This is a genomic window from Vogesella alkaliphila (genome assembly GCF_014652475.1).
Classification (GTDB): Bacteria; Pseudomonadota; Gammaproteobacteria; order Burkholderiales; family Chromobacteriaceae; genus Vogesella; species Vogesella alkaliphila.
Genome location: NZ_BMYW01000008.1, coordinates 1 through 56,841 on the forward strand (window position 1 = coordinate 1; position 56,841 = coordinate 56,841).

Here is a 56,841-nt window from a genome sequence, read left to right on the forward strand (position 1 = left end):
TGATCGCCGCCAAGGGCAAGGTGCAGCTGCAGGCGCAGAGCGACGCGATGGAGCTGACGGCAGACAAGGACGTGGCCATCAGCAGCCTGAGTGCCAGCCAGCTGTTCAACGGCAAGAAAGAGGTGCTGCTGACCTGCAGCGGCGCTTACATCCGCATCAAGGACGGCAAGATCGAACTGCACGCGCCGGGCAAGGTGAGCTTCAAGGGCGGCAGCCACGACTGGAGTGGGCCGGCGAGTATGGCCGTGCCATTTCCCTCTTTCAAACCACCGCAGCCCTGTAGCTTTCAGGCTGCGGATGCTGCCCATGCCGGTGCGGCAAGCACGCCATACCCGTTCTGATGGAGTCGCGAGTCAGTATGAACCTGTCTGCACTACCGGCAGAAGTATTTGCCCCCATGGCCCACGGCTGGTACTTGCTGCTGGATCGCACCCAATGCAACCCGCTGGAGGCAGAGGAGGGCATCCAGAGCGTACCGGCAGGAGTTGCAGTCGTGCTTGAGGACGCATTTTTTGCTCACGAGCCGGAGCGTGCCCCCCTGCTGATCGACTTGTCTGTTTTGCCGGGCATGACAGTGGAACAAAAGCATTTCTGGGCGCAGCTGGGCACAGATGGCATCCGGCAATCCCTGATCCGTGGTGGCAATGCCATGGTGGCTGGCTGGTTGTATTCGACACAACCGGCAGAACAAGTACAGCAGCACTTGCGCCGCCTGTTTGCACAGCCTTACCCGGATGGCCAGATGCACCACCTGCGCTATTACGACCCGCGGGTAACCCGGTTGCTGGATGAGCGCTTGCCGGCGGTAAAACGCAATCAGCTGCTGGGCCCGATGGATGCCTGGTGGTACGCGGATTTTTCCGGTAAGTACCGGTGCGCTCGTCACGACAGCCAGTGGCTACGGAGTGGCCACTTGGTACTGGCTCCTGAAGACTGGCAGGAGCTGAATCTGGCTGCGCCGTACCACCACTTGTTGCGGTGCCTGAATGGTTTGCATGAACTGTATCCAATGGCCGTTGCATTGGATGAACTACCTGACTTTGTCCAGATATGCACGCTGCTGCGGCAAGCTGCTGCGCTGCCCTGGGTTGCCAGCCAGGACGATATGGTGGGCTGTGCCTTGCTCTGGCTGCTGCTGGGGGACGACTGCAGCGAGCGTTACCCGGAGGTGGCGGCAGAACTGCAGCAATACCAGCAGGATCGCTCGCCCTCCCTGACGGAGTGGTTGCTGTTTGCCGGGGGGGAGTTCTGGGCCAAGCCAATTCGCTGGCCATCTGCAGATAAAACAAGAGGAGTGGTTGCGTGAGCGAGCCAACGCCGTGCAAAAACAAGTTCTGTGGCAAACAAGGGCTGTTGCTGCTGCCTTTGCGCTACGCAGTGGTCGCTAGCGATGCAGGACACGCCGAGTTTGCCGAATTGAGTGGCAACTTGGGGCAGGGGGTGGCCGACAAGAAACTGGGGGCGGCCGCCTATACCGTGCGCATGTTGCGGCATGGCTACCTTTATGTCATGGCAAAGCGAAAAGGCAAGCTGAAGTGGGATAGTGCCTGGGCGGTAAACAGCCAGGGATACATCGCCAGAATTTCGCTAGGGGAAGCGGTATCGCCGCCGGTGTTCAGCTGCAATCCGGAAACCCATGGTGTCAACGCATCACTGATCAGCGTCGAAAAGGCCGAGGATGTCTCCGAGCTGAAAGTGCTCTTCCTGCCTGATCCGTTGACTAAGGCCGCCCTGCTCAAGATCGAAACCGACAGCAAGCTTCATGGCATGCTGCAAAGCTTCCAGGCCAAGGCGGTGGCGCAAACTCATGCCATGCAGCCTGCCGAGCTGTCGGCTACCGTGGCGGAATTCCGCTCGCTGAAAGGTGATGGCCGCAAGCTGGCTCCACGCTTCAATGGCCACCTTCATCCGTTTTTTGGGCAGGACGTCAGCCTGGTGAAGAACCAGCCCTATCCCTACACCGGGCGCTTACAAAACCTGCAAACTGAGCTGCTCAACAAGAAAGGGCTTGCCATCGTTCTGCATGACCCCTTGGGCATCGTGCAGGAACTGAACAACTGGCGTAGTGCATCCATTAATCGGCTAAGCAAGCTGATGGAAAGCTCAACGCCGTTCTATGGCACGTACAGGAACGAGCAGCTGATGGCCATCATTGCCGCGGTGGACAATGCTGAACAGCTGATCAAACAGGGGGCCATCAGCCAGCGCGAACCCAAGCTAGGCGTGTCGCTGGAAGATCTGGCCACCGAAGCCAAGAAACATCCATACAGCATGCCGGACCTGCGGGGCACCCCACCGGATGCCATCTATAAAAACCGTGCCGAGTACGAGCGCAAGCGGGCGGAGTGGCGCAAGCAGAACGCCAAACGTATCGGCGACGCCGCCTGGGGTAAATATGCCAAACGGTTGCAGCCAAAAGCGATGTACCAGGGAGTGGCGCAGGGCTTTCAGCTGGTGGCGCAGGCCTGTGATGCGCTCAACGAGCAGCGTGCCCGTGACCAGCTGCAATGGCTGAACGATGCGCTGTTGCACAACACGCTGGCGCTGTATGACGACAACCACCTGGAAAGCGGCGTAGCCAGCGCGGGCCAGACCGGCATGTGCATCAATGGCTTCAACAGCTGCCTGAGCGGGCAGGCGTGGCTTAACCAGCAGCTGGATGCAAGCCGCCTCAAGCCAGCCACCCTACTGCTCAATAGCATGCTGCTGAACCAGAAAAAGGCCATGGAAGAGTTTGTTGCAGCAGGAGGCTTGTCTGGCGGCATCGCGGATGCCGCTGGCAAATGGCAGGAAGCCCTGAAAGGCGTGAGCGACCTATGGGCCAAGCTGAATGATCTGGCCAATGCCATTGCCCATGGCGCCCAGAACAGCGGGATAGTCAGTGTTTCTCATCTGGGCGGTATCAGCATGCTGCTGGTGCAGGGCGGGCATGCGCTGCTGGCCAACCTGCCCGGCGGGAAATTCATCGATGGACAAATAGCGCGCTCCAATGTGCTGCATGCCCTGCTCAAATTGTCGCTGGGCAAGATTCTGAACAAGGACCTGGAGGCTGCCTACCCCTCGCCGCAAGCGTTCAACAGCAAGACATACGCAGTCAGCAAAGCCATGCGTAACCAGGTCAACAAGCTGCTTACCGATGCCAGCAAGGGAAACGACTTCAACGGGCTGCGTTTTGGCGCAGTGGTGGCGGTACTGGAAATGGCCAACCTGCTGTTGAAAAGCAACTCCCTGAAGGAATCGCCCGGCCAGAAAGCCGTATGGGAACTCACCGCTGCCAGTCTTGGCATGGGGGCGGTGCTGCTGGAGTTGACCGGTGGCATTTGCGAGAGGATGGCCAAAAGCGGCAATCACGCGCTGGTCGGCAACGGCCATGTCGGACTCGGGGCACTCAAGCTCAGTGCCGGGGCGCTGGGGGCGGTTGGGGGGATTATTGGCGGACTGGTGGATTTTGATAGTGCGACGGATGAGATGGCAAAGGCAGGTGGGCGAAGGACTAGCTTATCCCGCGCTTATCAACTGAGAGGGATCGTTTCTATCTCCGGCGCTCTGGTCGGTGCGGGCATTGCCATCGGGGCGGCGGGGCCGTTTTTTGAATGGTTACTGGTCAGAAGTAAGGGTGAATTTGCAAAGGTCATTCTGACTGCGGCAACCGAGGTAAGTGCATTTTTAGCTACAGAGCGTATTGCATTGTTGCTATTGCGTGGCGCTCGTTTATTCACGGTTGCCGGTATTGGATTGACGATTGCCATTTGGATGTTCAGTGATGATGCGTTGGAAAGTTGGTGCGACAAATCTTGTTTGCGCAAGGATCGAAGCACTGCCGGGTTTGGCAGGGCCAAAGAAGAAATGGCAGCCTTGGATGCTGCAGTGCTGGAGGTAAGCTGAAATGTACTATCTGGAATGGACTGTGGCTTTGAATCGTATGCGCCATAAGCCAGGCTCATGGCAGGATAAATTTCAGAAAAATGTTGCTGATAAGCTTGCTGCTAATAAAAAGAAAAGCCTTGCTAGCAGAGTCAGTTCCGGCGGTGATGTCAAGGATGTGGATATCCACGAGAGCCGAGCAGAAAAGGTGGACGACAATTACGCTATCTACTGTAAGACAGCGAGTTATCTGGATATCTGTACTTACAATGATGACAAGCGCGGTCTATTGACGATGGTGATGGGGGCATTGTTGTATGGCTTGATCCCTTGGTGGTATGGCGATATTTCACAATGGCACTCCATTCTCACTACTGGGCAAGCACCGAATGGTGATCCACTAGATGTGGAATATGCTTTCGTGATGATGATTGGTCTCGTCATTTTATTACCACTCACCTTTGTTTTTTTTCGCTATCTAGCCAAAATCTGGCGCCTTGAAGCTTTCACCATGCGCCGGCTTGTGGTGCGTTTCAATCGCGAGACCCGGCAAATGTATTTCCTGCGGCCAACCTTTCTGGGGGGCGTGACTGCGTATAACTGGGACGAGATCGATGCGGCACTGCCAAAGGACATGCCCAACCACGAAGGCGTGGGAGGGATGTTGGTTATCGGGGCTATCACCAGAGATGGCGTGAACCCGCATAGCCAGATTACTGCGGATGGCGCCTTCGTCGGCAATGCCTGCCGTGATTACCAGCATCTGCTGTCGTTCTGGGAGTACATCCGCCGCTTCATGGAAGATGGTCCGGACGCGGTGCCGGAACCCCGCCGCCGGCGCAGCAAGTGGCCCAACCCGCTGGCCAGCATGTGGACAGTGTCGCGGCTCAGCCTGCCTGGCGGTTTCGACCTGGGGCGCAGCTTTCTGTGGCTGCGGCTGGTGCTGACTCCGGTGTTCGTGATCTGGGGGCTGGGCCACTACGCCTCCTTGCTGCTGTGCTACGAGCCGCGTTTCCCCAAGGCCATCCGTGTGGCCAGTCATGAATCCGAAGCCCGTTCCCTGCTGGCGCTGCTGGGCTACAACCTGCTGCCGCCGCTGTATACCGCGGCGGGGCTGTGGTTGCACTACGCCTGGCAACACGATCTGGACTGGTGTTTGCCGCTGCAGCAACTGGGGTGGCTGTAGCCATGAGCTTGCGCCGTTCCTGTCACTGGCTACTGCCGCGGCGGCCAACCCTGGCCGTGGCCTGTCAGCTGCAAGTTACCAGCGCTCTGATGGCCATTGCCAACTATCTGGAGCGGCAGCTTGCCTGCACCCGCCGCCATGAACTGGAGCGTCATCCTGTAACCCGGAATACCTGACATGCTCGAATCCCTCCTCCCCTATTACGAACGCGAGCTCGGCCATCTGCGCGAGCTGTCTGGCGAGTTCGCCCACCGTTACCCCAAGATCGCCGGCCGGCTGCAGCTGGAAGGCGACCAGTGCGAAGACCCGCATACCGAGCGACTGATCGAGGCGTTTGCCTTCCTGACGGCGCGGGTGCACAAGAAGCTGGATGACGACTACCCGGAGGTGGCCACCAGCTTCCTGGACGTGATGTACCCGCACTACCTGCAGCCGATGCCGGCGGCCACCGTGGTGCAGTTCGAGTGCGATGCGCAGCGGCCGGAGATCGGCAAGTGCTACCGCATCGAGCGCGGGCAGCAGGTGCTGGCGCCGGCCATCCAGGGGGTGAACTGCAAGTTCCGCAGCGTCTACCCGGTGGACCTGTATCCGCTGCAGCTGCAGGAAGCCCGGCTGGAACTGACCAGCGGCTCGCCTTACCTGCGTAGCCTGGCGCCGGATGCGGCGGCGGTGCTGACGCTGAAGCTGCAGACCCAGGGCGGGGTGGCATTGAATGCCATCGATCTGCAGTCGCTGCGTTTTTTCCTGGACGGCGAGCCGGCCTTGATGCACCTGCTGTACGAGATGTTGCTGTCCAATGTGTTGCGGGTGCAGGTAGGGGACGGCAGCGAGGACCCGGCGTGCACGCGCACGTTGGCCGCCGACAGTCTGCAGGCGGTGGGGTTCGGCCGTGACGAGGGCATGCTGGAGTACGACGAGCGCTCGTTCATGGGCTACCGGCTGCTGTCGGAGTACTTCAGCTACCCGGACAAGTTCCTGTTTGTCGATCTGCTGAACCTGGCCCCGCTGGCGGCACGCCTGACGGGCGACACCCTGCAACTGCGGCTGCACCTGCGCAGCTACCCGGACAGCGAGCGCCATCACCGCCTGCAAAGCCAGTTGCAGCCGGCACACCTGAAGCTGGGCTGCACGCCGCTGATCAACCTGTTTGTGCAGCCGGGCGAGCCGATTCGCGTCACCCACCAGAAAGCCAGCTATCCGGTCGTCACCGATGCGCGCAAGCAGCAGGCTTACGAGGTGGTGCAGATTCGCAAGGTGGTGCGGGTGGAGAAGTCCGGCGATGGCGAGAGCAGCGAAGAGGTGCTGCCGTTCTACGCCACGCGCCACGGTAGCGGGCAAGCGCCCCGTTTCTACTGGCATGCCACGCGCGAGCCGTCGGTGCGCCAGGGCGACCGCGGGACCGACATGGCATTGCAGCTGGTGGATCTGCAGTTCGACGCGGTACGGCCGGCGGGCGAGGTGCTGAGCCTGACGCTGCTGTGCAGCAACCGCGATCTGCCGGAACAGATTCCGTTCGGTGGCAGCCAGGCGACCCAGCGTACCGATTTCCAGTTGCCGGGGCATTCGGTGGTGAAGCGTGTGCGCCTGTTGCGCAAGCCGGGTGCCAGCCAGCGCAGTCCGCTGGGGCGGGCGCTGCAGTGGCGCCTGATCTCGCACCTGTCGCTCAACTACATGTCGATTGTCGAGGCCGGGCGTGAGGCGCTGCAGGAAATGCTGACCCTGTACAACCTGGGCGAGGCTGCGGCCAACGTGCGCCAGATCCAGGGCATTGTCGGCATCGGCAGCCAACCGGCGGTGCAGCGCGTCAACGGCCGCCACTTCGCCGGCTTCGTGCGCGGTACCGAAATCACGCTGACGCTGGATGCCGATTATTACGTCGGCGGCAGCGTCTATCTGTTTGCCTCGGTGCTGGAGCGTTTCTTTGCGCTGTACTGCGCGCCCAACAGCTTTACCCGCCTGCGGGTGAAGACCGTGCAACGAGACGAGGAGGTAGCGACATGGCCAGCCCGAGCCGGCGAAGCCCTCGTGATCTGAGGCAGGTACTGGCGCAGGACGCCAGCCAGTTCGGCTTTTTCCAGGCGGTGCGCATTCTGGGGCTGTGCGAGGGCACGCGCCGGACACGGCGCACGCTGCCGTCGCAACTGCGCTTTCGTACCCTGGCCAGCCTGTCGTTTCCGGCTAGCGAGCTGGTGCAGTACCGCCCCCGGCAGGAGGGCGAGGCGAGCTCGCCGGCCGAGATGACCGTGAGTTTCATGGGGCTGACCGGCCCCAGCGGCGTGTTGCCGACCTCGTATACCGAGTTGCTGCTGGAGCGGCGGCAGCAATACCGCGATAGCACCCTGCACGCCTTCTTGGACTTGTTCAGCCATCGTGCCATCGCCCTGTTCTACGGTGCCTGGCGCAAGTACCGCTTCTGGCTGGCCGAAGAGGCGGGTGAACAGGACGGCTTTGGCCGCAACCTGCTGGATCTGGCCGGAATCGGCCTCAACCAGCTGCGTGGCCAGGCGAGCAGGGACGGTCTGCTGGACGAGCGCGTATTCATTTATTACGCCGGCTTGCTGAGCCAGAAGCCGCTGTCGGCGCAGACGCTGCAAACGCTGGTGGAAGGGCTGTTCGCCACCCGTGCCCAGTTGCAGCAGTTTGCCGGCCAGTGGCTGGCGGTGCCGCTGGCCGAACAAAGCCAGTTGGGGGGGCAGTCCTGTGAGCTGGGCGTCTCGTTGTTTTCCGGCGAGCGGCAGTGGGATCGCCAGACACGCTTGCAGCTGCGGCTGGGCAGCCTGCGCCGTGCGCAATTCGATGCGCTGTTGCCGGGGGGGGACGGCGCCCGTGCCCTGCAGGCACTGCTGCAGTTTGCCGTCGGGCATCAGCTGGCGGTGGATGTCTGCCTGGTGCTGGACAAACGCGACGTGCCGCCGGCCCGGCTGGATGCCGCCATGCCGCTCCGGCTGGGTGCCAGCAGCTGGCTGGGGCCGCAGGCGCAGGACCCGGACGACGTGCGCTACGCACTGCTGCACTGAGCGGCAGTCGCTCCTTATTCTTTATCTACCTGGATGAAAACATCATGTCAGTACCCTTGAAATCCCTGATCGAGCGCCTGACCCCGCTGGCGCGACAAAGCGTGGAGCAGGCGGCCAGCCGTGCGCTGGCGCGCACCCATTTCGACATCGAGATCGAGCATGTGCTGCTGACCATGCTCGACCAGAACGACAACGCCGCCATCGCCGCGTTGCTGGCGGCCGGTGCCGATCTGCCCGCCTTGCAACAGGGGCTGGAGCGGGAGCTGGACGGTTTCCGCAGCGGTAACAGCCGCAACCCGGTGCTGTCCGCCTGGCTGCCCAAGTGGCTGGAAAAAGCCTGGCTGCTGGCCAGCGCGGAATTCGGCCAGGACAGCGTGTCCACGCTGGACCTGCTGCTGGCGCTGCTGCGTGACGACAGCCTGCGCCCGGCGGTGCAAAACGGCTGCCCGGCGCTGCTGCAGCTGGATGCCGGCCGCCTGCTGCCGGCCTACGCCGCGCTGCGCCGGCACGGTGGCGAGAGTGCCGCTGCCGCGGCGCCTGCGGCCAACCCTGGCGCGGCCGAGGCGCCCAAGGTCGCGCGTGGCGGCGCCGCGCTGGACAAGTACACCATCGACCTCACCGCCCAGGCGCGGGCCGGCAAGATCGACCCGGTGCTGGGGCGCGAGGCCGAAATCCGCCAGATGATAGACATCCTGATGCGCCGCCGGCAGAACAACCCCATCCTCACCGGCGAGCCCGGCGTGGGCAAGACCGCGGTGGTGGAGGGGCTGGCGCGCAAGATCGTGCATGGCGAAGTGCCGTCGGTACTGGCCGGCGTGGCACTGCGCACGCTGGACCTGGGCCTGCTGCAGGCCGGCGCCAGCGTCAAGGGCGAGTTCGAGAACCGCCTGCGCCAGGTCATCGACGAGGTGAAGGCCAGCCCGGTACCCATCATCCTGTTCATCGACGAAGCGCACACCCTGATCGGCGCCGGCGGCGCCGCCGGGCAGAACGATGCGGCCAACCTGCTCAAGCCGGCGCTGGCGCGCGGCGAGCTGCGCACCATCGCCGCCACCACCTGGGCGGAATACAAGAAGTACTTCGAGAAGGACGCCGCGCTGGCACGCCGCTTCCAGGTGGTGAAGGTGGAAGAACCGGCACCGGAGATCGCGGTGCAGATGGTGCGCGGCCTGGCGCAGGCCATGGCGGAACACCACCAGGTGGAGATTCTGGAAGAGGCGGTGGCAGCGGCAGTGCACCTGTCCAGCCGCTACATCACCGGCCGCCAGCTGCCGGACAAGGCCATCAGCGTGCTGGATACCGCCTGCGCCCGCGTGGCGCTGTCGCGTGCCGGCAAGCCGGGCCCTATCGAAGACGTGGCGGTGCTGATCGCCAATGTGGAGCGCGAAATCGCCGCGCTGCAGCGCGAGGACGGCCACGGCGAACGCATCGGTGAACTGGAAAGCCGCCGCGCGCAGCTGCACGACGACCTGGCGCAGCTGAATGCCGCCTGGCAGGCGCAGCAGCAGCTGGTGGCCGAGATCGACGCCACCCGCCAGCAGCCGGCGCCGGCCAAGGCCGGCAAGAGCCGCAAGCCGTCGCCGCTGCAGCACAAGCGCCGCGAGCTGCGCGAACTGCAGCAGACGCAGCCGCTGGCCTTCGAATGCGTGGACGAAAGCGTGATTGCCGACGTGATTTCCGGCTGGACCGGCATCCCGCTGGGACGCATGGTCAGCAACGAGCTGGCGCAGGTACAGCAACTGGCGCGCCTGCTGGGCGAGCGGGTGATCGGCCAGGACCACGCGCTGCGGCAGATCGCCGAGCGGGTGCAGATCGCCAAGGCCGGGCTGGAAGACCCGGGCAAGCCCAAGGGCGTGTTCCTGCTGGTGGGACCGTCCGGCGTGGGCAAGACCGAAACCGCGCTGGCGCTGGCCGAGGCGCTGTACGGCGGCGAGCGCAATCTGGTCACCATCAATATGTCGGAATACCAGGAGGCGCACAGCGTGTCCGGGCTGAAAGGCTCGCCACCGGGCTATGTCGGCTACGGCGAGGGCGGCGTGCTCACCGAGGCGGTGCGACGCAAGCCTTACTCCGTGGTGCTGCTGGACGAGGTGGAAAAAGCGCACCCGGACGTGCTGGAGCTGTTCTTCCAGGTATTCGACAAGGGCGTGCTGGAAGACAGCGAAGGCCGCGAGGTGGACTTCAAGAACACCATCATCCTGCTCACCTCCAACGCCGGCACCGAGCTGGTGATGCGCGCCTGCGAACACGGCGTGACGGTGGAGGGCGAAACCCGCGCCCCCGGCGCCGAAGACCTGGTGGAAGTGCTGCGGCCAACCTTGCAGCAGGTGTTCAAGCCGGCCTTCCTCGGCCGCCTGGACATCGTGCCTTACTTCCCGATCAGCGACGACGTGCTGCACGCCATCGTGCAGCTGAAGCTGGAGCGCATCCGCCAGCGCATCGCCAGCAACCATGGCGCGCAGGTGGAGTTTCCGGACGAGCTGGCCGCCGCCATGGCCGCGCGCTGCCTGGACGTGGACAGCGGCGCGCGCAACGCCGACGCCATCCTCACCCGCACCCTGCTGGCGCAGATCTCCAGCGACCTGCTGGCGCGCATGGCCAGCGGCAAGCCGGTGAAGAAGATCGTCGTGGCGCTGAAGGGCGAGGCGCTCAAGGTGCGCGTGAGCTAGGAGGGCGGGCCGCATGCTGAAACTACTGACCCTGCTGGGGCTGTCCACCCTGCTGTGGTGGTCGGCGCTGTGGCTGCTGATACCAGTGCCCTGGCAGCAGCTCAGCCCCACCGTCATGCTGCTGCTGCACCTGCTGCCGCCGATCCTGTTCACCGCGCTGGTGCAGCTCTGGCGATCGCGTCAGGCGCGGCGCGAGCAGGCTGCCGCCCAGGCACAGGCCGATGCCGAGGTCGCCGAGCAGCAGTCGCGCCGCGACGAGGCGCGCGCGCGTCACCAGGCCGAGCTGCGCAGCCGCCAGCAGGCGCTGCCCTGCCGCTGGCTGTGGGTACAGGCGCTGCCGCAGCGCGACGAGCCGGCCTGGCTGGCCGAGCTGCCGGCAGGCTGCGCCTGGGAGATGCTAATGGCAGACGAACTGGAAGCAGGCGAGACGCTGGATTGCCTGCAGGACGCGGCGCAAGCCGGGCTGCAGGCGCTGTACGAGGAACTGCCGGGCGCCGCCGCGCTGCCGCTGCTGCTGGAAGTGCTGCCGCAGCAGTCCGGCATCGAGCAGCTGGCCCGCATCCGCCAATGGCAGCAGCAGGCCTGGCAGAGCGATGCGCCGCAACCAACCAGCGACTGCCGCTTCCTGCCCGGTAGCGGCACGCTGGCCGACCGCGTGCAGCAGTTCCTGGCGCAGGACCCGGAGCTGCCGGGGGCGGTACTGCTGGCACTGGACGCGCCGCGCGCCGGCTGGGAGCCGGACGAAGACAGCGATGCCGCCACACGCCAGCAATGGCGCGAGCAGGGCATGCCGGGGGCGGCGGTGGTGGTGCTGCTGTTCCTGCGCGATGGCCTGAGTGCGCCGGCCAGCGATGCGCAGGCCGCCACCGACCCCTACCAGCCGTACTGGGAGCGCGATCCGGCGGCTGCCAGCGCCGGCTGGGGCAGGGTGCCGGCCGGCGCGCAGCAAGGGTTGGCCGCATTGCCGGTGCTGGCCTGCCTGGCGCAGTCCGGCCAGGGCGAGCTGCGCCAGCAGGGCACGCTGCAGCTCACCCGCCAGCTGCAACCGCTGCTGGACAACGCACTGGTGAATGCTGCGCTGCTGGATTTTCCGTTCAGTGCCGAGGACGCCGAGCCGCAGCGCAACCAGGCCGACAGCGTGGCCTGGCTGGTGCACAACGGCGGCGATGTCGATGTCGGCGGCACACGGCTGGCTGCCATCGGCAGCAACCTCACCCGCCACCAGATCGCCCTGCACCCGGTGGACGAGGGCAGCAACCTGGTGCGCGAATGGGGCGATGTCGGCGCCGCCGCGCCGGCGCTGCTCACCGCGCTGGCCGTCACCCACTGCGCGCGCCTGGCGGCCCCGGCGGTGCTGGCACAGTTTCAACCCGACCACGCCGCGCTGTCCCTGGCGCGGCCAGCCTGACAGGAGCAGCACATGAAACGCGTGATTCGACTCGGTGACCCCACCAGCCACGGTGGCCAGGTGGTCAGCGCCGCATCCACCACCACACTGTTCGGCAAGCAGGTGGCCCTGCTGGGCGACAAGGTGACCTGCCCGCAGCAGGGCCACGTCAACTGCACCATCGTCGAAGGCGACGGTAGCTGGCTGGTGGGCGGCAAACCGGTGGCGCTGGAAGGCCACAAGGTCAGCTGCGGCGCAGTGTTGATCTCCACCATGCCCGAGGTGGGCAAGGGCTAGCCCGCCACCGTAGTGAACAATCAGGTAAACGACATGACTCTGGAACAACTTCTGGCCCCGATCGCGGGGCCGCATGCGGCTGGCGAGGACATGAGCTATTCGGCGCTGTTCGACCAGATCCGCGAAGCGCGCCGCAGCGATGACCCGTCGCTGGCGCAGGGCGACTGGGAACAGACGCTGAAACTGGCCGAGTGGCCCAAGGTAGTGAAACTGTGCGAACAGGCACTGAGCGGGCACAGCAAGGATCTGCAGCTGCTGGTGTGGTATGCCGAGGCGCAGGTGAAGGTGGGCGGGCTCGCCGGCCTGCAGCTGGCGCTGGCGGCGCTGGGCGGCTGGCTGCAGCAGTACTGGGACAGCGGCTACCCGGAGTTGGACCCGCACGACCTGGACGAGCGGCTTGGCAAGCTGGAATGGCTCAATCTGCAGCTGGGGCTGGCGATACGCGAGCTACCGCTGATTCGCCCGGAGTTCGGCGGCTACAGCTGGCTGCAATGGCAGCAGTCGCGCGAGGTGGAGAACCTGGGGCTGAAGAACCCGGACGCGCGCGAGGCAGCCATTGCCGAAGGCAAGCTGGCCGGCGACATCTTCGACAAGGCCGCACAGCAGTCGGGCGCCGCCTGGTTCCAGCAGTGCATGGAGCAACTGGTGGCAGTGCTGCAGGCCTACGAGGCGCTGGATGAGGCCATCGTGCTGCGCTTTGGCGAGCAGGCCCCCAGCCTGGCCGAGCTGCGCAACGCCATCTACGCCTGCCAGGACCTGGTGCTGCGCTATCGCCAGCAGCTGGGTGGCGGCCCGGCCGGCAATCCACCGCCCGCCGCTACCGTAACCGAGGAGAAGAAGCCCGTGAGTCCGTCCCCAGCCGCCATGACCCCGCCGCCGCTCACCGCGCCGGCCATCGCCTTTGACGGCAGCATCGCCAACCGCCAGCAGGCGGTGCAGATGCTCACCGAAGTGGCGCGCTACTTCCGCCACAACGAGCCGCACAGCCCGGTATCGCTGCTGGCGGAGCGCGCCGCACGCTGGGCGGAAATGAGCCTGGAAGAATGGCTGCAGCACGTGGTGAAGGATGACTCCACCCTGCACCAGCTGCAGGAGCTGCTGGACGTGCGTCAGGGCTGAGTGGCTGCAGTGGTCTGCCGGAAGCCTGCTGCGGCCAACGTGGTTGACCGCAGCAGGGGACATGCGGATAATCCACCTTCTTTTCAAATGCTTAGCGCAGCCTGCCGCCAGTTTCGATGACCGTAGCACCCTCCGCCTTACCCCCGCGCCGCCTGTCCGTGGCCCCCATGCTGGACTGGACCGATCGCCACTACCGCTATTTTGCGCGGCTGATTACCAAGAACACCTGGCTGTACACCGAGATGGTGACCACCGGGGCGCTGCTGCACGGTGATGTGCCGCGCCATCTGCGCTACCACGACGCCGAACACCCGATCGCGCTGCAGCTGGGCGGCTCCGAGCCGCAGGACCTGGCGCAGTGCGCCAGGTTGGCCGCAGAGTGGGGCTACGATGAGGTCAACCTCAACGTCGGCTGTCCGTCGGAGCGGGTGCAGAAGGGCGCGTTCGGCGCCTGCCTGATGGCCGAGCCGCAACTGGTGGCCGACTGCGTGAAGGCGATGCGCGACGCGGTCGACATCGACATCACCGTCAAGCACCGCATCGGCATCAACGACATCGACAGCTACGACGCGATGCGCGCCTTTGTCGATGTGGTCGCCGACGCCGGCTGTCACACCTTCATCGTGCACGCGCGCAACGCCATCCTGAAGGGCCTGAGCCCCAAGGAAAACCGCGAGATTCCGCCGCTGAAGTACGAGTACGTGTACCGCCTGAAGCAGGAGCGGCCGGATCTGGAGATCCTGATCAACGGCGGCATCAAGAGCAACGAGGAAATCGCCGCCCACCTGCAGCACGTCGACGGCGTGATGGTGGGGCGCGAGGCCTATCACAACCCCTACCTGATGGCGGAGTGGGACGCGCTGTTCTACGGCGCCGACAGCCGCCCGCTGTCGCGCGGCAAGGTGGTGGAGGCGCTGCTGCCCTATGTCGCGGCGCGACTGCAGGACGGCAGCAATGTGCGCCACATCGCGCGCCACGTGCTGGGGCTGTTCCAGGGGCAGAAGGGCGCGCGGCAGTGGCGGCGCATGCTGTCCGACAGCAAGGAGCTGCACGGCGCCGACGAGGGCCTGTTCATCCGCGCGCTGCTGGCGACGCAAGGTTGAACGGTCACGCCGTCCTGGCCCGTATTCCTTGTTAAGATACGCCGGACACCCCCACGCCCGCTTCGCCGGGCTTTTTGGTTTTCAGGCGCCTGGTGCCGGCGGCCGCAAGGTTGGCCGCGCCAGGCGCCGTCGGAGCAAAGCATGATCGACAAACTGGTACTGGCCAGCAACAACGCCGGCAAGCTGAAAGAGTTCGCCGCCCTGCTGGCGCCGCTGGGCATCGAGGTGATTCCGCAGGGCCGCCTCAACGTGCCGGAGTGCGCGGAGCCGCACTACACCTTCCTCGAAAACGCGCTGGAAAAGGCGCGCCACGCCAGCCACATGACCGGGCTGCCGGCACTGGCCGACGACTCCGGCATCTGCGTCGAAGCGCTGGGCGGCAAGCCCGGCGTGCTGTCGGCGCGTTTCGCCGGCGAGCCGAAATCGGACGAGCGCAACAACGCCAGGCTGGTGGAAAAGCTGCAGGGCAAGGCCAACCGCCGCGCCTACTACTACTGCGTGCTGGTGCTGGTGCGCCACGCCGACGATCCGCAGCCGCTGGTGGTCGATGGCGCCTGGTACGGCGAGGTGGTGGACACGCCATCCGGCAACGGCGGCTTCGGCTACGATCCACACTTCTGGCTGCCCAGCCACGGCTGTACCGTTGCCGACCTGCCGGCGGGGGTGAAGAACGGCATCAGCCACCGCGGCCAGGCGATGCAGGCGCTGCTGGCGAAACTGCAGGCGCAGCTGGCATGAGCGTCATCGACCTGTCGGCGCTGAAGGGCGGGCTGAAGGAATTGCCGCCACTGTCGCTGTACATCCACTTCCCGTGGTGCGTGAAGAAGTGCCCGTACTGCGACTTCAACTCGCACGAGTTCAAGCCGGTGCCCGGGGCGATTGCCATTGCCGATGCGGCCAACGTTGGCCGCAGCCGCGTTGGAGCCGGCTTCGACGAGATGGCCTACGTCGAGGCGTTGCTGCGCGACTTCGAGTACAGCCTGCCGGCGATCTGGGGGCGTCCGATCACCACCATCTTCATGGGCGGCGGCACGCCCAGCCTGTTCTCGCCGGAGGCGATGGACGCGCTGCTGGCCGGCCTGCGCGCGCGCGCGCGCATCCACCCGGACGCCGAGATCACCATGGAGGCCAATCCCGGCACCTTCGAGAGCGAGCGCTTCAAGGGCTATCGCGCTGCCGGCATCAACCGGCTGTCGATCGGCATCCAGAGCTTCGATCCGCGCCAGCTGAAGGCGCTGGGCCGCATCCACGACGGTATTGAAGCGCGCCGCGCGGTGGAGATCGCGCTGACGCACTTCGACAACGTGAACCTCGACCTGATGTACGCGCTGCCGAACCAGACGCTGGCCGAGGCGCTGGCCGACATCGACACCGCCATCGCCTTTGGCGTTACGCACATCTCCGCCTACCACCTCACCATCGAGCCGAACACGCTGTTCGCGGTGCAGCTGCCGGCCAACCTGCCGGACGACGACATCTCCGCCGACATGCAGGAGGCGATCGAGGCGCGGCTGGAAGGCGCCGGTTACGTGCACTACGAGACCTCCGCCTTCGGCCAGCCCGGCCGCTTTGCCCGCCACAACGTCAACTACTGGCAGTTCGGCGACTACGTCGGCATCGGCGCCGGCGCGCACGGCAAGATCAGCTCGCACGAGGGCGTGGTGCGCGAGATGCGCTACAAGCAGCCGGCCGCCTATCTGCAGGCCATCGCCGACGGCAACCCGGTGCAGAGTCGCCACAAGGTTGGCCGCAAGGAGCTGCCGTTCGAGTTCATGATGAACACCCTGCGCCTGACCGGCGGCTTCGAGACCAGACTGTTCAGCGAACGCACCGGTTTGCCGGTATCCTGTATCCAATCCCAATTGCGGCAAGCGCAGGCGGAGGGGCTGATCGAACACGATCTCACCCATCTGCGGCCAACCTTGAAGGGCCAGCGCTTCCTCAACGACCTGTTAACCCTGTTCCTGCACGACGAAGGAGAAAATTGATGGCCAAAGAAATCATCCATACCGACAAGGCCCCGGCAGCGATCGGCGCCTACTCGCAAGCGGTCAAGGCCGGCAACACCGTGTACCTGTCCGGCCAGATCCCGCTGGACCCGGTGACCATGACCGTGGTGGAAGGCGGCTTTGCCGCGGAAACCCACCAGATGTTCAAGAACCTGAAAGCGGTGTGCGAAGCCGCCGGCGGCTCGCTGGACCAGATCGTGAAGCTGAATGCCTTCCTGACCGACCTGTCCAACTTCGGCACCTTCAACGAGATCATGGGTCAGTACATGAGCCAGCCGTTCCCGGCGCGCGCCGCCATCGGCGTGGCCAGCCTGCCCAAGGGCGTGCAGGTGGAAGCCGACGCGATCATGGTGCTGGGCGAGTAATTGCCGGTATCCGGAAGTTGAACAAAAGCGGCCTGCGGGCCGCTTTTTGCATGGCCGGGTGGCCAGACAAGGAGAAACGGCATGAAGATCGGACAGGTGATGCAGCACAGCGGCGCCAGCGCCAAGGCGATCCGCCACTACGAGGCCATCGGCCTGCTGGGACCGATCGCCCGTCGCGGCGCCTACCGTTGCTATACGGAACAGGATGTCGCCTTCGTGCAGCTGATCCGCCAGGCGCAGGCGGTGGGCTTGTCGCTGGCGCAATTGCGGGGCCTGCGCCGTGCCGATGGCAGCATCGACTGGCCGGCCGTGGCGCAGCGGGTACGGGCGCGCGATGCCGAGGTCGCCGCCGAGCAGGCGAGGCTGGCGGCACAGCGCGCCAGGCTGGCGACGGTGCTGGCCGAGATCGAGCACTGTCTGCAGTCCGACGTCGCGTGTCCTGCTGCCTGAGCGGCTTGACTCTGCCCTGCGGGGCAGGGTTTATCGTGATGGCATGAAAGGGGAGTGACGATGTCTGAACGATGGGTGGTGATACTGGGGCATCCCGATGCCGACAGTCTGTGCGGGGCGCTGGCGCGCCGTTATGTGGAGAGTGCGCGCGCGGCCGGGCGCGAGGTCAGCCTGTTCTGCCTCGGCGAGCTGCAGTTCGATCCGGTGCTGCGCCACGGCTACCGCCAGCCGCAGCCGCTGGAGCCGGATCTGCAACGGCTGCAGCAGGCGATTGCCGACGCGCAGCAGCTGGTGCTGGTGTTGCCGCTGTGGTGGGGCGGCATGCCGGCGCTGCTGAAGGGCATGTTCGACCGCGTGTTCCTGTCCGGCTGGGCCTACCGCTACCGCCAGGATTCGGTGTGGTGGGACAAGCTGCTGCGCGGTCGCCGCGCCGAGGTGATCGTCACCATGGATACCCCCGGCTGGTACTACCGCTGGGTGTACGGCCAGCCGCTGTTCCGCCAGCTGAAACGCACCATTCTCGGCTTTTGCGGCTTTGCGCCGGTACGCATCACCGCGCTGGCACCGGTGCGCGGCAGCAGCGGCACGCAACAGGCGCGCTGGCTGGAGCAGGTGGCGCAACTGGCCGCCCGCGGCTGAGCACAAGGTTGGCCGCAAGCCTTGTCCGCCGTTGCGGCGCAGAATTCTCTTTTTGCCAAACCGGCCTGTTGCCGCCAGCGGCGTTGCGCTAGCGTGGGACCGTGATCAATGACGAAGGGGAGGGTGGCTCATGGTTGCGTGGTCGACGTTATCGCTGTTTCTGCTGGCGGTGCTGGTATTGATGTTGTCGCCGGGGCCGAACATGGCCTTCGTGCTGTCGCACGGCATGGCACTGGGGCCGAGGGGCGGGCTGGCCGCGGCGCTGGGCATTGCCGCCGCCGACCTGGTGCTGACGCTGCTCACCGCCAGCGGTGTCACCGCGCTGCTGGCGGCGTGGGCGCCGATGTTCGACCTGCTGCGGCTGGGCGGTGCACTGTACCTGTTGTGGCTGGCGTGGCAGGCATGGCGTCAGCCCGGCATCGTCCGCCTCGGTGCGCACGAGCGGGCTCCGCTGGGACGGGTGTTCCGCATGGCGCTGCTGGGCAGCCTGCTCAATCCGAAGGCGCTGCTGTTCTTCATGGTGTTCCTGCCGCAGTTTGTCGATGCCGGCCGCGGCGACATCGTGCTGCAGCTGACGCTGCTGGGCACGGTGCTGTCGCTGGTGGCGCTGCTGTTCAACAGCGTGCTGGGCAGCTGCAGCGGCCAGCTCGGGCGTTTGCTGCAGCGTCATCCGCGCGCGGCATCCTGGCAGCGCTGGGCACTGGCGACGGTGCTGCTGGGGCTGGCCCTGCGGCTGTTGCTGCTGGAGCGGCCGCTGCCGCGCTGAGGGCGGTCAAGGTTGGCCGCAATAAGAAAGGCACCGCACGGTGCCTTTCTTGCCGACGGCCGCGGCGCTCCGGCGCGGTGGCGTGCCAAAGCGGTCGGGTTCGGCCGTTTGTGCCGGCCGGTGCTGAGCATCGTCAAGTCCAGGAGGCCGTGGCATATCGATGCGGTCAGGCCCGCTTCCGGCCACAAAAAAGCCCGCTCATCCGAGCGGGCTTTGTCCTTGCTGCAATCCTTAAACGCTTAGCCGTTCTGGCGCGCCAGTTGCGGTGCGGTTTCTTCCACGTCACCTGCGGCCATGCAGGCGGTGGCGGTGAACAGCACGTCGGTGGAGCTGTTCAGTGCGGTTTCGGCGGAATCCTGCACCACGCCGATGATGAAGCCGACGGCGACCACCTGCATCGCGACGTCGTTGCCGATGCCGAACAGGCTGCACGCCATCGGGATCAGCAGCAGCGAGCCACCGGCCACGCCGGACGCGCCGCAGGCGGCGACGGTGGACAGCACCGACAGCAGCAGCGCCGTCGGCAGGTCCACGGTGATGCCCAGGGTGTGCACCGCGGCCAGGCTCAGCACCGAGATGGTGATGGCGGCACCGGCCATGTTGATGGTGGCGCCCAGCGGGATCGACACCGAGTAGGTGTCTTCATTCAGGCCCAGCTTCTTGCACAGGTTCATGTTGACCGGGATGTTGGCCGCCGAGCTGCGGGTGAAGAAGGCGGTGACGCCGCTTTCGCGCAGGCAGGTGAAGACCAGCGGGAACGGGTTGCGGCGCAGGGTCAGGCCGACGATCAGCGGGTTGACCACCAGCGCGATGAACAGCATGGCGCCGACCAGTACCAGCAGCAGCTGGCTGTAGCCCAGCAGCGACGACAGGCCGGTGGTGGCCACGGCTTCTGCGACCAGGCCGAACACGCCGACCGGGGCAAAGCGGATGATCACGCCCACGATGCGCGATACGCCGTCGGCCAGCTCGTTCAGCAGGGTCTTGGTGCTGTCGCTGGCGTGGTGCAGCGCCATGCCCAGCGCCACGGCCCAGGTCAGGATGCCGATGTAGTTACCGGTGGCGATGGCGTTGATCGGGTTGTCCACGATCTGGAACACCAGATTGTTCAATACCTGGCCGATGCCGCTGGGCGGGGTGGTGCCGCCGGCGGCGGCCACCAGCGTGAGCTGGGTCGGGAAGGCAAAGCTGGCCACGACGCCGGTTACGGCCGCCAGGAAGGTGCCCAGCAGGTACAGGGTCAGCACCGGGCGCATATTGGTCTGCACGCCCTGCTTCTTGCTGGCGATGGCGCTGGCTACCAGCACGAAGACCAGCACCGGGGCCACGGCCTTCAGGCCCTTGACGAACAGGCTGCCGAGGAAGGTCAGCGACTTGGCGGTGTCGGGGGAGAAACTGGCGACCGCAATACCGGCCAGCATGCCGATCAGGATCTGCAGCACGATGCTGCCGTTCATGATCCTGCTGATAATCGAAGGATTCTGCTGCATAAATTCCCTAATCAAGATAGTTATGAGTTGCTAATGCGGCAACAGCCGGCACGGCGGCAGATTCTGCTGTCATGGGGCGGGCGCTTGCGGCCAACCTTGTCGCGGCGGGGTGGAGCCCGTCGCGCAGGGGTGTTGCGAAATGCCATGAAAAACAGGCACATCGGCGTAACGGTGCGCAGTGTAACAAACTTTTCCCTGCAGAAAAAATCCAGTATCCAGTATGCGGCAACATTATCGCCGCCGGCAGAACAGGCTGTTTCCAATGGCATGCTTCTGCCCGTGCCGCGGGCTGTGGCCTAATGGTCGCCTTCGCCGTACGGCGCCGCCATAGACAGGAACCCCCATGAGCCGCAGTTATGCCTACCAGATCGTCAACGTGTTTGCCGAGAGCCGTTTCGGCGGCAACCCGCTGGCGGTGTTTACCGATGCCAGCGGCCTGTCGGACGACGACATGCAGCTGATCGCACGCCAGTTCAACCTGTCGGAAACCGTGTTCCTGCTGCCGGGTGATGCCGAGGCCGCCGCCAGCTTGCGCATCTTCACCCCCAGCTACGAGCTGCCGTTCGCCGGCCACCCCACCATCGGCAGCGCCGCGGTGCTGCACGCGCTGCAGGGGCCGGGCGAGGCCTTTTCGCTGCGCACCCGGGCCGGGCTGATCCCGATCCGCTTGCAGGATGGCGTGTTCCGCCTCACCGCGGTGCCGGCGACGCAGCGTGCGGCCAACCTTGCCGCCGCCGATGCCGCCGCCATGCTGGGTATCGCCGCCGGCGACATCGCCGCCGCGCCGATGTGGGTGAACGCCGGCAGCGAGCAGCTGCTGATCCGCCTGGCCAGCCGCGAGGCGGTACTGGCGGCGCGGCCGGTGCACGAGCTGTTCCTGCGCCACGCCACGCTGCGCCCCGGTCGCAGCATCGCCTACCTGTGGCACGTGGCGGACAACGTCGCCACCGTGCGGCTGTTCTTCGAGCAGCATGGCGCCGTCATCGAGGACCCGGGCACCGGCAGCGCCTGCGCCAACCTCGGCGGCTGGTGCGCGCTGAACGGTCTGGCGCCGCTGTCGTGGCGCATCGAGCAGGGCGAGGCGATCCAGCGGCCGAATGTGCTGTATCTGGACGTGGATGCCGCCGGCACGGTGCAGGTGGGCGGCAAGGTGCAGGCGCTGAGCGAGGGCATGTTCCGCTTGCCCTGAGCGTTACGGCTTGCCACTATCGACAAGCGGCCAGCCGGCCGCTTTGTCACTGGGAGAACTCGTCATGCTGCCCGATCGTTTTGCCGTCCTCTCCGACATCCACGGCAACCTGCCGGCCTTGCAGGCGGTGCTGGCCGACATGCACGGCCGCGGCGTCCGCCACGCGGTGAACCTGGGCGACATCCTGTCCGGTCCGCTGTGGCCGTCGGAAACCGCCGACCTGCTGATGGGCCTGAACCTGCCGACCATCGCCGGCAACCACGAACGCCAGTTGCTGGCCTGCCAGAACAAGCCCGGCGGCCCGTCCGACCAGTACGCCTTTGAGCAGACCTCGCCGCTGCAGCGCGCCTGGCTGGCGTCGCTGCCCGGCGCGCTGCGGCTGGGCGACGTGCAGCTGACCCACGGCAGCCCGCACAGCGACCTGCAGTACCTGCTGGACGACATCGTTGCGGCCAACCTGGTGCCGGCCAGCCGCGACACCGTCGCGCAGCGGCTGGGGCAGACCAGCGCCACGCTGGTGTTGTGCGGCCACAGCCACATGCCGCGCCTGCTGCAGCTGCCGGACGGGCCCTTGCTGCTCAATCCGGGCAGCGTGGGCCTGCCGGCCTACGACGACAGCGACGGCGGCTACCACCGGGTGCAGACCGGCGCGCCGCACGCCAGTTACGCCATTGCCGAGCGGGTGGCGGCGGGCTGGCAGGTACAGTTGTTGCGAATTGCCTACGACTGGCAACAGGCGGCGCAACGGGCGGCAGACAACGGCCGGCCGGATTGGGCCGCCTGGCTGAACAGCGGCATGGCGACCTAGCGCCGGCTATTGCCGCCCGAAATTCATACAAGTGATTGAACGATTTGCGTATCAGGGTTAGAGTCGTGACACCAAACTGGCGTTTGAAAAAGGCATGAGGGGTGCCGGCGCCGGACAACACGAGGGAGAGACGCATCATGAAGACACTAAACCAGCTCGCTACCATCACCGCCTTGCTGCTGGCCAGCCAGGCCGCACTGGCCGCCGGTGCCGGCGGCACCTGGAAAACCATCGACGACGAGACCAAGCAGGCCAAGGCGCTGGTGGAAATCAGCGAAAGCGCCGGCGGCGAGCTGTCCGGTCGCATCGTGAAGCTGTTCGCCAATCCGGACGCGGTCTGCGACAAGTGCGAGGGCCCGCTGAAGGGCAAGCCGGTGGTCGGCATGACCATCCTCACCGGCCTGAAAAAGGGCGGTGACGGCTGGGAGGGCGGCAAGATCCTCGACCCGAAATCCGGCAAGGTGTACAGCGCCAAGGCCAAGCTGGCCGAGGCCGGCAAGAAGCTGGAAGTGCGCGGCTTCATCGGCATGGCGCTGCTGGGCCGCACCCAGACCTGGGAACGCCAGTAAGCCGGCCGCCGCGGCCATCGCGGCCGCGCCGTGCCGCAATCGACGGGACAGCTTGGGCTGTCCCGTTTTGCATGGGTACAATGCGCCCATGAACTCTCCTGCCGATATCGCCGGCCAGCCGCCGCTGGCTGCGCCCGCCACTGCCAAGAAACTGGAAAAGCTCGGCATCCGCCGTCGCTTCGACCTGGTGCTGCACCTGCCGCTGCGTTACGAGGACGAGACCCACCTCTACCCGATCGCCCAGGCGCCGTACGGCCAGGCGGTGCTGGTGGAGGGCGAGGTGACGCAGTGCGAGGTGCAGTTCCGCCCGCGGCGGCAGCTGGTGGTGCAGATTGAGGATAAGAGCGGCAAGCTGGTGCTGCGCTTCATCCACTTCTACGGCAGCACCCAGCAGCAGCTGGCCAAGGGTCGCCGCGTGCGGGCGCTGGGCGAGGTGCGGCGCGGCTTCTTCGGCGACGAGATGGTGCACCCGAAGATCCGCGAGGTGCACGAGGGCGATCCGCTGGCCGACAGCCTGACCCCGGTCTATCCGACGGTCAATGGCCTGACCCAGCCGGTGCTGCGCCGCCTGATCCACGGCGAACTGAAGGCGCAGCCGATGCCGGAGACGCTGCCGGACGACATCCGCCGCCGCCTGGGGCTGATGCCGTTCGCCGACGCGGTGCAGCTGCTGCACCGTCCCGGGCCGGAGTACTCCGCCACCCAGCTCACCGACGGCAACCTGCCGGCGTGGCAGCGGCTGAAGTTCGACGAGCTGCTGGCGCAGCAGCTGTCGATGCGGCTGGCCTACCGCGCGCGGCGGCAGGGCCGTGCGCCGGTGATCGCCGGCGACGGCAGCCTGCGCGCGCGGCTTGCGGCCAACCTGCCGTTCGCGCTGACCGGCGCGCAGCAGAAGGTGCTGGCCGAGATCGTCGCCGATCTGGCGCTGCCGCACCCGATGAACCGCCTGCTGCAGGGGGACGTCGGCAGCGGCAAGACCATCGTGGCGGCGATGGCGGCGCTGGCGGCGATCGAGGCCGGTTTCCAGGTGGCGCTGATGGCGCCGACCGAGATCCTGGCCGAGCAGCACTACGTGAAACTGGCCGCCTGGCTCGCGCCGCTGGGCATCGAGGTGGCGTGGCTGTCCGGCAGCCTGCGCAAGAAGGCGCGCGGCGAGATGGCCGCCCGTATCGCCAGTGGCGAGGCGCGGCTGGCGGTCGGCACCCACGCGCTGTTCCAGGACGACGTCAGCTTCGCACGGTTGGGGCTGGTGATCGTCGACGAGCAGCACCGCTTCGGCGTCGGCCAGCGCCTGGCCTTGCAGCAGAAGGGCGCCGAGCCGCACCAGCTGATGATGTCGGCGACGCCGATCCCACGCACGCTGGCGATGAGCTTCTACGCCGACCTCGACGTGTCGGTGATCGACGAGCTGCCGCCGGGGCGCACGCCCATCGTCACCAAGCTGATCAACGCCGACCGTCGCGACGAGGTGGTGCGCTTCGTCGACAAGGCCTGCCGCGAGGGCAACCAGGTGTACTGGGTGTGCCCGCTGATCGAGGAGTCGGAAACGCTGCAGCTGCAGACCGCGGTCGATACCCACGCGGTGCTGGTGGAAGACCTGCCGCAGTGGGGGGTCGGGCTGGTGCACGGCCGCATGAAGGCGGCGGAGAAGGCCGAGGTGATGGGCCGCTTCATCCGCAACGAGCTGCAGCTGCTGGTGGCGACCACGGTGATCGAGGTCGGCGTCGACGTGCCCAACGCCAGCCTGATGGTGATCGAGCACGCCGAGCGCATGGGCCTGGCGCAGCTGCACCAGCTGCGCGGCCGCGTCGGGCGCGGCGCGGCGAAGAGCAGCTGCGTGCTGCTGTTCGAGACGCCGCTGTCGGAGCTGGCCAAGGCGCGGCTGAAGGTGATCTACGAGAACACCGACGGCTTCGAGATCGCGCGCCAGGACCTGAACATCCGCGGCCCCGGCGAATTCCTCGGCGCGCGCCAGAGCGGCCTGCCGATGCTGCGCTTTGCCGACCTGGAGGCCGACATCGAGCTGCTGGAGGCGGCGCGCGAACTGGCGCCGCAGCTGCTGCAAGGTTGGCCGCAGTACGCGCACGCGCATCTGGTGCGCTGGCTGGCCGGGCGCGAGCACTTCCTCAAGGCCTGAGGTCGGCTTGCGGCCAACCTTGCTGCCATGAAAAAGGGCTGCCCGCGGGCAGCCCTTGTCGTTTGCAGTGTCGCGCTTACACGAACAGCTTCACGCCGACGTAGTACAGGCTGATCGCCAGACCCATGCTCACCGGCAGGGTCAGCACCCAGGTGGTGAGGATGGTCTTGATGGTGGACAGCTGCACGCCGGAACGGTTGACCACCATGGTGCCGGCGACGGCACTGGACAGGATCTGGGTGGTGGACACCGGTGCGCCGATCACGCTGGCCAGGCCGATGGAGACGGCCGACATGGTCTGCGCCGCCATGCCCTGCGCGTAGGTCATGTCCTTCTTGCCGATCTTCTCGCCCACGGTGTTGACCACGCGCTTCCAGCCGACCATGGTACCTAGGCCGATGGCCAGCGCCACGGCGACGATCACCCAGGTCGGGGCGTATTCGGTGGTCTGGGCCAGGTCTTTCTGGATGCCTTTCAGTTGCTTCTGGTCAACGTCGTTGATGCCCGGCACCTTGCTGATCTTCTTGGCGCCGTCGGTGAGGCAGATCAGCTGGGTGCGCACGTCCCAGCGCTGCGCTTCCGGCAGGTTCTGGAACGACTTGGCGTCGCCGATCGCGCTCAGCAGCGCGCCGGTTTCTTCCACGACCTTCGACGGTTCGCACTGGTGGTTGCCCTTCACCGGGTACTTCAGGTCGATGATGACCTGGTTGCGCTGGTACAGCTCTTTCAGCTGGATGGCGGCGATCTTGGTGTGCTCGATCTGGATCGGTTCGGCTTCGAGGTTGACCACAAAGTGGGCAGGCGCCAGCGCGATCAGCACCAGCATCACTAGGCCGACACCCTTCTGGCCGTCGTTGGAGCCGTGGGTGAAGCTCATGCCCATCGACGATACGATCAGCATGAAACGTGCCCAGAACGGCGGATGCTTGCGGCCTTCGATCTGCTGGCGCTGGAACGGCGATTTGTGGATGTTGGACAGCGGACGCAGCTTCAGCAGCGTGAACAGCATCAGGCCGGCGAGACCGGCGCCGAACAGCGGCGACAGGAACAGCGACAGGAACACGTCGATGGCCTTGCTCCAGTTGATGCCGTTGACGATGGAGTCACCGGTCAGCAGCGCGTTGCCGATGCCGACGCCGAGGATGGCGCCGATCAGGGTGTGCGAGCTGGACGCCGGGATGCCGAAGTACCAGGTGCCGAGGTTCCACACGATGGCGGAGGTCAGCAGTGCGAACACCATCACCATGCCCTGCGCCGAGTTGATGTTCAGCAGCAGGTCGGTCGGGATCAGGTTGACGATGGCGTAGGCCACGGCCAGGCCGCCAAAGAACACGCCGAGGAAGTTGAAGAGGCCGGACAGCAGCACGGCGGTCTGCGGCTTCATCGACTGGGTGTAGATGACGGTCGCCACGGCGTTGGCGGTGTCGTGAAAGCCGTTGATGAATTCAAAGGCGAGCACGAAGGTGATCGACAGCACCAGCGTGATTGCGAGCAGGGTGTCGAGTCCCGAAAGAAGTTCCAGCATGATTTGATGTGTCAGGCGTTATCAGAAAGGCGGGATTCTTGGGGTTGGCAGATGACACGTCAAGAGCTTGTAACAATCTTTTTGAGCTGCGTTTGAAATGTGCCAAAGGCATGAGTTTTCGCCTTGACAGTGTTGTATTTTGGCAGGGTTTAGTGGCTTGATTTGAAAAGAAAAATGCCTCCGTTCTGGAGGCATCGGAAGGGCTGTAATAAAACAGTAATATTCAGCCGAATTTGCCGGTGATGTAGTCTTCGGTTTCCTTGCGCTTGGGCGCGGTGAAGATATCGTCGGTGGCGCCGAATTCCATCAGCTCGCCCAGGTACATGTAGGCGGTGTAGTCGGAGACCCGGGCCGCCTGCTGCATATTGTGGGTGACGATGGCGATGGTGTAGTCCTGCTTCAGTTCGTGGATCAGTTCTTCGATGTGCGCGGTGGAGATCGGGTCCAGCGCCGAGGTCGGCTCGTCCAGCAGCAGTACTTCCGGGCGGGTGGCGACGCCACGCGCGATGCACAGCCGCTGTTGCTGGCCGCCGGACAGCGAGTTACCGGACTGCTTCAGCTTGTCCTTCACCTCGTTCCACAGCGCCGCCTTGCGCAGCGCCCACTCCACGCGATCGTCCATTTCGCTGCGCGACAGGTTTTCGTACAGCTTCACGCCGAAGGTGATGTTGTCGTAGATCGACATCGGGAACGGCGTCGGCTTCTGGAACACCATGCCGACGCTGGCGCGCAGCATGTTCACGTCGACCGACTTGGCGAGGATGTTCTGGTTGTCGAGCAGGATCTCGCCTTCGGCGCGCATGCCGGGGTACAGCTCGAACATGCGGTTGAAGGTGCGCAGCAGCGTCGATTTGCCGCAGCCGGACGGGCCGATGAAGGCGGTGACCTTGCCGGCCGGGATGTCGAGGTTGACCTTCTTCAGCGCGAGGAAGTTGCCGTAGTAAAAGTTCAGGTCTTTTACCTTGAGCTTGATTGCTTGTTCGTTCATGGTGCGTCAAGCCTTAATGAGATTGGGATTTCTGACTGCCCAGCCAGCGGGCAACGATGTTCAGGGTCAGTACGCTGAGCGTGATCAGCAGGGCGCCGGCCCAGGCGAGGGCGTGCCAGTCTTCGTACGGGCTCATCGCGAACTGGAAGATCACGATCGGCAGGTTGGCCATCGGCTGGTTCATGCCGCTCCAGAACTGGTTGTTCAGCGCGGTGAACAGCAGCGGCGCGGTCTCGCCGGAAATGCGCGCCACCGCCAGCAGGATGCCGGTGATCACGCCGGCCTTGGCCGAGCGCAGCGTCACGTACATGGTCACCTTCCACTGCGGGGCGCCGAGGGCGATTGCCGCTTCGCGCAGGCTGTTCGGCACCAGGCGCAGCATGTTCTCGGTGGTGCGCACCACCACCGGAATCACCAGCAGCGACAGCGCCAGCGCGCCGGCCCAGCCGGAGAAGTGGCCCATGGTCACCACGTACATCTCGTAGATGAACAGGCCGATGACGATGGACGGCGCCGACAGCAGGATGTCGTTGATGAAGCGGGTGGCCGGTGCCAGCCAGCCGCGCTCGCCGAATTCCGCCAGGTACACGCCGGCGAGGATGCCGATCGGGGTGCCGAGCAGGGTGCCGAAGAAGGTCATCTTCAGCGAGCCGGCGATGGCGTTGATCAGGCCGCCCTCGGAGCCGGGCGGAGGCGTGATCTTGGTGAACACGTCTACGCTCATGCCGGCGAGGCCGTGCACGAGCAGGGTGTACAGGATCCACGCCAGCCAGAACAGGCCGAACCCCATCGCCAGCAGCGAGGCGGTCATGTTGAAGCCGTTGACGAAACGGCGCCGGGCGTAGATGGCGTTGTTGCGCGAATTTTTGCTTGGGCGTGCCGACATGGTGCGATCCGTGTTGGGCGAACGGGCGGTCAGGGTGGTAGTCATCGTGCTCCCGCTCAGGAATTACGGCCTTCCTGCTTCTTCAGTTGCAGCAGCAGCAACTTGGAGCAGGACAGTACGACAAAGGTGATGAAGAACAGGATCAGGCCAAGCTCGATCAGCGCCGCCATGTGGAATTCGCCGGTGGCTTCGGCGAACTCGTTGGCCAGGGCCGAGGCAATCGAGTTGCCGGGATCGAACAGGCTGCTGGACAGGTTGGTGGAGTTGCCGATCACGAAGGTGACCGCCATGGTCTCGCCCAGCGCACGGCCCAGCCCCAGCATGATGCCGCCGATGACACCGGTCTTGGTGTACGGCAGGACCACGTTGCGGATCACTTCCCAGGTGGTGCCACCCAGGCCGTAGGCGGATTCCTTCAGCATCGGCGGGACCACTTCGAACACGTCGCGCATCACCGAGGCGATGAACGGGATCACCATGATGGCGAGGATCAGGCCGGCGGTGAAGATGCCGATGCCCATCGGCGCGCCCTGGAACAGGAAGCCGATCAGCGGCCATTCACCGAGGTTTTCCATGATCCATGGCTGCACGTGGTCGCCGAATAGCGGCGCAAACACGAACAGGCCCCACATGCCGTAGATGATGGACGGGATACCGGCCAGCAGTTCCACCGCGATGCCCAGCGGGCGCTTCAGCAGCGGCGGGCAGATCTCGGTCAGGAAGATGGCAATGCCGAAGCTGACCGGAACCCCGATCAGCAACGCGATAAAGGAGGTGACCAGAGTGCCGAAGATCGGCACCACCGCGCCGAAGTTTTCCGTTACCGGATCCCATTCGGTGCTGGTCAGGAAGCCCCAGCCGAAGTGCCGGATGCTGGGCATGGCGCCGATGACCAGCGAGATCAGGATGCCGACCAGCAGGGCCAGCACCAGGAAGGCAAAAAACCGGGTGGTCATGCGGAATAGCGAATCCAGCATCATCTGACGTTTCAGGTTGGCGCTGTTGCTTAGTTTTTCCATGAAAATCTCTTGGTCTGATTGGCAGACAAAAAGCCGAGGAGTCTCTCCCCGGCTTGTACTTCAGTCCTGCGGCTGCAGATTACTTCCAGACCGGGGCGCCGGAGGTGGCGGCGATCTGCTTCCAGCTGTTGCGGATTACCGTCTTCACATTGGCAGGCATTGGCACATAGTCAAGCTGGCTGGCAATGGTGTCGCCGCCCTTGTAGGCCCAGTCGAAGAACTTCAGCGCTTCCTGTGCCTGCTCCGGCTTGTCCTGCTTCTTGTGCATCAGGATGAAGGTGGCGCCGGAGATCGGCCAGCTGTCCTTGCCCGGCTGGTTGGTCAGGATCAGGTAGAAGCCTGGTGCCTTGGCCCAGTCGGCGTTGGCCGCGGCGGCCTTGAAGGTGCTGTCGTCCGGGTTCACGAAAGTACCGGCGGCGTTCTGTACCTGGGCGTGTGCAATCTTGTTCTGCTTGGCGTAGGCGTATTCCACGTAGCCGATGGAACCCTTGATGCGGGTCACGTAGTTAGCCACGCCTTCGTTGCCCTTGCCGCCGACACCGGTCTTCCAGTTTACCGCGGTGTTTTCGCCGATGGCGGTTTTCCACTCAGGCGATACCTTGGACAGGTAGTTGGTGAAGATGAAGGTGGTGCCGGAGCCGTCGGAGCGGCGTACCACGGTAATCTTCTGGTCAGGCAGCTTCACGCCTGGGTTCAGCTTGCCGATGGCGGCATCGTTCCAGTTGGCCACCTTGCCGAGGTAGATGTCGGCCAGCAGCGGGCCGGTCAGTTTCAGCTGGCCGGCGCCGATGCCCGGCACGTTGACGACCGGTACCACGCCGCCGATCACGGTCGGGAACTGCGTCAGGCCGTGCTTGTTCAGCTCTTCCGGCTTCAGCGGCATGTCGGAGGCGCCGAAATCAACGGTCTTCGACTGGATCTGTTTGATGCCGCCGCCGGAACCGATGGACTGGTAGTTCATGTTGTTGTTGGTCTGCGCCTTGTACGCTTCCGCCCATTTGGCGTACAGCGGGTAAGGGAAGGTGGCGCCAGCGCCGGTGATGTCGGCCGCAAACACATTGCTTGCAACAAAACCGGAAACCACCAGCGTGGTAGCCCAACGAATAGAGTGTTTCATGCTTGCTCCTAGAGTTCACGACTTGTTTCGATGTGCGCATCCTAAGGGAGGCTCTTTGCAGAAATATTACAGTCATGACCATGCACAGCAATGTAGTACCCGCTGATATAATTTGCCCATTAAAAACAGCACTCGGGGTATTCGGCATGACGGGCAAACTGGTAATCGGCAACTGGAAGATGAACGGACGGCTTGCGGCCAACCTTGCACTGATCGACGCACTGCGGGCCGATGCGGCGGTGCAGGCGGCCCAGGTGGCGGTGGCGCCGCCGTTTGCCTATCTTGGCCAGGCCGCTGCCTTGCTGGCCGGCAGCAATATCGCGCTGGCGGCGCAGGATGTCAGCGCCTTTGACAAGGATGGCGCCTACACCGGCGAAGTCAGCGCCGCGATGCTGGCCGATGTCGGCTGCCGCTACGTGCTGATCGGCCACTCCGAGCGCCGCCAGTACTTTGCCGAAGATCACGCCTTGCTGGCGCGCAAGCTGCAGGCGGCCGTTGCCGCCGGCCTGATCCCGGTTTATTGCGTGGGCGAGACCCTGGCCGAGCGTGAAGCCGACGCCTACAAGGCGGTGATTGCCGAGCAACTGGCGGTGTTGGGCGCGCTGGCCGGTCGCGACTACGTGGTCGCGTACGAGCCGGTCTGGGCGATCGGTACCGGCAAGGTTGCCAGCGTCGAACAGATCGACGACGTGCACCAATATATCCGGGCGACTTTGTTGCAATGCCATGGGGCTTCTGATAGTATTCGCGTCCTCTACGGAGGCAGCGTCAAGGCGGACAATGCGGATGCGATTTTTTCGCTGCAAAGTGTCGGTGGCGCCTTGGTTGGCGGGGCATCTTTAGATGTTGAGAGCTTTGGGCGAATTTGCCAGGCTGCTAAAAAAACGGTATAGTATGGAACTTCTGAATACATTAGCACTCGTCGCCATGTTGGTTTCTGCGCTGGCGATCATCGTCCTTGTCCTGATGCAGCATGGCAAGGGTGCGGACATGGGTGCTGCTTTCGGTAGTGGTGCATCGGGTAGTCTGTTTGGTGCCACCGGTTCCGCGAATTTTCTGAGTAGGGCTACCGCGATTGCGGCGGTCGTATTCTTCTCGTCCTTGATGGTTATTGGTTTCTTTCACTCCTCGGCCAAGACGGAATTGGGCGTGATGGGTGGGGTGTCCAGCCAGTCCGCATCGCCACTCCCGAGCGACGCTGATAAGAGCAAGGCCTCTGGTTCTGTGATTCCAGAGTAAAAATTGAGTTTGTATAGTGCCGACATGGTGGAATTGGTAGACACGCTATCTTGAGGGGGTAGTGGCCATAGGCTGTGTGAGTTCGAGTCTCACTGTCGGCACCACATTCAAAAAACAGGCCATCGGGAAACCGGTGGCCTGTTTTACTTGGAGCCAAGGAGGTCTTTGACCTCCTTTCTTTTAGAGGTGCGCGGGAAATGCTGCAAAATTACTTTCCCATTCTGATGTTCGTTGTCGTCGGCCTGCTGGTTGGCGTCGGTCCATTGCTTCTGGGGTGGCTGTTGGCCCCGAATCGTCCTGATCCTGAAAAGCTTTCTCCATACGAATGCGGCTTCGAAGCGTTTGAAGACGCGCGTATGAAGTTTGACGTCCGGTACTACCTGGTCGCCATTCTTTTCATTCTCTTCGATCTGGAAATTGCCTTTCTCTTTCCGTGGGCGGTTGTGCTCAAAGAACTGGGCATGTATGGCTTCGGCGTCATGATTGAGTTCATCACGGTGCTGACCATCGGTTTCGTCTACATGTGGAAAAAGGGAGCTCTGGAATGGGAGTAGAAGGCGTTCTTGAAAAGGGCTTTGTCACCACTACGGCTGACAAGCTCATTAACTGGACCCGTACTGGTTCCCTGTGGCCGATGACCTTCGGCCTGGCCTGCTGTGCGGTGGAGATGATGCATGCGGGTGCCGCCCGTTATGACCTCGACCGTTTCGGTATCGTGTTCCGTCCTAGCCCACGTCAGTCCGATTTGATGATTGTCGCTGGCACCCTGTGCAACAAGATGGCTCCGGCCCTGCGCAAGGTGTACGACCAGATGGCCGAACCACGCTGGGTGATCTCCATGGGCTCCTGTGCCAATGGTGGCGGCTACTATCACTACTCTTATTCTGTCGTTCGCGGCTGTGATCGTATTGTTCCGGTTGATGTCTATGTGCCGGGCTGTCCGCCGACTGCAGAGGCGTTGCTTTACGGCATCATCCAGCTGCAGAACAAGATCAAGCGTACCAATACTATCGCCCGCTGAGGTTAAACCATGGCATCCAGAATGGAAGTGCTCAAGTCGGCGGTAGAGCGTGTGCTTGGCGACAAGGTTGTATCGGCCAAGATCGCGCTCGGCGAGCTGACTATCGTCTGTAAATCCGTGAACGTGACCGAAGCAATGACCACATTGCGCGATCACCCAGAGCTGGCGTTCGAACAGTGTATCGACGTCTGCGGCATGGACTACAGCACCTATCAAGACCAACCACAAGACGGTCCGCGTTTTGCGGTGGTTTATCATTTGCTGTCCCTGACGCACAACACCCGCCTGCGTGTGCGCGTGTTTGCGGAAGATGACGATTTCCCGGTCGTGCCGAGCGTGGTGGAAATCTGGAATACCGCCAACTGGTTCGAGCGCGAGGCGTTCGACCTGTTCGGCATCATCTTCGAAGGCCATCCGGACCTTCGTCGCATCCTTACCGACTACGGTTTTGTCGGTCATCCGTTCCGCAAGGACTTCCCGCTGTCCGGTCATGTCGAAATGCGCTACGACGCAGCTCAGCAGCGCGTGATCTACCAGCCGGTCACCATCGAACCGCGTGAGATTACCCCACGCATCATTCGCGAGGAGAACTACGGTGGCTGATATCCGTAACTACACCCTGAACTTCGGTCCGCAGCACCCGGCCGCGCACGGCGTGTTGCGCCTGGTGCTGGAACTGGACGGTGAAGTGGTACAGCGTGCCGACCCGCATATCGGCCTGCTGCACCGCGGCACCGAGAAGCTGGCCGAAAGCAAGACCTACATCCAGTCGCTGCCGTACATGGACCGTCTCGACTACGTGTCGATGATGTGCAACGAGCACGCCTACTGTCTGGCGATCGAAAAGCTGGCCGGCATCGACGTGCCGGAGCGCGCCCAGTACATCCGCGTGATGTTTGCCGAGATCACCCGTATACTCAACCACCTGTTGTGGATCGGCGCGCACTCCATCGACATCGGTGCGATGACCATGTTCCTGTACGCGTTCCGCGAGCGCGAGGACCTGATGGACTGCTACGAGGCGGTCTCCGGTGCCCGTCTGCACGCGGCCTACTTCCGTCCGGGCGGTGTCTATCGCGACCTGCCGGACAGCATGCCGCAGTACAAGGCGTCCAAGATCCGCAACGCCAAGGAAATCGCGCGCCTGAACGAAACCCGCAAGGGCTCGATGCTCGATTTCATCGAAGACTTCACCAACCGTTTCCCAGCCTGTGTAGACGATTACGAGACCCTGCTCACCGACAACCGTATCTGGAAGCAGCGTACCGTCGGTATCGGCGTGGTGACTCCGGAGCGTGCCAAGAACCTGGGCATGACCGGTCCGATGCTGCGTGGTTCCGGCATCGCCTGGGACCTGCGCAAGATGCAGCCGTACGACGTGTACGACCGCATGGAGTTCGACATTCCGGTCGGCGTCACCGGCGACTGCTACGACCGCTATCTGGTGCGTGTCGAGGAAATGCGCCAGTCCAACCGCATTATCCAGCAGTGCGTGAAGTGGCTGAAGGCCAACCCGGGTCCGGTCATCACCGACAACCACAAGTTCGCCCCGCCTAGCCGCGAAGACATGAAGAGCAATATGGAGGAGCTGATCCACCATTTCAAGCTCTTCACCGAAGGCATGCATGTGCCGGAAGGCGAAGCTTACGCCGCTGTAGAGCATCCAAAAGGCGAGTTCGGCATCTATCTGGTGTCCGATGGCGCCAACAAACCTTATCGTCTGAAAATCCGTGCGCCGGGCTATGCCCATCTGGCCAGTCTGGATGAAATGTCTCGTGGCCACATGATCGCCGACGTTGTCGCGATCATTGGTACGCAGGACGTGGTATTTGGGGAGATCGACCGCTGATGCTATCCGCACAATCGCTTGCAAAAATTGACCGCGAACTGGCCAAGTATCCTGCCGACCAGTTCCGGTCTGCCATCATGGGCGCGTTGCGCATTGCACTGGTCGAGCGTCATGAAACCGGCAACACGCCGGAAGAGCGCTGCCTCAATGCCGACGTGATCGAATTCGTGGCCAACTACGTGGGGATCCCGCCGGTTGCCGCCTACGAAGTCGCCACCTTCTACAACATGTACGACATGAAGCCGGTCGGCAAATACAAGCTGACCGTCTGCACCAACCTGCCTTGCGCACTGCAAGGCGGCGTCAATGCCGCGCACTACATCGGCGAAAAGCTGGGTATCGGTATCGGTGAAACCACCGCCGACGGCAAGTTCACCCTGCTGGAAGGGGAGTGCATGGGCGCCTGTGGTGATGCACCGGTACTGCTGGTGAACAACCACAAAATGTGCAGCTTCATGACGCGCGAAGCTATCGATAAGAAACTGGCGGAGTTGGAATAATGGCAGTTTTCGTCAATGGCGTGATTTTCGAGGGCGTGGACACCGCCGCTCCGGACTGCTGGCGCCTCGAGGCCTACATGGCTCGCGGTGGCTATCAGGCCCTCAAGAAAATTCTTGATAACAAGATCCCCCAGGAAGACGTGATCGCCGAAGTGAAGAACTCCGGCTTGCGTGGTCGTGGCGGTGCAGGTTTCCCGACCGGCCTGAAGTGGAGCTTCATGCCGCGTTCCTTCCCCGGTGACAAGTACGTGGTCTGTAACACCGACGAAGGCGAACCGGGCACGTTCAAGGATCGCGACATCATCATCTACAACCCGCACGCGCTGATCGAAGGCATGATCATTGCCGGCTACGCGATGGGTTGCAAGGCGGGTTACAACTACATCCACGGTGAAATCTTCGAGGCCTACGAGCTGTTCGAAGAGGCGCTGGACGAGGCACGCAAGGCCGGTCTGCTGGGACAGAACATCCTCGGCACCGACTTCAGCTTCGACCTGTTCGCGCACCACGGCTACGGCGCCTACATCTGCGGCGAAGAAACCGCGCTGCTGGAATCGCTGGAGGGCAAGAAAGGCCAGCCGCGCTTCAAGCCGCCGTTCCCGGCCAGTTTCGGCCTGTACGGCAAGCCGACCACCATCAACAACACCGAGTCGTTCGCCTCCGTGCCGTTCATCATCCGTGACGGCGGCCAGAAGTTCCTGGAAGCGGGCAAGCCGAACAACGGTGGCACCAAGCTGTTCTCCATCTCCGGTCACGTCAACCGTCCGGGCAACTACGAGATCCCGCTGGGCACCCCGTTCGCCACGCTGCTGGAAATGGCCGGCGGCATGAAGGACGGCAAGAAGCTGAAGGCGGTGATCCCGGGCGGTTCGTCCGCACCGGTGCTGCCGGGCGAGGTGATGATGGAACTGACCATGGATTACGACAGTATTTCCAAGGCCGGTTCGATGCTGGGTTCCGGTGCCGTGATCGTGATGAACGAGGACGTGTGCATGGTCAAGGCGCTGGAGCGTCTGGCCTACTTCTATCACGAAGAGTCCTGCGGCCAGTGCACGCCATGCCGTGAAGGCACCGGCTGGCTGTACAAGGTGATCCATCGCATCGCCAACGGCGAAGGCCGCGACGGCGATCTGGAGTTGCTGGAATCTGTCGGGAACAATATGGCGGGCCGCACGATTTGCGCCCTGGCTGACGCAGCCGTGTTCCCTGTTCGTAGTTTCACCAAGCACTTCCGCAATGAGTTTGAACATCTCATTAAGCACAAGAAGGCCTTGGTGGATCACAAATGGTGTTGAGCGATGCTTGAAATCGAAATCGACGGAAAAAAACTGACGGTCAATCAGGGCATCACCATCATGGATGCTGCCCATACCGCTGGTACACATATTCCTCACTTCTGCTACCACAAGAAGCTGTCCATTGCGGCCAACTGCCGCATGTGCCTGGTGGAAGTCGAGAAGGCACCGAAGCCGCTGCCGGCCTGTGCCACACCGGTAACCGACGGCATGAAAGTGCATACCGCCTCGCCGCTGGCCAAGAAGGCCCAGGCTGGCGTGATGGAATTCCTGCTGATCAACCACCCGCTGGATTGCCCGATCTGCGACCAGGGCGGCGAGTGTCAGCTGCAGGATCTGGCCGTGGGGTACGGCAATTCCTCTTCCCGTTACCAGGAAGAAAAACGCGCCGTGGTCGGCAAGGACATGGGGCCGCTGGTTTCCGCCGAGGAAATGAGCCGCTGCATCCACTGCACCCGCTGCGTCCGCTTTACCGAAGAGATTGGTGGCTACCAAGAAATCGGTATGGCCAACCGCAGCGAATTCTCGGAAATCCTGCCCTTCCTCGGCAAGACCGTGAACTCCGAAATCTCCGGCAACGTGATCGACCTGTGCCCGGTCGGCGCGCTGACCTCCAAACCGTTCCGCTACGCCACCCGTGCCTGGGAGCTGTCGCGCCGCAAGTCGGTCAGCCCGCACGACGGTCTGGGCAGCAACCTGATCGTTCAGGTCAAGCAGAACCAGGTGATGCGCGTACTGCCGCTGGAAAACGAAGACATCAACGAGTGCTGGATCGCCGACCGCGACCGCTTCTCGTACGAAGGCCTGAACAGCGCCGCGCGCCTGCAGAAGCCGATGATCAAGTTTGACGGCAAGTGGCACGAAACCGACTGGCAGACGGCACTGGACTACGTGGTCAAGGGCCTCAACGGCGTGGCCAACGACCACGGCAAGGACGCCATCGGCTTCTTGGCCAGCCCGCACAGCACCACCGAAGAGCTATACCTGGCGCAGAAACTGGCGCGCAGCTTCGGCGTGAACAATATCGATGCCGCGCTGCGTCGCAGCGACAAGCGTGTCGCCGCTGCGCAGCAGGGCGCGCTGTGGCTCGGCTCCAGCATCGTCGAACTGCTGGCGGCCAAGTCGGTGCTGATGGTGGGTTCCACCCAGCGCACGGAGCAGCCGCTGCTGGCGTCACGCCTGCGTCAGTCCGTCAAGAAGGGCATGGCACTGAACGTGATCCATACCAGCGACGACGACCTGCTGACCCGCGTCAACGCCAAGCTGATCGTATCGCCACTGGCCCTTGTTAACGCGCTGGCCCAGGTGCTGAAAGCCGCGGTGGAAATCAAGTCCGCGTCGACCATGCTCGACCTGTCTGCGGCCAACGTTGGAGCCGAGGCGCGCGCGATTGCCGACAGCCTGTGCGCCGCCGAATCCGCCGCCGTGGTGCTGGGCAACGTGGCTCAGCATCACCCGGCGTTTGCCGAGCTGCTGTCGCTGGCCCAGGAAATCGGCCGCGTGACTGGTGCCCGTTTCGGTATCGCAGCCGAAGCCGCCAACAGCGTCGGTGCCGACATTGCCGGTGTCAACCCGCAACGTGGCCCGATGGGCAAGGCCGTGACCGCCGGTCTCGCCGCGAGTGAAATGCTGGCCGCGCCGCGCAAGGCTTATGTCCTGCTCAACAGCGAGATCGAAGCCGACGCCTACAACAGCCAGCAGGCCGTTGCCGCGATGAAGCAGGCCGCCACCGTGATTGCCCTGACCGCATTCAAGGGTGAAGCGTTGCTGGACTACGCCGACGTGCTGCTGCCGATCGCGCCGTTCTCCGAAACTGCCGGTTCCTTCGTCAACATGGAAGGCAAGCTGCAGCCGTTCAACGGCGTGGTGCGTCCGCTGGGCGAGACCCGTCCGGCCTGGAAAGTGCTGCGCGTACTGGGTAACATGCTCAACCTGTCCGGCTTCGACTTCAACAGCGCGGAAGACGTGCGCGCCGAACTGCTGGCGCAGGGCGACATCGCCGCGGCACTGAACAACCAGCTGAGCACTGTTGCGGCCAACGTTGCGGCCGGCGACGCGCTGGTGCGACTCGGTGAGGTGCCGCTGTATCAGGCCGATGCCATCTGCCGCCGTGCCGACTCGCTGCAGAAGACCGCCGCGGCCGCCGCGCCCGTGATTGCCCTCAACCCGCAAGACATCGCCAAACTGGGTCTGGAAGCAGGTCAGCCTGCCATCGTCAGCCAGGGTGAGGCCGAAGTTCGCCTGCAACTGGTAGCCGACGCTGCCGTTGCCGCCGGTGCGGTCCGTGTCGCTGCTGCCCATCCGGCAACGCAGGCACTGGGTGGTCTGTTCGAACCGATTCAGATCAAGCGAGGATAATCATGGAATTGCTGCAAAACTTGCTGGGGACCGAGGCCGGTCTGGCGGTGTGGACACTGCTGAAGATTCTGGCCATCGTTGCCCCGCTGATGATCGGTGTGGCCTACCTGACGCTGGCAGAGCGCAAGGTGATCGGCTACATGCAGATCCGTATCGGCCCCAACCGTGTCGGCCCGAAAGGGCTGCTGCAGCCACTGGCTGACGGCGTGAAGCTGCTGATGAAAGAGATTATCCTGCCGACCAAGTCGAGCAAGGGTCTGTTTCTGGTGGCACCGGTACTGTCCATCATGCCGGCGCTGGCGGCCTGGGCAGTGATCCCGTTCACCGACACCATGGTGCTGGCCAATATCGACGCGTCGCTGCTGTTCATCATGGCGATCACCTCGATGGGTGTGTACGGCGTGATCGTGGCCGGCTGGGCGGGTAACTCCAAGTACTCCTTCCTGGGCGCACTGCGTTCCTCGGCCCAGATCGTGTCCTACGAGATTTCGATGGGCTTCGCGCTGGTCGGCGTGCTGATGGTGTCCGGCAGCCTGAACCTGGTCGAAATCGTCAACCAGCAGGGCCACGGCATCGGCGGTGGTTCGGTGCTGTCGTGGAACTGGCTGCCGCTGTTCCCGCTGTTCCTGGTGTACCTGATCTCCGGTGTCGCCGAAACCAACCGTGCGCCGTTCGACGTGGCGGAAGGTGAGTCGGAAATCGTGGCCGGTTTCCACGTGGAATACTCGGGCATGGCCTTCGCCGTGTTCTTCCTGGCGGAGTACGCCAACATGATCCTGGTGTCGGCACTGACCGCCATCATGTTCATGGGCGGCTGGCTGTCGCCGTTCCCGGCTTCGTGGGGTGCGCTGGGCGCGTCCGGCGTGATCTGGCTGCTGGCCAAGATTTCCCTGGTGCTGTTCCTGTTCCTGTGGTTCCGTGCCACCTTCCCGCGCTATCGCTACGACCAGATCATGCGTCTGGGCTGGAAAATCTTCATCCCGGTATCGCTGGTTTGGGTGCTGGTTGTCGGCGCCTGGATGATGAGCCCACTGTCGCTGTGGAACTGATACGGATTGGATGAATAGCATGGAAATGATCCGAAATTTTTTCAAAACCTTCCTGCTGGTGGAGCTGGTGCAGGGCCTGATGGTGACCGGTCGTCACTTCTTCGCCCGCAAGATCACCGTCCAGTTCCCGGAAGAGAAGACCCCGATCTCGCCGCGCTTCCGTGGCTTGCACGCCCAGCGCCGTTACGCCAACGGTGAGGAGCGTTGCATCGCCTGTAAGCTATGCGAGGCGGTATGCCCGGCAATGGCCATCACCATCGAGTCGGAACAGCGCGACGACGGTACCCGTCGTACCTCGCGTTACGACATCGACCTGACCAAGTGCATCTTCTGCGGCTTCTGCGAAGAGGCCTGCCCGGTCGACGCCATTGTGGAAACGCACATTTTTGAATACCACGGCGAAAAACGTGGCGACCTCTACTACACCAAGCCGATGCTGCTGGCGGTGGGTGACAAGTACGAGGCTGAAATTGCGGCCAACAAGGCTGCTGATGCCAAGTATCGCTAAGGGGGAGACATGAGCTTTCAAGCTGTTGTGTTTTATGTGCTGTCGCTGATCCTGATCGTCGCCGCGTTCCGCGTGGTGACGGCCAAGAACCCGGTTCATGCAGCCTTGTATCTGGTGCTGGCGTTCTTTACCGCCTCCGGCCACTGGCTGTTGCTGCAGGCGGAGTTCCTCGCCATCGCACTGGTGCTGGTCTATGTCGGTGCGGTGATGGTGTTGTTCCTGTTCGTGGTGATGATGCTGGACATCAACATCGAGAAGCTGCGCGAAGGCTTCTGGCAGCACTTCCCGCTGGCCGGTACCGTGGCGCTGGTGATGGTGGCCGAAATGGTGCTGATCCTGTCCAGCCCGGAGGCCAACCTTGCCGGCTTCCAGGCTGGTCCTGCGGTTGCGGCCGATGCCAGCAACGTGCGCGAACTGGGGCGTCAGCTGTATACCGTCTACCTGCTGCCATTCGAGGCGGCGGCGGTCGTGCTGCTGGTAGCGATGGTTGCCGCCATCGGCATCACCATGCGCAAGCGTGCTGACAGCAAGTACATCAATCCGGCGGAGCAGGTGCGGGTGCGTCGTAATGACCGCGTGCGCATGGTTCAGGTTCAGGCGGTCAAGCCTGAAGCGGACTCTGCTTCTGACATCAACGAGCAACAGGCCTGACGGCCGATTAGGAGGACACGTGCTTTCACTCACACACTTCCTGGTTCTGGCCGGCATCCTGTTTGCCATCAGCGTACTGGGTATTTTCCTGAACCGGAAAAACCTGATCATCCTGCTGATGGCCATCGAACTGATGTTGCTGGCGGTGAACTACAACTTCATCGCGTTTTCGCACTATCTGTCTGATACGGCTGGGCAGATCTTCGTCTTCTTCATCCTTACCGTTGCCGCAGCAGAATCGGCGATTGGTCTGGCGATTTTGGTGGTGCTGTTCCGTAAATTGGACACCATCAACGTAGAAGACTTGGGCAGCCTCAAAGGCTAAGGCAACCGGATACCACTTTAAAAAGCACGACAAACATGGATATGAAGAGCTTATACCTGCTGATTGCGCTCTCACCACTGGTGGGGTCGGTCATTGCAGGCCTGTTTGGATGGGCGATTGGTCGCCGTGCTGCACACGTTGTTACCATTCTCGGCGTGGCAGTTTCGGCGGTTCTCTCGATTGGCGTACTGAAGGGCTTCCTCGACGGCAGCACCCAGGTATTCAATGCCCCTGTATACACTTGGCTGACGGTCGGCGGTTTCGAGTTCTCCGTCGGTTTCCTCGTTGACTCGCTGACCGCGATGATGCTGGTGGTGGTGACCAGCGTGTCGCTGATGGTGCACATCTATACCATCGGCTACATGCACGAAGATCCGGGTTACCAGCGCTTCTTCAGCTACATCTCGCTGTTTACCTTCTCGATGCTGATGCTGGTGATGTCCAACAACTTCATCCAGCTGTTCTTCGGTTGGGAAGCGGTGGGTCTGGTCTCCTATCTGCTGATCGGCTTCTGGTTCAAGCGTCCAACCGCGATCTTCGCCAACCTGAAGGCCTTCCTGGTCAACCGCGTGGGTGACTTCGGCTTCCTGCTCGGTATCGGCCTGGTTCTGGCCTACTTCGGCGGTTCGCTGAACTACAGCGACGTGTTCGCTGCGGCACCGGCGCTGGCCAGCAAGACCATCCAGATCATCCCTGGCGTGGAATGGTCGCTGCTGACCGTGACCTGCATCCTGCTGTTCATCGGCGCGATGGGTAAGTCGGCACAGTTCCCGCTGCACGTGTGGCTGCCTGACTCGATGGAAGGCCCGACCCCGATCTCCGCGCTGATCCACGCGGCGACCATGGTGACCGCCGGTATCTTCATGGTATCGCGCATGAGCCCGCTGTTCGAAATGTCGGATACCGCACTGAACGTGGTGATGGTGGCCGGCTCGATCACCGCGCTGTTCATGGGTTTCCTGGGCGTGGTGCAGAACGACATCAAGCGCGTGGTGGCTTACTCCACCCTGTCTCAGCTGGGTTACATGACCGTGGCGCTGGGCGCTTCCGCCTACTCGGTGGCCATGTTCCACGTGATGACGCACGCGTTCTTCAAGGCGCTGCTGTTCCTTGGCGCCGGTTCCGTGATCATGGGCATGCACCATGACCAGGACATGCGCAATATGGGCGGCCTGCGCAAGTACATGCCGATTACCTGGATCACCTCGTTGCTGGGTTCGCTGGCGCTGATCGGTACCCCGTTCTTCTCCGGCTTCTACTCCAAGGATTCCATCATCCTGGCCGTGGAAAGCAGCAATCTGTCGGCTTCCGGTTTTGCCTACTTTGCCGTGATCGCCGGTGTGTTCGTGACCGCGTTCTACTCCTTCCGCATGTACTTCCTGGTCTTCCACGGCAAGGAACGCTGGATGGAGAACCACGCCCACCACGAGCATCACGGTGACCACGACGACGAAGAGCCGTCCGGTGACCACCACCATGGCTTGGGCCCGAACGACAAGCCGCACGAGTCGCCGTGGGTGGTGACCCTGCCACTGGCTCTGCTGGCGATTCCATCGGTGTTGATCGGCTTTTTCGCCATCCATCCGCTGGTCGGCGGTGAGTTCTTCAACGGCGTGATCTTCACCAACCTGGAGGCTCATCCGGGTCTGGAAGCGGCGATGCACCACGCCCACGATGCGATGGCCATGGGCCTGCACGCCTTCGTGACCCTGCCGTTCTGGTTGGCCGCCGCCGGTGTGGCACTGGCCTGGTTCTTCTACATGAAGGCGCCGCACATTCCGGCAGCCATCAAGCAGAAATTCTCCGGCGTACACACGCTACTCGAGAACAAGTACTACATGGACGAGCTGTACTTCGCCGTGTTTGCCAAAGGTTCGCGCGCACTGGGCACTTTCTTCTGGAAAGTCGGTGACATGCTGCTGATCGACGGCTTGCTGGTGAATGGCAGTGCCCGTCTGGTCGGCTCGGTATCCAGAGCGGTCCGCAAGCTGCAAACCGGTTTCATCTACAGCTACGCTGCGGTGATGATCATCGGGGTGCTGGTTCTGATGACGTACTGGTTCAAGCCGCTGATCCTCCGTTAAGGATCGGTACCGGAATCGATATAACAAATTAGGTTCTCGATATGTTTGCTAATCCTTTGAGTCTGGTGATCTGGACCCCCATCGTAGCCGGCCTGCTGGTGCTGGCGACCGGTGGCGACCAGCGCGCACCGCTGGCGCGCTGGCTGGCGCTGGCTGGTGCCGTGCTGGGGTTCCTGGTATCGCTCCCGTTGTTTACGCAGTTCGACAACCTGCATGGCGGCATGCAGTTTGTCGAAAACATGCCGTGGATCGAATCCCTCGGTATCAACTACCACCTGGGGGTGGACGGCATCTCGATGCTGTTCATCGTGCTGAACAGCTTCACCACGCTGATGGTGATCCTGGCCGGCTGGGAAGTGATCCAGAAGCGCACCGCACAGTACATGGCCGCGTTCCTGATCATGTCCGGCCTGATCAACGGTGCCTTCGCCGCGCTGGACGCGATCCTGTTCTACGTGTTCTTCGAAGGCATGCTGATCCCGATGTACCTGATCATCGGTGTGTGGGGCGGTCCGCGTCGCGTTTACGCCTCGATCAAGTTCTTCCTGTACACCCTGCTGGGTTCGCTGCTGATGCTGGTGGCGTTCATCTACCTGTACTTCCAGGCCGGCAAGAGCTTTGACATCCAGGCCTTCCAGGCCCTGAAGCAGATCCCGCTGCAGGTGCAGATCCTGCTGTTCATCGCCTTCTTCCTGTCGTTCGCGGTGAAAGTGCCGATGTGGCCGGTGCACACCTGGTTGCCGGATGCCCACGTGGAAGCGCCGACCGGCGGTTCCATGGTGCTGGCGGCGATCACGCTGAAGATCGGTGCCTACGGCTTCTTGCGGTTTGCCCTGCCTATCGTGCCGGATGCCTCGATCGAGCTGGCACCGATCATGGTCGGCCTGTCGCTGGTGGCGGTGGTGTACATCGGTCTGGTGGCCCTGGTACAGACCGACATGAAGAAACTGGTGGCCTACTCCTCCATTTCGCACATGGGCTTCGTGACCCTGGGCATGTTCCTGTTCACCGGCAGCCAGATGAATGCGTGGGCGGTGGAGGGTGCACTGGTACAGATGGTGTCCCACGGTTTTGTGTCCGCCGCGATGTTCTTCTGCATCGGCGTGATGTATGACCGCGTGCACAGCCGCAACATCGCCGACTACGGCGGTGTCGCCAACAAGATGCCGATCTTCGCCGCCTTCATGATGCTGTTCGGCATGGCCAACTCCGGTCTGCCTGCCACCTCCGGCTTCGTCGGCGAATTCATGGTGATCATGGGCGCCGTGCAGGTGAACTTCCTGGTCGCTGCGCTGGCCGCCACCACCCTGATCTTCGGTGCCGCCTACACCCTGTGGATGTACAAGCGCGTGATCTTCGGTGATGTGGACAACCACCACGTGGAAGAGATGAAGGACGTCAACAAGCGTGAATTCCTGATTCTGGTGATCCTGGCCGTGACCGTACTGGGCATGGGTCTGTACCCGCAGCTGTTCGTTGAGAAGATGCACCTGTCTGTCAATGAACTGATCGCGCACGTTGCGCAAAGCAAGCTCTAAGAGGCCACAAGGAATACGAAATGAATTGGGCTGATCTCAATCTGATGCCGGCTTTGCCAGAGATGTTCCTGCTTGGGGCACTGTCGGTAATCCTCATTCTTGACCTGTTTATCTCGGACGCCAAGCGCGGCATCACCTACGCACTGTCGCTGCTGACACTGCTGGTTTGTGCCGTGATCCAGGTTTCCACTTTCGAACCGTTCGCCACCATCACCCTCAGTGGCATGTTTGTCGATGATCCGCTGTCGGACATCGTCAAGGTGGCGATGTACGGCGTGACGGCGCTGGTGCTGGTTTACACCCGCCAGTACGTCAAGGACCGTGGCCTGTTCAAGGGCGAATACTTCACCCTGACCCTGTTCGCGTTGCTGGGCATGAACCTGATGGTGTCGGCCAGTAACTTCGTCAGCCTGTACATGGGCCTGGAACTGCTGTCGCTGTCGCTGTACTCGCTGATCGCGCTGCAGCGTGAATCCGGTCGTGCCATCGAAGCCGCGATGAAGTACTTCGTGCTCGGCGCGCTGGCTTCCGGCCTGCTGCTGTACGGTGTGTCGATGGTGTACGGTGCCACCGGTTCGCTGGATCTGGCCAAGGTCGCCCAGGCGATCGCCTCGGGTAGCGCCAACCAGACGCTGCTGGTCTTCGGCCTGGTGTTCATCGTGGCCGGCCTCGCGTTCAAGCTGGGCGCGGTACCGTTCCACATGTGGGTGCCTGACGTTTACCAGGGCTCGTCCACTGCGATGACGCTGATGATCGGTGCCGCACCGAAACTGGCGGCCTTCGTGTTCGTGATCCGCATCCTGGTGCAGGGTCTGGGCGAGATGATGGCCGACTGGCAGGGCATGCTGGTGATTCTGGCGGTGCTGTCGATGGCCATCGGTAACCTGACCGCCATCGCGCAGACCAACCTCAAGCGCATGCTGGCCTACTCGACCATCTCGCACATGGGTTTCCTGCTGCTGGGCCTGATCGCCGGTAACGCCGAAGGCTACTCCGCCGCACTGTTCTACGTGATCGTTTACGTGCTGACCTCGCTGGCCGGTTTCGGCATCCTGCTGGGCCTGTCGCGTGCCGGTTTCGAGTGCGAGACACTGGACGACCTGAAAGGCCTCAACGGCCGCAACAGCTGGTACGCGCTGCTGATGCTGCTGGCGCTGTTCTCGATGGCCGGCATTCCGCCGCTGGCTGGCTTCTACGCCAAGTTCGCGGTGATCCAGGCCATCGTCAACGTCAACCTGCTGTGGCTGGCGGTGGTGGCGGTGCTGATGTCGCTGATCGGTGCCTTCTACTACCTGCGTGCGGTCAAGGTGATGTACTTCGACGACGTGCAGGACAACAGCCCGATCGCCATCCCGGGCGACATGAAGCTGGTGCTGTCGCTCAATGCCGTTGCGCTGCTGGTACTGGGTGCGATGCCGGAACGTTTGATCGCGATGTGCGTCGAAGCGATGAAACAATCCCTCGTCGTCCTGTAAGGAATCAGCATGGAACTCAGCGTCATCGTCCTGTTACTGCTCGCGTTTGTTGCGGCCAACCTGCCATTCATGACCCGGCGCGTTGCCGGCATCTGGCGGGTCGCCAACAAGCACTTCGGTTGGCAGTTGCTGGAACTGGTGGCGCTGTACCTGTTGCTGGGCGTGCTGGCGCGGCTGCTGGAAGGCCGCTATTCCCCGGTACACGTGCAGAAGTGGCAGTTCTATGTCACCACCCTGGCGCTGTTCCTGGTCTTTGCGTTCCCCGGTTTCATCGGACGCTACTTCTGGAAGAAGCGCGGTATCTGAGCCGCTGCGCAGCACAACAAAAACGCCACGATCTGATCGTGGCGTTTTTGTTTGTCTGCCGCAGGCACGCAGTCCGGGTCATCGGCTCTTGCGCCACGGGCCGCGATAAGGTCCGCTCATTCGGCTGGCCGGGCAGCGGCCGGGGAGGGGCGAGATGCGCTGCGGCCAAGCCTGGCCGTGCCAGGGCGCAGGCCGCCAGTGCCTAACGGCCACCATCCCGTGCGGCAACGCCGGTTGCAGGCAAGAAAAAGGGCAAGGTTGGCCGCAGCCACCCTTGCCCTTGTGCCGGATACGGCTCAGTAGAAGCGCGCCTGTCCCTGCGGCCGGGTCTTGAAGCGCTTGTGCAGCCAGAAGTACTGTTCCGGCGCCTCCAGGATGCGCTGCTCCAGGAAGGCGTTCATGCGGCGGGTATCGGCTTCCAGGTCGTCGCTGGGGAAGTGGTCCAGCGGCGGATGGATGTCGAGCACGAAGCGCGAGCCTTCGCGGCGGGCGATGGCCGGCACTACCTTGGCCTTGGCGATGCTGGCAATGCGCGACAGGCCGGTGATGGTGGCGGCGTCGGTGGCGAAGAACTTCACGAAGATGGCGTCGCGCGGGCCGAAGTCCTGGTCCGGCAGGTACAGGAACGGGGTGTGCTCCTTGCGCATCGCCTTGATGATGCTGCGCAGGCTCTCCTGCCGCGACACGATGTAGGCATTGTCGAAGCGGTTGCGGCCTTTGTAGAACTGCGCATCCAGCGTCTTGTTCTTCTGGTGCGAATAGACGCTGACCAGCGGCACTTCCAGGTTCAGGCGCAGCGCGCAGATCTCGAAGGCGACGAAGTGCGGGTAGAACAGCACCACGTCTTCGCCCGCCTCGCGCAGCCGGGTGATGTGTTCCAGCCCGCGCACCTCCACCAGCTGGCGCAGGCGCTGCGGGGACGACCACCACACGATGCCGTACTCCAGCATCAGCTTCATCATCTCGACAAAGTGGCGGCGAATCAGCCGGCGGCGCTGTGTCGGCCCCATGTCGGGAAAGCACAGGCGCAGGTTGATCAGGCCGACGCGACGGCGCTCGCGGGCGAGCAGGTAGGCGAGCTGCCCCAGGCACCAGGCCAGGGCATGGATGACGGGCAACGGCAACAGGCGGATCAGCCACAGCAGGGCCAGGGCGAATTTCATGCGGTATTCCAGTGGTTAGGCTTGATCGGGAGAGGGCGCGCCGGACGGCGTCTTGTAGCGGTTGTAGCTCCACAGGTACTGCTGCGGCCAACGTTGGATCAGGCGCTCGACATTGGCGTTGACCACCGCGGCATCGGCCTCGCGCTCGCCGCTGAACTCGCCCTGCTGGCGGCTGATGTGGATGTGGAAGCCGGCACCGCCAGGCAGGCGCTCGCCGGTGAACCACAGCACGGCGACATTGTTCATCTGCGCGAGGCGCGCCAGCAACGTCATGGTGAACGCCGGCTTGCCGAAGAACGGCGCCCAAGCGCCTTCGCCGCTACCGGGCACCTGGTCCGGCAGGATGATGGTGGCCTCGCCGGATTTCAGCGCCTTCATCAGCTGGCGCACGCCGGCGCCGGTGGCCGGCGCGGTGCGGCCTTTGCCGCGGGCACGGCCCTCGTTCATGATCGGCTCCAGCCACGCCAGCTTCGGCGGGCGGTACATCGCGGTCAGCGGGAACGGCAGCCGCGCCGAAATGTAGCGCCCGGCAATGTCGTAGCTGCCCAGGTGCGGGGTGACGAAGATCAGGCCCTTGCCTTCGGTCAGCGCCGCCTCGACATGCTCCCAGCCGTCGCAGCCGCGCACCAGCGAGGTGATGTAGTCCGGCTCGCGGCACCAGGCGATGGCCAGTTCCAGCGCGCCCTTGCCGGTTTCTGCTGCGCAGAGTTTGACGAGCGATTCGTAAAGCTGATAACTTCCAGCGATTTGACTGGTTTTGAGGTTTTCGCGTATGCGTTCGCGAAAACGCGGCGATAGGTAATAGAGGATTTTCCCCAGCAGGGCGCCCAGCCGGTGCAGTGCCGGTAGCGGCAACGCGGCCAGGGTCTGCAGGATGAGTCGTGCGATTCGGGTCATCATGGTCTGCTGGAAAGTAAACGCGCTATTTTATCATTAACTCAAAGGCCATTATTCGGGAACGGACACAATGAGCGAATATCTTTTTACATCTGAATCGGTATCTGAAGGCCATCCGGACAAGGTCGCGGACCAGATTTCCGACGCCATTCTGGACGCCATCCTGCGTGAAGACAAATACGCCCGCGTAGCGGCCGAGACCCTGGTCAACACCGGCCTGGTCGTGCTGGCCGGCGAGATCACCACCACCGCCAACGTCGACTACATCAAGATCGCGCGCGAAACCATCAAGCGCATCGGTTACGACAATACCGAGCTGGGCTTCGACCATCGCGGTTGCGCGGTGATGGTGTGCTACGACAAGCAGTCGCCGGACATCGCCCAGGGCGTGAACGAAGGCGAGGGCCTCGATCTGGACCAGGGTGCCGGCGACCAGGGCCTGATGTTCGGCTACGCCTGCGACGAAACCCCGACCCTGATGCCGTTCCCGATCTACTACGCGCACCGTCTGGTGCAGCGTCAGGCGGAACTGCGCAAGGACGGCCGCCTGCCGTGGCTGCGTCCGGACGCCAAGAGCCAGATCACCTGCGTGTACGACAGCGAAACCGGCCTGCCCAAGCGCATCGACACCGTGGTGCTGTCTACCCAGCACGCGCCGGAAATCGACCACAAGACGCTGACCGAAGCGGTGATCGAGGACATCATCAAGCCGGTGCTGCCGGCGGAAATGATTACCGCCGAGACCAAGTTCCTGATCAACCCGACCGGCCGTTTCGTCATCGGCGGCCCGATGGGCGACTGCGGCCTGACCGGCCGCAAGATCATCGTCGACACCTACGGCGGTGCCGCACCGCACGGCGGTGGTGCCTTCTCCGGCAAGGACCCGACCAAGGTCGACCGTTCCGCCGCCTACGCCGGTCGCTACGTGGCCAAGAACGTGGTCGCCGCCGGTCTGGCGCGCCAGTGCCAGATCCAGGTTTCCTACGCCATCGGCGTGGCCGAGCCGACCTCGATCTCGGTGGACACCTTCGGCACCAACGCCATCCCGAACGAGAAGATCGTCGAGCTGGTGAAGCAGCACTTCGACCTGCGCCCGAAGGGCATCGTACAGATGCTGGACCTGTTGCGTCCGATCTACACCAAGACCGCCGCCTACGGCCACTTCGGCCGCGAAGAGCCAGAGTTCAGCTGGGAGCGCACCGACAAGGCCGCCGCGCTGCGCGCCGCTGCCGGCCTGTAAGCTACCCGGGTTTGTTGTGCACCAAGGCCTCGCAAGAGGCCTTTTTCTTTGCCGCCCGGCGCCGGCCGCGGCGGCTTTGCTGTTGTTGCGGCCAACCTTGTGGCGCAAGTTCTGCCATAATGTCGGGATTCCGGGGAGCGCTGCGAGGCCATGCCCCAGGCCCGGAAACGCAAAACGGCGCTCACCTGCTTTTCATTGAACGGCTCCGATCGGGCCGCTTCAGGATAACCCGTGCCGGGCACGGGATGCGCGGGTGAGCCATCCCTCCCGGCCTTCGTGACAAAGGAATACACGAATGGCTGCATTCAACGACTACATCGTTGCCGACATCAATCTGGCAGATTGGGGCCGCAAGGAACTCAATATTGCCGAGACCGAAATGCCGGGCCTGATGGCCACGCGCAAGGAATACCAGCACAGCCAGCCGCTGCGCGGCGCGCGCATCGCCGGCTCGCTGCACATGACGGTGCAGACCGCCGTGCTGATCGAGACCCTGACCGCGCTGGGCGCCGAAGTTCGCTGGGCGTCGTGCAACATCTTCTCCACCCAGGACCACGCCGCCGCCGCCATCGCTGCGGCCAACATCCCGGTATTCGCGTTCAAGGGCGAGAGCCTGGACGAGTACTGGGAATTCAGCCACAAGATCTTCGAATGGCCGGAAGACCAGCCGGCGAACATGATCCTCGACGACGGTGGCGACGCCACCCTGCTGCTGATGCTGGGCAGCAAGGCGGAGAAGGACCTCGGCGTGATCGGCCACCCGACCAACGAGGAAGAAACCGCGCTGTTCGCCTCCATCAAGCGTCACCTGGCAATCGACCCGCAGTGGTACTCCAAGCGCCTGCAGCACATCAAGGGCGTGACCGAGGAAACCACTACCGGCGTGCATCGCCTGTACCAGCTGGAAAAGGACGGCCTGCTGCCGTTCCCGGCCTTCAACGTCAACGACTCGGTGACCAAGTCCAAGTTCGACAACCTGTACGGTTGCCGCGAATCGCTGGTGGACGGCATCAAGCGCGCCACCGACGTGATGATCGCCGGTAAGGTTGCCGTGGTGCTGGGCTACGGTGACGTGGGCAAGGGCTGCGCGCAATCGCTGCGCGGTCTGGGCGCCACCGTGTGGGTGACCGAAATCGACCCGATCTGCGCGCTGCAGGCGGCGATGGAAGGCTACCGCGTGGTACGCATGGACGAGATCTGCGATCAGGCCGACATCTTCGTGACCACCACCGGCAACGTCGGCGTGATCAATCACGAGCACATGAAGAAGATGCGCAACAACGCCATCGTGTGCAATATCGGCCACTTCGACAGCGAAATCGAAGTCGCCTCGCTGCGCCAGTACCAGTGGGAAAACATCAAGCCGCAGGTGGACCACATCATCTTCCCGGACGGCAAGCGCATCATCCTGCTGGCCGAAGGCCGCCTGGTGAACCTGGGTTGCGCCACCGGCCACCCGAGCTTCGTGATGTCCAACTCCTTCACCAACCAGGTGCTGGCGCAGATCGAGATCTTCGCCAACGAGCACAAGTACGAGAACAAGGTGTACGTGCTGCCCAAGCATCTGGACGAGAAGGTGGCGCGCCTGCACCTGGAGCGCATCGGCGCCCGCCTGACCGAGCTGTCCGACGAGCAGGCCAGCTACATCAGCGTTCCGAAAGACGGCCCATATAAGCCGGCACACTATCGTTATTGATATTTGATGTCCGGTGAAAACGGACAGGGCCGTAAAATGCCCTGTCCGTTTTTTTGTGCGGCCAACGTTGGCCGCATGCCCCGTCAGCGGCGCCAGACCGACACGGGATGCCAGGGAAACCATCACCAACCTTGCCGCAAGAGCTTGCCATGACCGAACGTAACCGTACCTTCAGCTTCGAATTCTTCCCGCCGCGCACCCCGGAAGGCGTGGCCAAACTGCGGACCACCCGCCAGCAGCTGGCGCAGTTCAAGCCGGAGTTCTTCTCCGTGACCTTCGGTGCCGGCGGCACCACCCGCGACGGCACGCTGTCCACGGTGCTGGAGATCCGCAACGAGGGCTACGCCGCGGCGCCGCACCTGTCCTGCATCGGTTCCACCCGCGACAACATCCGCTCGATTCTGAACGAGTACCGCAACCACGGCATCCGCCACATCGTCGCGCTGCGCGGCGACATGCCGTCCGGCATGGTCGAGGCCGGCGAGTTCCGCTACGCCAACGAGCTGGTGGCCTTCATCCGCGAGGAGCACGGCGACCACTTCCACATCGAGGTGGCGGCCTATCCGGAATTCCACCCGCAGGCCAAGTCCGCCGAGGACGACATCAACAATTTCGTGCGCAAGGTGAAGGCCGGCGCCAACTCGGCGATGACGCAGTACTTCTTCAACGCCGACAGCTATTTCCGCTTCGTCGACGAGGTGCAGGCGCGCGGCGTGGATGTGCCCATCGTGCCCGGCATCATGCCGATCGCCAACTTCGGCCAGCTGTGCCGCTTCTCCGACATGTGCGGCGCGGAAGTGCCGCGCTGGCTGCGCCTGCGCATGCAGGCCTATATGGACGACAGCGCGTCGATCCGCGCGCTGGGGCTGGACGTGGTGACCGAGCTGTGCGACCGCCTGCTGGCGAACGGCGCACCGGGCTTGCACTTCTATACCCTGAACCAGGCCGGCACGGTGTCGACCATCTGGCAGCGCCTGGGCCTGTGAGCGCGGCCGCCGGATACGGCGCGGCGCCACCATGAAAAAACCGCAGCCTGCGCTGCGGTTTTTTCATGTCGCCACGGCGCTGACGCAGCGGTTGCGGCCCTGCTCCTTGGCCTGGCGCAAGGCGTGGGCCGCCTCGGCGATCAGGTCGTCGATGTCGTCGTGGCGGCGCAGGTCCAGCGTGGCGCAGCCGACGCTGACGCTGATAAAGCTGGACACCCGCGACGCCGGGTGCGGCAGCTGCAGCGCGGCCACCGCCAGGCGCAGCTGTTCGGCCACGGCGGCGGCTTGCGCCTGGTCGTGCTGCGGCAGCAGCAGCAGCAGGGTGGCGCTCTTGATGCGCACCGCGAGGCCGGGGTGGGCCGCCAGCTGTGCCTGCAGCAGCCGGGCGATGCGCTGCAGGCAGTCGTCACCGGCCAGATGGCCGGCGTGGCTGTTATAGGCGGCGAACTGGTCGATGTCCAGCATCAGCGCCGACAGCGCCTGCTGGCGCAGGAAGGCCTGCTCGAACAGCGGCTGCTTGTCCTGCTGCAGGCGGCTGACGCTGGCCAGCCCGGTCAGGCCGTCGCAGTGGCTCTGTGCCTGCAGCCTGGCGTTGGCCGCGGCCAGCTGCTGGGTCAGCGTCTCCTGCTGTTGCAGTAGCTGGTGACGCAGCAGCAGCCCGGCCAGCTGTTCGGCGAACAGCCGCAGCAGGGTCAGCTCCTTGTCCAGCCAGTCGTGCTGGCGATTGACCACCTCGCAGCCGAAGATGCCGTGCAGCGGCGCCGCGTGATCGAGCGCGATCAGCACCAGGCTGTGGATGCCGTGCTCGGCCAGCAGCAGGCGCTCGCCGTGGCCGTCCGGCGGAATCTCTTCCAGCCGGCTGATGGTGAGTTGCGCCTGTTGCCGCAATTGCGGCAGCAGCCACGGCGAGTGCTGCAGCGGCGTGTGCAGGTAAAAGCCGCTGTCCGGCGGCAACTGGGCGTGTTGCCAGCTGATGTGTTGCTGCAGCGCCTGCCGTTCGTCCAGCAGCAGCAGGTAGCAGCGGTCGACGCCCAGCAGGTGGCCGATGCGCGCCAGCGCGTCGGTGACGGCGTCGTGCTGCTCGGCCGGCGGCAGGCGCAGGAAGCTGTGCGACAGCCGGGCCAGCAGTTGCTGCGAGCGGGTCAGCTGGTCGAGTTCGGTGGTGCGCTGGCTGGCCAGTTCGCTGAGCTGTTCGCGCTGCTTTTGCAGCTCGTTGCCGCGCAGCTGTTGTTGCTGCAGCTGCTCCTGCCAGTTCTGGCGATAGCGCTGCAGCTGTTTGCCAAGCTGGCCCAGCTCGCGCCCGCCGTCGGCCAGCGGCAGCGCTTGTTCCTTTTGCAGCTGGCCGAGCAGCTGCTCCAGCGGGCGCAGCAGCTGGCGCTGCATGAAGTGGCGGCACAGCAGCAGCATCAGCAGCATGGCGGCCATCAGGCTGCCGGCGAACAGCAGGCTGCCAAGGCGCAGTTGCTGCAGCAGCTCCTGCTGGCCGAGGTGCAGGCGCAGGCTGGCCAGCGGCTGGTTGCCGGAGCGTTCGGACTGTACCGGGAAATCGCGTATCCACTCGCTGTGCGCCGTCGGGTGCAGCTGGCTGCTCTGGCGCTGGCCGAGGTTGGTGATCAGCTCGACGCGGTTGACGCCGTCGAGCTGGTTGATGCTTTCCAGCAGCTGCTGGGTGTTGTGCTGGTCGAGGTCCCACACGCTTTGCGCCAGCACGCCGACGAAGCGCTGCTCCACCAACGTGTGCAGCTGCGCCAGCCGCTGCTCGATATCGCGCAGGCCGAGCAGGTAGTGGGTGCCGCCGCCGAGCGCGCCCAGCAACAGCAGGCATAGCACGCCGCGCCATTGCAGGCGGCTGGATAAGGAATTGGTAGCGGCCACTGCGGATCCCGTTTTGCTGAGCAAGGTGTTCTGGATGATAGCGGAATGGGGCTGCGGCAGGAAATGCCCCCGCACGGGGCGGGGGCAGGGGGCTTACGGATTGAGGTGCGAGATCGGCAGCGAGGTGGTCTGCTTGAATTCCTTCAGCACGAAGCTGGACTTCACGTCCTCCACCCCCGGCTGCTGCAGCAGGTCATCCATCACGAAGCGCGAGAAGTGCTCCAGATCCTCGAAGTACACCTGCAGCAGGTAGTCCATCTCGCCGGTCATCGCGTAGCAGTTGACCACTTCCGGCCAGCGCTGCACCGCGTCCATGAAGCCCTGCAGATGGGCGTTGCCGCGCTTTTCCAGCGTGACGCGCACGAAGGCCTGCAGGCCGAGGCCGATCTTGGCCGGGTCCAGCAGCGCCACGTACTGGCGGATGACGCCGGAGTCTTCCAGCTGCTTCAGGCGGCGCAGGCAGGGCGACGGCGACAGGGCCACCTTTTCCGCCAGTTCCACGTTGGTCAGCCTGCCATTGGCCTGCAATGCGGCCAACATTTTTATATCTGTCTTGTCCAGGGGTGCCGTAGGCATGTTATCTCCTGATAATGGGTTTGCTCTGGAATATTGTTTTAAGTTTTTTGTTTTCTCGGCACTATATCGCAAGAAAATTGCGGTTGAGTTTACTTAGAATAAAGCGCCTGAGCCAGACATTTTACACGGTGACACCAGATCGCCGGATATTGTCTACATCATGCGGCCGCGACTGCGTCCGGCACGCAACGGCAAGCCGGGCGCCCCGAATACGGCACCACAGAGACAGCGTCGACCACGACGCGCAAGAGGAGAGATGAATGAAAATGGAACATCAACTGATGAATCCGCTGGCAACCGATGGTTTCGAGTTTGTCGAGTACACCGCCCCCAACGCCGAAGGCGTCGAAAAGCTGAAAGCGCTGTTCCTGTCGCTCGGCTTCATCGAGATCGCGCGCCATCGCAGCAAGAACGTCAGCCTGTTCCGCCAGGGCGACATCAACTTCATCCTCAACGCCGAGCGCACCCAGCCGGCCTCCGAGTTCGCCACCGTGCACGGTCCGTCCGCCTGCGCCATGGCCTGGCGCGTCAAGGATGCCGCCAAGGCTTACGACTACGCGCTGGCGCACGGCGCCAAGCCCTACGTGCGCCCGGTCGGCGCCATGGAGCTGAACATCCCGGCGGTGGAAGGCATCGGCGGCTCGGCCCTGTACTTCGTCGACCGCTACGGCCACGACAAGGACATCTACGAGATCGACTTCGTGCCGCTGGAAGGCGTCGACCAGCACCCGGCCGGCGTCGGCCTGAAGGTGATCGATCACCTGACCCACAACGTGATCCGCGGCAACATGGAGAAGTGGGGCTCGTTCTACGAGAACATCGCCAACTTCCGCGAAATCCGCTACTTCGACATCGAAGGCAAGCTCACCGGCCTGGTGTCCAAGGCGATGACCAGCCCCTGCGGCAAGATCCGCATCCCGATCAACGAATCGTCGGACGACAAGAGCCAGATCGAGGAATTCCTGAAGCAGTACAACGGCGAGGGCATCCAGCACATCGCGCTGACCACCGATGACATCTACACTACGGTGGAAACGCTGAAGGCGCGCGGCACCCGCTTCCTCGACACCCCGGACACCTACTACGCCAAGGTCGACCAGCGCGTGCCGAACCACGGCGAGGACCTGGCGCGGCTGCAGAAGAACAGCATCCTGATCGACGGCGCGCCGGTGGAAGGCATCCTGCTGCAGATCTTCACCGAGACCGTGATCGGGCCGATCTTCTTCGAGATCATCCAGCGCAAGGGCAACGAGGGCTTCGGCGAAGGCAACTTCCGCGCACTGTTCGAATCGATCGAGGAAGACCAGATCCGCCGCGGCGTGCTGAAGGCCGACTGAGCCCGCCGCATCACCGCGTGAACGCATAGCAGCACAAGGTTGGCCGCAGCAGATTGCTGCGGCCAACGTGTATCGACACCGTTCCAGACGAGACCACCCACATGAAACTCGCCACCTACCAGAACAACACCCGCGACGGCCAGCTGATGGTCGTCAGCCGCGACCTCTCCCGCGCCGTCGCCGTACCGCAGATCGCCGCCACCCTGCAGCAGGCGCTGGACAACTGGGCGCAGGCCGAGCCGCAGCTGCAGCAGGTCTACATCGCGCTGAACCA

Annotated in this window: 53 protein-coding genes, 1 tRNA gene and 1 riboswitch (1 of these 55 only partly in view); of the genes, 44 read left to right on the plus strand and 10 right to left on the minus strand. The window is 63.5% G+C overall.

Annotated elements, in window-relative coordinates:
- The 17 genes from IE100_RS11955 to IE100_RS12035 form a co-directional block, all read left to right on the plus strand.
- Positions 1-341: DUF2345 domain-containing protein (locus IE100_RS11955; protein ID WP_189374499.1), on the plus strand; the 341-nt coding region annotated here is incomplete at its 5' end.
- A gap of 17 nt (positions 342-358) precedes the next feature.
- Entirely contained in the window at positions 359-1,306 is a 948-nt protein-coding gene (locus IE100_RS11960) for a DUF4123 domain-containing protein (RefSeq protein WP_229800364.1), read from the plus strand.
- Complete coding sequence (locus IE100_RS11965; protein WP_189374501.1) at positions 1,303-3,885, plus strand: T6SS effector BTH_I2691 family protein; 2,583 nt, start codon at positions 1,303-1,305, stop codon at positions 3,883-3,885. Before IE100_RS11960 ends, IE100_RS11965 begins: the two co-directional genes overlap by 4 nt.
- Position 3,886: 1 nt before the next feature.
- Entirely contained in the window at positions 3,887-5,050 is a 1,164-nt protein-coding gene (locus IE100_RS11970; RefSeq protein ID WP_189374502.1) for a DUF6708 domain-containing protein, read from the plus strand.
- 177 nt (positions 5,051-5,227) lie between these two features.
- Positions 5,228-7,084, plus strand: a complete 1,857-nt coding sequence (gene tssF / locus IE100_RS11975; protein ID WP_189374503.1) for a type VI secretion system baseplate subunit TssF — start codon at positions 5,228-5,230, stop codon at positions 7,082-7,084.
- Positions 7,048-8,067 (plus strand): type VI secretion system baseplate subunit TssG, encoded by a 1,020-nt coding sequence (tssG, locus tag IE100_RS11980; protein ID WP_189374505.1) that lies wholly within the window; start codon positions 7,048-7,050, stop codon positions 8,065-8,067. The genes tssF and tssG overlap by 37 nt, the downstream gene beginning before the upstream one ends.
- 44 nt (positions 8,068-8,111) lie before the next feature.
- Positions 8,112-10,736 carry a type VI secretion system ATPase TssH gene (gene tssH, locus IE100_RS11985; RefSeq protein WP_189374507.1) on the plus strand — a complete coding sequence of 875 codons (2,625 nt, stop codon included), beginning with the start codon at positions 8,112-8,114 and terminating at the stop codon, positions 10,734-10,736.
- A gap of 13 nt (positions 10,737-10,749) precedes the next feature.
- Positions 10,750-12,144 (plus strand): hypothetical protein, encoded by a 1,395-nt coding sequence (locus IE100_RS11990; protein ID WP_189374508.1) that lies wholly within the window; start codon positions 10,750-10,752, stop codon positions 12,142-12,144.
- 12 nt (positions 12,145-12,156) lie between these two features.
- On the plus strand, positions 12,157-12,420 hold the full coding sequence (locus tag IE100_RS11995; RefSeq protein ID WP_189374510.1) for a PAAR domain-containing protein: 264 nt from the start codon (positions 12,157-12,159) through the stop codon (positions 12,418-12,420).
- A 33-nt stretch (positions 12,421-12,453) separates the two neighbouring features.
- Complete coding sequence (tssA, locus tag IE100_RS12000; protein ID WP_189374512.1) at positions 12,454-13,539, plus strand: type VI secretion system protein TssA; 1,086 nt, start codon at positions 12,454-12,456, stop codon at positions 13,537-13,539.
- Positions 13,540-13,655: 116 nt separating this feature from the next.
- Positions 13,656-14,642, plus strand: a complete 987-nt coding sequence (gene dusA / locus IE100_RS12005; RefSeq protein ID WP_189374514.1) for a tRNA dihydrouridine(20/20a) synthase DusA — start codon at positions 13,656-13,658, stop codon at positions 14,640-14,642.
- Between the two features lie 141 nt (positions 14,643-14,783).
- On the plus strand, positions 14,784-15,380 hold the full coding sequence (rdgB, locus tag IE100_RS12010) for an RdgB/HAM1 family non-canonical purine NTP pyrophosphatase (RefSeq protein ID WP_189354726.1): 597 nt from the start codon (positions 14,784-14,786) through the stop codon (positions 15,378-15,380).
- Positions 15,377-16,630 carry a radical SAM family heme chaperone HemW gene (gene hemW / locus IE100_RS12015; protein ID WP_189374516.1) on the plus strand — a complete coding sequence of 418 codons (1,254 nt, stop codon included), beginning with the start codon at positions 15,377-15,379 and terminating at the stop codon, positions 16,628-16,630. Before rdgB ends, hemW begins: the two co-directional genes overlap by 4 nt.
- On the plus strand, positions 16,630-17,016 hold the full coding sequence (gene ridA, locus IE100_RS12020; protein WP_189354722.1) for a deaminase RidA: 387 nt from the start codon (positions 16,630-16,632) through the stop codon (positions 17,014-17,016). Before hemW ends, ridA begins: the two co-directional genes overlap by 1 nt.
- A gap of 81 nt (positions 17,017-17,097) precedes the next feature.
- Positions 17,098-17,466, plus strand: coding sequence for a MerR family transcriptional regulator (locus tag IE100_RS12025; protein ID WP_189374517.1), 369 nt, complete (start codon positions 17,098-17,100; stop codon positions 17,464-17,466).
- Between the two features lie 60 nt (positions 17,467-17,526).
- Positions 17,527-18,105 carry an NAD(P)H-dependent oxidoreductase gene (locus IE100_RS12030; RefSeq protein ID WP_189374519.1) on the plus strand — a complete coding sequence of 193 codons (579 nt, stop codon included), beginning with the start codon at positions 17,527-17,529 and terminating at the stop codon, positions 18,103-18,105.
- Positions 18,106-18,235: 130 nt separating this feature from the next.
- On the plus strand, positions 18,236-18,871 hold the full coding sequence (locus IE100_RS12035) for a LysE family translocator (RefSeq protein WP_189374521.1): 636 nt from the start codon (positions 18,236-18,238) through the stop codon (positions 18,869-18,871).
- Between the two features lie 239 nt (positions 18,872-19,110).
- Here the strand turns inward: IE100_RS12035 and sstT are convergent, their stop codons facing one another.
- On the minus strand, positions 19,111-20,361 hold the full coding sequence (gene sstT, locus IE100_RS12040; protein WP_189374522.1) for a serine/threonine transporter SstT: 1,251 nt from the start codon (positions 20,359-20,361) through the stop codon (positions 19,111-19,113).
- Between the two features lie 343 nt (positions 20,362-20,704).
- On the opposite strand from sstT, the gene IE100_RS12045 reads away from it, so the two are divergent.
- From IE100_RS12045 to recG, 4 genes are all read left to right on the plus strand, one after another.
- Complete coding sequence (locus tag IE100_RS12045) at positions 20,705-21,550, plus strand: PhzF family phenazine biosynthesis protein (protein WP_189374523.1); 846 nt, start codon at positions 20,705-20,707, stop codon at positions 21,548-21,550.
- A 64-nt stretch (positions 21,551-21,614) separates the two neighbouring features.
- Positions 21,615-22,358: a metallophosphoesterase family protein gene (locus IE100_RS12050; protein WP_189374524.1), complete on the plus strand. Its 744-nt coding sequence runs from the start codon at positions 21,615-21,617 to the stop codon at positions 22,356-22,358.
- A 137-nt stretch (positions 22,359-22,495) separates the two neighbouring features.
- The gene (locus tag IE100_RS12055) at positions 22,496-22,927 is read left to right on the plus strand and encodes a DUF2147 domain-containing protein (RefSeq protein WP_189374525.1); all 432 of its coding nucleotides are present in this window, start codon (positions 22,496-22,498) and stop codon (positions 22,925-22,927) included.
- Between the two features lie 88 nt (positions 22,928-23,015).
- Entirely contained in the window at positions 23,016-25,064 is a 2,049-nt protein-coding gene (gene recG / locus IE100_RS12060; RefSeq protein WP_189374526.1) for an ATP-dependent DNA helicase RecG, read from the plus strand.
- 76 nt (positions 25,065-25,140) lie between these two features.
- Here recG and IE100_RS12065 read toward each other — a convergent pair whose 3' ends face one another.
- From IE100_RS12065 to pstS, 5 genes are all read right to left on the minus strand, one after another.
- On the minus strand, positions 25,141-26,589 hold the full coding sequence (locus IE100_RS12065) for an inorganic phosphate transporter (protein ID WP_189374527.1): 1,449 nt from the start codon (positions 26,587-26,589) through the stop codon (positions 25,141-25,143).
- Between the two features lie 223 nt (positions 26,590-26,812).
- Complete coding sequence (pstB, locus tag IE100_RS12070) at positions 26,813-27,577, minus strand: phosphate ABC transporter ATP-binding protein PstB (RefSeq protein WP_189374529.1); 765 nt, start codon at positions 27,575-27,577, stop codon at positions 26,813-26,815.
- Positions 27,578-27,590: 13 nt separating this feature from the next.
- Positions 27,591-28,463: a phosphate ABC transporter permease PstA gene (pstA, locus tag IE100_RS12075; RefSeq protein ID WP_189374531.1), complete on the minus strand. Its 873-nt coding sequence runs from the start codon at positions 28,461-28,463 to the stop codon at positions 27,591-27,593.
- 56 nt (positions 28,464-28,519) lie between these two features.
- Complete coding sequence (gene pstC, locus IE100_RS12080) at positions 28,520-29,482, minus strand: phosphate ABC transporter permease subunit PstC (protein ID WP_189374533.1); 963 nt, start codon at positions 29,480-29,482, stop codon at positions 28,520-28,522.
- A gap of 79 nt (positions 29,483-29,561) precedes the next feature.
- On the minus strand, positions 29,562-30,599 hold the full coding sequence (gene pstS, locus IE100_RS12085) for a phosphate ABC transporter substrate-binding protein PstS (RefSeq protein WP_189374535.1): 1,038 nt from the start codon (positions 30,597-30,599) through the stop codon (positions 29,562-29,564).
- 146 nt (positions 30,600-30,745) lie between these two features.
- On the opposite strand from pstS, the gene tpiA reads away from it, so the two are divergent.
- The 18 genes from tpiA to IE100_RS12175 all read left to right on the plus strand — a co-directional run bounded on the left by tpiA (position 30,746) and on the right by IE100_RS12175 (position 46,797).
- Positions 30,746-31,492, plus strand: coding sequence for a triose-phosphate isomerase (gene tpiA, locus IE100_RS12090; RefSeq protein WP_189374718.1), 747 nt, complete (start codon positions 30,746-30,748; stop codon positions 31,490-31,492).
- 1 nt (position 31,493) lies between these two features.
- Positions 31,494-31,838: a preprotein translocase subunit SecG gene (gene secG / locus IE100_RS12095; protein ID WP_047966922.1), complete on the plus strand. Its 345-nt coding sequence runs from the start codon at positions 31,494-31,496 to the stop codon at positions 31,836-31,838.
- An 18-nt stretch (positions 31,839-31,856) separates the two neighbouring features.
- A tRNA-Leu gene (locus IE100_RS12100) sits at positions 31,857-31,942 on the plus strand.
- 93 nt (positions 31,943-32,035) lie between these two features.
- Complete coding sequence (locus tag IE100_RS12105; protein WP_047966923.1) at positions 32,036-32,392, plus strand: NADH-quinone oxidoreductase subunit A; 357 nt, start codon at positions 32,036-32,038, stop codon at positions 32,390-32,392.
- On the plus strand, positions 32,383-32,859 hold the full coding sequence (locus IE100_RS12110) for a NuoB/complex I 20 kDa subunit family protein (RefSeq protein ID WP_047966924.1): 477 nt from the start codon (positions 32,383-32,385) through the stop codon (positions 32,857-32,859). Before IE100_RS12105 ends, IE100_RS12110 begins: the two co-directional genes overlap by 10 nt.
- 9 nt (positions 32,860-32,868) lie before the next feature.
- On the plus strand, positions 32,869-33,462 hold the full coding sequence (locus IE100_RS12115) for an NADH-quinone oxidoreductase subunit C (protein ID WP_047966925.1): 594 nt from the start codon (positions 32,869-32,871) through the stop codon (positions 33,460-33,462).
- Complete coding sequence (locus tag IE100_RS12120) at positions 33,455-34,708, plus strand: NADH-quinone oxidoreductase subunit D (RefSeq protein ID WP_189374538.1); 1,254 nt, start codon at positions 33,455-33,457, stop codon at positions 34,706-34,708. The genes IE100_RS12115 and IE100_RS12120 overlap by 8 nt, the downstream gene beginning before the upstream one ends.
- A complete protein-coding gene (gene nuoE / locus IE100_RS12125; RefSeq protein ID WP_189374540.1) occupies positions 34,708-35,208 on the plus strand; it encodes an NADH-quinone oxidoreductase subunit NuoE in 501 nt (166 codons plus the stop codon). Before IE100_RS12120 ends, nuoE begins: the two co-directional genes overlap by 1 nt.
- On the plus strand, positions 35,208-36,503 hold the full coding sequence (nuoF, locus tag IE100_RS12130) for an NADH-quinone oxidoreductase subunit NuoF (protein WP_189374542.1): 1,296 nt from the start codon (positions 35,208-35,210) through the stop codon (positions 36,501-36,503). The genes nuoE and nuoF overlap by 1 nt, the downstream gene beginning before the upstream one ends.
- A gap of 3 nt (positions 36,504-36,506) precedes the next feature.
- Positions 36,507-38,861 carry an NADH-quinone oxidoreductase subunit NuoG gene (gene nuoG / locus IE100_RS12135; protein WP_189374544.1) on the plus strand — a complete coding sequence of 785 codons (2,355 nt, stop codon included), beginning with the start codon at positions 36,507-36,509 and terminating at the stop codon, positions 38,859-38,861.
- A 2-nt stretch (positions 38,862-38,863) separates the two neighbouring features.
- On the plus strand, positions 38,864-39,910 hold the full coding sequence (gene nuoH, locus IE100_RS12140) for an NADH-quinone oxidoreductase subunit NuoH (protein ID WP_047966930.1): 1,047 nt from the start codon (positions 38,864-38,866) through the stop codon (positions 39,908-39,910).
- A gap of 28 nt (positions 39,911-39,938) precedes the next feature.
- A complete protein-coding gene (nuoI, locus tag IE100_RS12145) occupies positions 39,939-40,418 on the plus strand; it encodes an NADH-quinone oxidoreductase subunit NuoI (RefSeq protein WP_197693963.1) in 480 nt (159 codons plus the stop codon).
- A gap of 9 nt (positions 40,419-40,427) precedes the next feature.
- Positions 40,428-41,069 (plus strand): NADH-quinone oxidoreductase subunit J, encoded by a 642-nt coding sequence (locus IE100_RS12150; RefSeq protein ID WP_189374545.1) that lies wholly within the window; start codon positions 40,428-40,430, stop codon positions 41,067-41,069.
- Between the two features lie 19 nt (positions 41,070-41,088).
- Positions 41,089-41,394 (plus strand): NADH-quinone oxidoreductase subunit NuoK, encoded by a 306-nt coding sequence (nuoK, locus tag IE100_RS12155; RefSeq protein ID WP_189353537.1) that lies wholly within the window; start codon positions 41,089-41,091, stop codon positions 41,392-41,394.
- A gap of 35 nt (positions 41,395-41,429) precedes the next feature.
- Positions 41,430-43,478 (plus strand): NADH-quinone oxidoreductase subunit L, encoded by a 2,049-nt coding sequence (gene nuoL, locus IE100_RS12160; RefSeq protein WP_189374547.1) that lies wholly within the window; start codon positions 41,430-41,432, stop codon positions 43,476-43,478.
- Between the two features lie 41 nt (positions 43,479-43,519).
- A complete protein-coding gene (locus IE100_RS12165) occupies positions 43,520-45,016 on the plus strand; it encodes an NADH-quinone oxidoreductase subunit M (protein ID WP_189374549.1) in 1,497 nt (498 codons plus the stop codon).
- Between the two features lie 20 nt (positions 45,017-45,036).
- Complete coding sequence (gene nuoN, locus IE100_RS12170; RefSeq protein WP_189374551.1) at positions 45,037-46,491, plus strand: NADH-quinone oxidoreductase subunit NuoN; 1,455 nt, start codon at positions 45,037-45,039, stop codon at positions 46,489-46,491.
- Between the two features lie 9 nt (positions 46,492-46,500).
- On the plus strand, positions 46,501-46,797 hold the full coding sequence (locus IE100_RS12175; protein ID WP_189374553.1) for a DUF2818 family protein: 297 nt from the start codon (positions 46,501-46,503) through the stop codon (positions 46,795-46,797).
- A 296-nt stretch (positions 46,798-47,093) separates the two neighbouring features.
- On the opposite strand, the gene IE100_RS12180 is transcribed toward IE100_RS12175, so the two are convergent.
- Positions 47,094-47,960, minus strand: a complete 867-nt coding sequence (locus IE100_RS12180; RefSeq protein WP_189374555.1) for a lipid A biosynthesis lauroyl acyltransferase — start codon at positions 47,958-47,960, stop codon at positions 47,094-47,096.
- A 15-nt stretch (positions 47,961-47,975) separates the two neighbouring features.
- Complete coding sequence (locus IE100_RS12185) at positions 47,976-48,857, minus strand: lysophospholipid acyltransferase family protein (protein WP_189374720.1); 882 nt, start codon at positions 48,855-48,857, stop codon at positions 47,976-47,978.
- 70 nt (positions 48,858-48,927) lie between these two features.
- Between IE100_RS12185 and metK the strand changes: the two genes are divergently transcribed.
- The 3 genes from metK (at position 48,928) to metF (ending at position 52,779) form a co-directional block, all read left to right on the plus strand.
- Complete coding sequence (gene metK / locus IE100_RS12190; RefSeq protein ID WP_189374556.1) at positions 48,928-50,097, plus strand: methionine adenosyltransferase; 1,170 nt, start codon at positions 48,928-48,930, stop codon at positions 50,095-50,097.
- A gap of 126 nt (positions 50,098-50,223) precedes the next feature.
- A riboswitch (S-adenosyl-L-homocysteine riboswitch) is annotated at positions 50,224-50,287 on the plus strand.
- A 105-nt stretch (positions 50,288-50,392) separates the two neighbouring features.
- Positions 50,393-51,793 (plus strand): adenosylhomocysteinase, encoded by a 1,401-nt coding sequence (gene ahcY, locus IE100_RS12195; protein ID WP_189374558.1) that lies wholly within the window; start codon positions 50,393-50,395, stop codon positions 51,791-51,793.
- 149 nt (positions 51,794-51,942) lie between these two features.
- Positions 51,943-52,779 carry a methylenetetrahydrofolate reductase [NAD(P)H] gene (gene metF / locus IE100_RS12200; RefSeq protein WP_189374560.1) on the plus strand — a complete coding sequence of 279 codons (837 nt, stop codon included), beginning with the start codon at positions 51,943-51,945 and terminating at the stop codon, positions 52,777-52,779.
- 63 nt (positions 52,780-52,842) lie between these two features.
- Here metF and IE100_RS12205 read toward each other — a convergent pair whose 3' ends face one another.
- On the minus strand, positions 52,843-54,654 hold the full coding sequence (locus IE100_RS12205; protein WP_189374561.1) for a sensor domain-containing diguanylate cyclase: 1,812 nt from the start codon (positions 54,652-54,654) through the stop codon (positions 52,843-52,845).
- 93 nt (positions 54,655-54,747) lie between these two features.
- On the minus strand, positions 54,748-55,230 hold the full coding sequence (locus IE100_RS12210) for an Lrp/AsnC family transcriptional regulator (protein WP_047966942.1): 483 nt from the start codon (positions 55,228-55,230) through the stop codon (positions 54,748-54,750).
- Between the two features lie 260 nt (positions 55,231-55,490).
- Between IE100_RS12210 and hppD the strand changes: the two genes are divergently transcribed.
- Together hppD and IE100_RS12220 are read left to right on the plus strand one after the other, a co-directional pair.
- Entirely contained in the window at positions 55,491-56,567 is a 1,077-nt protein-coding gene (hppD, locus tag IE100_RS12215) for a 4-hydroxyphenylpyruvate dioxygenase (RefSeq protein ID WP_189374563.1), read from the plus strand.
- 101 nt (positions 56,568-56,668) lie between these two features.
- Positions 56,669-56,841, plus strand: the 5' portion of a protein-coding gene (locus IE100_RS12220) for a fumarylacetoacetate hydrolase family protein (protein ID WP_189374565.1). It continues 811 nt past the right edge of the window; 173 of the gene's 984 nt are visible here — the first part of the coding sequence; the start codon lies at positions 56,669-56,671; its stop codon lies beyond the right edge, outside the window.

Excerpts from the sequence above, each read along its gene's own strand:
- nuoL (WP_189374547.1), top strand. The coding sequence starts at position 41,430 with ATGGATATGAAGAGCTTATACCTGCTGATTGCGCTCTCACCACTGGTG.
- IE100_RS11990 (WP_189374508.1), top strand. The coding sequence starts at position 10,750 with ATGCTGAAACTACTGACCCTGCTGGGGCTGTCCACCCTGCTGTGGTGG.
- IE100_RS11995 (WP_189374510.1), top strand. The coding sequence starts at position 12,157 with ATGAAACGCGTGATTCGACTCGGTGACCCCACCAGCCACGGTGGCCAG.
- metK (WP_189374556.1), top strand. The coding sequence starts at position 48,928 with ATGAGCGAATATCTTTTTACATCTGAATCGGTATCTGAAGGCCATCCG.
- sstT (WP_189374522.1), bottom strand. The coding sequence starts at position 20,361 with ATGCAGCAGAATCCTTCGATTATCAGCAGGATCATGAACGGCAGCATC.
- pstS (WP_189374535.1), bottom strand. The coding sequence starts at position 30,599 with ATGAAACACTCTATTCGTTGGGCTACCACGCTGGTGGTTTCCGGTTTT.
- IE100_RS12045 (WP_189374523.1), top strand. The coding sequence starts at position 20,705 with ATGAGCCGCAGTTATGCCTACCAGATCGTCAACGTGTTTGCCGAGAGC.
- nuoF (WP_189374542.1), top strand. The coding sequence starts at position 35,208 with ATGGCAGTTTTCGTCAATGGCGTGATTTTCGAGGGCGTGGACACCGCC.
- recG (WP_189374526.1), top strand. The coding sequence starts at position 23,016 with ATGAACTCTCCTGCCGATATCGCCGGCCAGCCGCCGCTGGCTGCGCCC.
- metF (WP_189374560.1), top strand. The coding sequence starts at position 51,943 with ATGACCGAACGTAACCGTACCTTCAGCTTCGAATTCTTCCCGCCGCGC.
- dusA (WP_189374514.1), top strand. The coding sequence starts at position 13,656 with ATGACCGTAGCACCCTCCGCCTTACCCCCGCGCCGCCTGTCCGTGGCC.
- tssH (WP_189374507.1), top strand. The coding sequence starts at position 8,112 with ATGTCAGTACCCTTGAAATCCCTGATCGAGCGCCTGACCCCGCTGGCG.
- IE100_RS12180 (WP_189374555.1), bottom strand. The coding sequence starts at position 47,960 with ATGAAATTCGCCCTGGCCCTGCTGTGGCTGATCCGCCTGTTGCCGTTG.
- pstC (WP_189374533.1), bottom strand. The coding sequence starts at position 29,482 with ATGGAAAAACTAAGCAACAGCGCCAACCTGAAACGTCAGATGATGCTG.
- IE100_RS11960 (WP_229800364.1), top strand. The coding sequence starts at position 359 with ATGAACCTGTCTGCACTACCGGCAGAAGTATTTGCCCCCATGGCCCAC.
- pstA (WP_189374531.1), bottom strand. The coding sequence starts at position 28,463 with ATGTCGGCACGCCCAAGCAAAAATTCGCGCAACAACGCCATCTACGCC.
- IE100_RS12210 (WP_047966942.1), bottom strand. The coding sequence starts at position 55,230 with ATGCCTACGGCACCCCTGGACAAGACAGATATAAAAATGTTGGCCGCA.
- IE100_RS12025 (WP_189374517.1), top strand. The coding sequence starts at position 17,098 with ATGAAGATCGGACAGGTGATGCAGCACAGCGGCGCCAGCGCCAAGGCG.
- IE100_RS11970 (WP_189374502.1), top strand. The coding sequence starts at position 3,887 with ATGTACTATCTGGAATGGACTGTGGCTTTGAATCGTATGCGCCATAAG.
- IE100_RS12035 (WP_189374521.1), top strand. The coding sequence starts at position 18,236 with ATGGTTGCGTGGTCGACGTTATCGCTGTTTCTGCTGGCGGTGCTGGTA.
- nuoG (WP_189374544.1), top strand. The coding sequence starts at position 36,507 with ATGCTTGAAATCGAAATCGACGGAAAAAAACTGACGGTCAATCAGGGC.
- nuoE (WP_189374540.1), top strand. The coding sequence starts at position 34,708 with ATGCTATCCGCACAATCGCTTGCAAAAATTGACCGCGAACTGGCCAAG.
- hppD (WP_189374563.1), top strand. The coding sequence starts at position 55,491 with ATGAAAATGGAACATCAACTGATGAATCCGCTGGCAACCGATGGTTTC.
- IE100_RS12150 (WP_189374545.1), top strand. The coding sequence starts at position 40,428 with ATGAGCTTTCAAGCTGTTGTGTTTTATGTGCTGTCGCTGATCCTGATC.
- nuoH (WP_047966930.1), top strand. The coding sequence starts at position 38,864 with ATGGAATTGCTGCAAAACTTGCTGGGGACCGAGGCCGGTCTGGCGGTG.
- IE100_RS12030 (WP_189374519.1), top strand. The coding sequence starts at position 17,527 with ATGTCTGAACGATGGGTGGTGATACTGGGGCATCCCGATGCCGACAGT.
- tssG (WP_189374505.1), top strand. The coding sequence starts at position 7,048 with ATGGCCAGCCCGAGCCGGCGAAGCCCTCGTGATCTGAGGCAGGTACTG.
- hemW (WP_189374516.1), top strand. The coding sequence starts at position 15,377 with ATGAGCGTCATCGACCTGTCGGCGCTGAAGGGCGGGCTGAAGGAATTG.
- nuoN (WP_189374551.1), top strand. The coding sequence starts at position 45,037 with ATGAATTGGGCTGATCTCAATCTGATGCCGGCTTTGCCAGAGATGTTC.
- IE100_RS12175 (WP_189374553.1), top strand. The coding sequence starts at position 46,501 with ATGGAACTCAGCGTCATCGTCCTGTTACTGCTCGCGTTTGTTGCGGCC.
- secG (WP_047966922.1), top strand. The coding sequence starts at position 31,494 with ATGGAACTTCTGAATACATTAGCACTCGTCGCCATGTTGGTTTCTGCG.
- pstB (WP_189374529.1), bottom strand. The coding sequence starts at position 27,577 with ATGAACGAACAAGCAATCAAGCTCAAGGTAAAAGACCTGAACTTTTAC.
- IE100_RS12115 (WP_047966925.1), top strand. The coding sequence starts at position 32,869 with ATGGCATCCAGAATGGAAGTGCTCAAGTCGGCGGTAGAGCGTGTGCTT.
- tssA (WP_189374512.1), top strand. The coding sequence starts at position 12,454 with ATGACTCTGGAACAACTTCTGGCCCCGATCGCGGGGCCGCATGCGGCT.
- IE100_RS12110 (WP_047966924.1), top strand. The coding sequence starts at position 32,383 with ATGGGAGTAGAAGGCGTTCTTGAAAAGGGCTTTGTCACCACTACGGCT.
- IE100_RS12185 (WP_189374720.1), bottom strand. The coding sequence starts at position 48,857 with ATGACCCGAATCGCACGACTCATCCTGCAGACCCTGGCCGCGTTGCCG.
- ridA (WP_189354722.1), top strand. The coding sequence starts at position 16,630 with ATGGCCAAAGAAATCATCCATACCGACAAGGCCCCGGCAGCGATCGGC.
- rdgB (WP_189354726.1), top strand. The coding sequence starts at position 14,784 with ATGATCGACAAACTGGTACTGGCCAGCAACAACGCCGGCAAGCTGAAA.
- IE100_RS12050 (WP_189374524.1), top strand. The coding sequence starts at position 21,615 with ATGCTGCCCGATCGTTTTGCCGTCCTCTCCGACATCCACGGCAACCTG.
- tpiA (WP_189374718.1), top strand. The coding sequence starts at position 30,746 with ATGACGGGCAAACTGGTAATCGGCAACTGGAAGATGAACGGACGGCTT.
- ahcY (WP_189374558.1), top strand. The coding sequence starts at position 50,393 with ATGGCTGCATTCAACGACTACATCGTTGCCGACATCAATCTGGCAGAT.
- IE100_RS12105 (WP_047966923.1), top strand. The coding sequence starts at position 32,036 with ATGCTGCAAAATTACTTTCCCATTCTGATGTTCGTTGTCGTCGGCCTG.
- IE100_RS12165 (WP_189374549.1), top strand. The coding sequence starts at position 43,520 with ATGTTTGCTAATCCTTTGAGTCTGGTGATCTGGACCCCCATCGTAGCC.
- tssF (WP_189374503.1), top strand. The coding sequence starts at position 5,228 with ATGCTCGAATCCCTCCTCCCCTATTACGAACGCGAGCTCGGCCATCTG.
- IE100_RS12065 (WP_189374527.1), bottom strand. The coding sequence starts at position 26,589 with ATGCTGGAACTTCTTTCGGGACTCGACACCCTGCTCGCAATCACGCTG.
- IE100_RS12055 (WP_189374525.1), top strand. The coding sequence starts at position 22,496 with ATGAAGACACTAAACCAGCTCGCTACCATCACCGCCTTGCTGCTGGCC.